The sequence below is a fragment of the Actinacidiphila acidipaludis genome (assembly GCF_019890725.1).
In the GTDB taxonomy this organism is placed as follows: domain Bacteria; phylum Actinomycetota; class Actinomycetes; order Streptomycetales; family Streptomycetaceae; genus Actinacidiphila; species Actinacidiphila acidipaludis.
Window position 1 is genome coordinate 57,672 of the sequence record NZ_JAINZZ010000013.1, and the last position, 57,111, is coordinate 114,782.

The following is a 57,111-nucleotide window of genomic DNA, read 5'->3' on the forward strand; positions in this document are numbered from 1 at the left end:
GCCACCGCCTACCGCATCCTCCCGCCCGGGACGACCTCCGAGCAGGCAGGACCCGACGCCGGTATCTCCCTCGGGCCGATCGCGCTGAACTGCGACATCCTGCGCCCGGACGACGGGGCCCGGGTGCCGGCCGGTCAGACGTCCGTCTCCGGGTACGCCCTCGCCGGTGACGAGCGCACCGTGACCCGCGTCGACGTCTCCGCCGACGGCGGCGAGAGCTGGACCCAGGCCGTCCTGGACCCGCCGAGGGAACCCGGACTGTGGCAGTTGTGGCGCACCGTCCTCGACCTCCCGCCGGGCGAGGCCACGATCACCGCTCGCGCCTGGGACTCCACCGGCGCCCTCATGCCCGAATCCCCGCGCCACCTCTGGAATCCCAAGGGGTACGCGAACAACTCCTGGGCGAGGGTGCGGGTGACCGCGGAGGGGCACCACGCGACCCGCTGAACCCCCGGCCGCCGGGCGCCGGCCGGCGGCGCCAGCCGGGGGACGACGTCGCCGTTCTTCCGGTCGCGGAGGCGCGGGTGACCATGCCCGTGGCGCAGGGGCGTCCGGGTCCCCGCGGGAGGCTAGCGGTCGCTGCCGCGCACGGCCCAGCGGACGGCGTAGGCCGCGGGCCCGGCGACCAGGACCGCGGCGCCGGCCGCGACCGAGGCCGCGGGGAGGGCGAAGGCGAGGATCAGGCATCCGGCCAGGCCCACCACCGGGATCACCCGCGCCGGGCGGCCCTCCTCGGGGCCGAGCGTCCAGGCCGAGGCGTTCGCCACGGCGTAGTAGACGAGGACGCCGAAGGAGGAGAAGCCGATCGCGCCGCGGACGTCCGCGGTCGCGGCCACGACCGCGACGACGGCGCCGACGAGCAGTTCGGCCCTGTGCGGCACGCCGAAGCGCGGGTGCACGGCGGACAGCGCGTGCGGCAGGTTGTGGTCGCGGGCCATGGCCAGCGTGGTCCGTGAGACGCCGAGGATCAGCGCGAGCAGCGACCCCAGGGCGGCGACCGCCGCCCCGACGCGGACCACCGGCGCGAGGCCGCCGGCGCCCGCGGCCTTCACGGCGTCCGACAGGGGAGCGGTGCTGCCGGCGAGCGCGGCGGGGCCGAGCACGGCCAGGACCGCGACGGCCACGGCCGTGTACACGACCAGGGTGATGGCCAGCGCCACCGGGATCGCCCGCGGGATGGTCCGCCGGGGGTCGCGGACCTCCTCGCCGAGCGTGGCGATGCGGGCGTACCCGGCGAAGGCGAAGAACAGCAGCCCCGCCGCCTGCACCACGCCCCGCACGGTGGTGTCCGAGCCCACGTCGAGGTGTGAGCCCACGGCCTGTCCCGACGTCAGACAGGCGACCACGACCGCGGCGAGGACGGCCAGCACCACGGCGACGACGACGCGGGTGAGCCAGGCGGCCTTCCGCACGCCCGCGTAGTTCACGGCGGTGAGCGCCACCACGGCCGCGACCGCGACGGCGTGCTCCTGAGCGGGCCACACATAGGCTCCGACGGTCAGCGCCATCGCCGCGCACGAGGCGGTCTTGCCGACGACGAACGCCCATCCGGCCAGGTAGCCCCACAACGGCCCGAGGCGCTCGCGGCCGTAGACGTAGGTGCCGCCCGACTCCGGGTAGCGGGCGGCCAGCCGCGCCGAGGACGTGGCGTTGCAGTAGGCGACGACCGCCGCCAGGGCCAGTCCCAGCAGCAGGCCGGACCCGGCCGCGCGGGCGGCGGGCGCCATGGCGGCGAACACGCCCGCGCCGATCATCGAGCCCAGGCCGATCACCACGGCGTCGCCCACACCGAGACGCCGCTCGAGCCGTTCCGGCGCGGGGTGGTTCGTGGACGGTGTGCTCACAAGGAGGTCCGGGTGGTCTGGGTGCCGCTGGAGTCGGCGCTGCCTGCGGTACCGGCGGTGCTGTCGTCGGCGGAACGGGCGGTGCCAAAGGCAGCGCCCGCGACCGTCGCCGGAGCGCAGGTGAGCTCGGCGATCAGGGTCTCGACCCGGGCCCTGATCGCGTCCCGGATCGGCCGGACGGCCTCGATGCCCCGGCCGGCCGGATCGTCGAGCTGCCAGTCGAGGTAGCGCTTTCCGGGGTAGACCGGGCAGGTGTCGCCGCAGCCCAGGGTGACGCACACGTCGGACGCGCGGACCGCGTCGGCGGTCAGCGCCTTCGGCACCTCGGCGGAGATGTCGACGCCGACCTCCCGCATCGCCTCCACCGCCGCGGGGTTGACCTTCGCGGCGGGCGCGGAGCCGGCGGAACGGACCTCGGCGCGGTCACCGGCGAGGTGGGTGAGCCAGGCCGCCGCCATCTGGGAACGGCCCGCGTTGTGGACGCAGACGAACAGCACGGAGGGCTTCTCGGACACGGGCTCCGGTTCTCTCTGCTGGGCGGGGATCCGTTCGGCGGCGGTCTCCGCTCGGCGGTACGGGCACCACGCACCGGGTGGCGCTCGTGACGGCGCCTTTCCGCGTGAAAGTATCACCCCATGCTGACGTCAGTCGACGCTGATCTGTTGCGCGTGCTGGCCGATCCGCTCCGGCTGCGGATCGTCACCCTGCTCGCCCACGAGACGCTCTGCACCACGCATCTGGTCGACGAGACCGGCGCCCGGCAGACCAATCTGTCCAACCACCTCAAGGTGCTGCGCGAGGCCGGGCTGGTCGACGCCGAGCCGTGCGGCCGGTTCACGTACTACCGCCTGCGGCCCGAGGCGCTGGGGACGCTGGCCGGATCGCTCGCCGAACTGGCCTCCACGGCCCGGAAGACGGCGGACGGGCAGGTCAGGCGCGCCTGTTCGTGAGCGTGTTCGCCGGGATGAAGTCCCACGGGCGCGCGCCGACGTTCCTGCCATGACCGGGTACGAGCAGGTGCGTTCGGTCGCCGCCGCGCTCGCGGGTGACGCCGAGGGCGCAGACCGGGTCGAACTCACCCTGCCGGAAACGGGAGTCTGCGGCGGCTCCGGACCGTACGACGCCCCCGCCGCCGTGGCCGCGGGAGGCTGCTGCGCCCCGGCCCCGCAGCTCGTCCAGCTCGGCGCCGCCTCCGTCGCCCTCACCGAGACCCCGGCGAGCAGCCGCCCTGCGGCGGCTGCTGCGGGTGAATCCCCCCGGGCGGCTCAGCCGGCCGGGAGCTCGACGCCCTGGGGGTGGTGGAAGACGTTGCGCGGGTCGTACGCCTTCTTGACCTGCTGGAGCTTGGTGTAGTTGCCCTTGTAGTACAGCTCGTGCCACGGCACGTCCGAGGTGTTGTACACCGGGTCGCTCAGGTCGATGTCGCAGTAGTTGACGTAGCAGCCGTCGGTGACGTCGTTGATGACCGGGACGCCGCCGGTCGCCGCGTAGACGCTCTGGTAGAACTCGCGGATCCAGCCGAGCGAGGCGTCCTCGTCGGCCGGGTCGGTCCACCAGATCGACCATGCCGCCTTGTAGGCGGCCTCGCGGTGCGGAAAAGCGGTGGCGTCGGAGGCGACGGCGTTGACCATGCCGCCGAGCGAGCTCAACTGCACGTTGGCCGTCGTGTTGTTCAGGTCGTCCCGCGTCAACTGCTCGTAGAACGCGTCGATGTGGGCGTCCGGGAGTGCCGTGCGGTAGTACGCCGACTTGTTGTCGCTCCGGTTGCTCGGGTCGTTGAGTGTCGGGTTGGTGGTGCTGGCGTAGCGCGCGGCCTGGAACCACGGCAGCCGGCGCGGCTCGGCGAAGTCGGGCAGCGCCGCCATCTCACCCATGTGGGCGGTCATCGGCACATGGGCCACGTCCACGCCGTCCGTCACGAAGGTCAGGAAGTCGTCCAGGACCTTCTGCGGGTCCGGGATGGTCGCGTCGAGCTGGACGACCAGGCCGACGTAGCCGCTCGACTTGTGGTTCAGCCACAGCGCGCTGAAGAGGTGGTCGTTGATGCTGCCGGGCTTGAGGTACTTGGCGTGCCAGTCGCCCCAGTTCCGCACCAGCGCGGCGAAGCTCTCCTTGGTGAGCTCGGCCCACGGCCACGAGATGGCCTGCAGCAGCACCTCGGCCGGCGGCTGCGGGAGCAGCCGCGCCGGGTCGGTGCCGGTCGCGCCCGGGGCGCGGAACCAGAAGCGGGTGATGACGCCGAAGTTGCCGCCGCCGCCACCCGCGTGCGCCCACCACAGGTCCCGCGTGGGGTCGTTCGCCTCGCGCGTCGCCACATGGACGGTGGCCTGGCCGGCGGCCGTCACGCCCACCATCTCGACGCCGTAGAGATGGTCGATTACCAGGCCCAGCTGCCGGCACAGCAACCCCCAGCCGCCACCGCTGACATGGCCGCCCGCGCCGACCTGGAAGCAGATGCCCGCGGGGATGGTGACTCCCCAGGAGCGGTACATGCGCTCGTAGACGTTGAGCAGTTGGGAGCCGACCTCGACGCAGATCGCGTTCCTGGCGGCGTCGTAGTAGACGCGGTTCATCTTGCTCATGTCGAGGATGACGTCCACGTCGGAGTTGTAGACCCAGTCCTCGTGGCAGTGGCCGCCGCTGCGCACGGTCAGCCGCTTGCCGGCCTTCACGGCGCTCTGGACCAGCGCCTGGACCTGTGCGGTCGTCTCGGGGAGACAGACCTTCTCGGGCGTGCCCACCCAGCGCTGGTTGTAGCCGCGCACCAGGTCGGGGTAGCGCTTGTCGTTCGGGGTCACCACGGTGACGGGTTCCGCGGCGGTGTCGGTCGCGGTCGCGGAGTCGGCGGCCGCGGTGGCGGGTAAGGCCAGGCCCGCGCCGGTGAGTAACGCCGCGCCGCCGGCGGCCGCGCCTCCCGTGAGGAACTTCCGCCGGTGCATGCCGCTGGTGTGATCGGTGTTCGTCATCGTCCCAACCCCCTCGTGCTGGCGAGTCAACGTGGCAGCGGTTCCGGGCGGTCCGGCTTCCGGGCACGTCACGGCCCGTTCCGTACCCGCCCGGAACGTTCATGGCCCGGAGGGTGTCACAGCCCCGTGGCGTGAGGGTCGAACTCCGCTGGAGCCCGGCAGTCCCGTCCCGGCTGACGTCCGGCATGCGGCATGCGGCATGCGGCAGCCGGTGTGCGCCGGTGCGGAGGCGGTGGAGGCTGCGGAGGGGAGCTGTCGGCGGTACCGGCTAAGGTGCGCGGATGAGATTCGGACGTGGGCGGTTTCCGGCCGCCGTCGAGGACTTCGCAACGGCCGTACGGACCAGGGACGTCGAGGCGGCGGAAGCGGCCTTCGAACGGCTGACGGGCGGCTTCGGCAACGCGCGGGACGGCGAACTTGCGCGAGGCCGGACCGCGCCTCGCCGCCCTTCTCCCCGAAGTGCCGCCCGGCCCGCGGGCGATCGTGGCCGCGATGACCGGCGCCTGCGTCGAGCGCGGCGCGGACCCGGTGGCGTGCGCGCCCGATGTGCTGGCGAGCACCCGCGACGCCTTCGAGCAGGCCGCCGTCTTCTGCGAGCGGTGGGCGGCGGCCGACCGCGGAAAGCTGCCAGGACACGAGGGTGAGGGCCTGACCGGGGGCGACACCGAGCGGTTCGGCTTCGAGCCGGTCGTGGCCTGGCAGTCCCTGCCGCAGTTCGAGATGGCCTGCGTCGCGATGCTCAACTCCCCGCGCGCCCGTCGCGAGGTCCCCGGCCGGGAGGCGCTGCGGGCCGCGGTGGCCCGGGTCCAGGAGCTGTCCCGCGAGCAGTTCAAGTGCCTCGCCTACGCCCTCGCCGTCCTCGACGACGAGCCGGTCGTCGTCCTCGACCGGGCCACCGGCGCCGGCTTCGCCCTGCGCATCTCCGGCATAGGTGACAACTTCCAGCTGCACACGCTCCTCGCCGACGCCCTGATCGGCCGCGGTCTGATGGCCGGCGAGGCCCCCTCGGCGCAGGCGGTCGCCTGCTGTCGCGACCAGCCGGGGATGGTGGAGACCGTCGGTTCCTTCAATCTCGTGGGCGCCGACGGCGAGTGGATCTGGAACGAGGGCAACCCGGCGGACATCCCCGTCGTGGACGGCGTGCGGCTCGTGGTCCTCGATCCGCCGCCGTACCGGCGGGGCTGGGCGGCCGGCCGCTTCTTCCCCGGCATGACAGGCGAACTCGTCTACGAACGGGCCCTCGCGCCCGAGGAGTCGGCGGCCCTGCTCGCCCGGGTGGCCGCGCCCGTGCGCTGACGCCCCGGGGCCGGCCGGTCGCGGTGACCGCGGCGGCCGGCCCTTCGTCGTCGTGGACGCGGCGCCGGGATCAGTGCCCGGCGAGCAGCTCCAGGGTGTCGATCACCCGGTTGGAGAAGCCCCACTCGTTGTCGTACCAGGCGACCACCTTGATGTGGCGGCCGTCGACCCGGGTCAGGGCCGAGTCGAAGATCGACGACGCGGGGTTGCCGGTGATGTCGGACGACACCAGCTCGTCCTCGGAGTACTCCAGGACGCCGGCAAGCGGGCCCTCCGCGGCGGCGCGGTACGCGGCCAGCACCTCGTCGCGGGTGACGTCGCGGCTGACCGTCGTGTTGAGCTCGACGATCGAGCCGACCGGGACCGGTACGCGGATCGAGTCACCCGACAACTTGCCGTCCAGGTTCGGCAGCACCTTGCCGATCGCCTTCGCGGCGCCGGTGGTGGTCGGCGCGATGTTGACGGCCGCGGCGCGGGCCCGGCGGGCGTCGCGGTGCGGGCCGTCCTGCAGGTTCTGCTCCTGCGTGTAGGCGTGCACCGTCGTCATGAAGCCGTGCTCGATGCCGGCGAGTTCGTCCAGCACGGCGGCCAGCGGCGCCAGGGCGTTGGTCGTGCAGGAGGCGTTGGAGACGATGGTGTGGGTGGCCGGGTCGTACGCGTCGGTGTTGACGCCGAACGCGACCGTGACGTCGGCACCGTCGGACGGCGCGCTCACCAGCACCTTCTTCGCGCCCGCGGTCAGATGCGCGCCGGCCGCCTTGGCGGAGGTGAACCGGCCGGTCGACTCCAGCACGATCTCGACGCCGAGCTCGGCCCACGGCAGGTCCGCGGGGTCGCGCTCGGCGATGACCTTGATGCGGCGGCCGTCCACGACGAGGGTGTCCCCGTCGACGCTCACCGGACGGCCCAGGCGCCCCGCCGTGGAGTCGAAGGCCAGCAGCCGGGCGAGGGCGGTGGGTTCGGTGAGGTCGTTGACGGCCACGACCTCCAGGTCGCTGTCGCGTTCCAGCAGGGCGCGCAGCACGTTGCGTCCGATGCGGCCGAATCCGTTGATGGCGATGCGAGTCATGAATGTGTCCCTTCGGTGTCGCCACCAGATTCGCTCCTGGCGCCGGGCCGTGGCCGGGGCGTGAGCGCCATGGTTCGCAAGGATCCCGCCATGGGGAGCGTGGGCTGCGCGCGGGCCCGCGCGAGGGATGTGCCGGGCGCTGATCCGGGGCCTACTCGCCCTTGGTGAAGGTGCGCCGGTACTCGCTGGGCGTGGTGCCCAGGATCTGCTGGAAGTGCATCCGCAGGTTCGCGCCCGTGCCGAGGCCGACGTCGGCGGCGATCTGCTCGATGCTCCGCTCCGACCGTTCGAGGAGCTCACGGGCCAGGTCGACGCGGGCGCGCATCACCCACTGCATCGGGGTGTAGCCCGTGTCCTCGACGAAGCGGCGGGAGAAGGTGCGCGGCGAGACCGCCGCGTGCCGGGCCAGCACCTCCAGGGTGAGCGCCTCGCCGAGCCGGTGCAGGGCCCACTCGCGGGTCGCGGCGAACCGTTCGCCCAGCGGTTCCGGCACGCTGCGCGGCACGTACTGGGCCTGGCCGCCGCTGCGGTAGGGGGCAGCGACCAGGCGGCGGGCGGCGTGGTTGGAGGCGGCCACGCCGAGGTCGCCGCGCAGGATGTGCAGGCACAGATCGAGGCCGGAGGCGGCGCCGGCGGAGGTGAGCACACTGCCCTCGTCCACGAACAGCACGTTCTCGTCGACTCGCACGCGCGGGTGCCGGGCGGCGAGCGCGCGGGTGTAGTGCCAGTGCGTCGTGGCGCGCCTGCCGTCGAGCAGGCCGGTCGCCGCGAGGGCGAAGGCGCCCGTGGAGATGGCGGCGAGCCGCGCGCCGCGCGCGTGCGCCGCCACCAGCGCGTCGACGACGGCCGGCGGCGGGTCGTCGCGGTCGGGGAACCGGTAGCCGGGGATGAAGACGATGTCGGCCCAGGCCAGCGCGTCCAGGCCGTGGGCGACGTGGTACGACAGGCCGTCCCCGCCGGTCACCAGCCCGGGCTCGGCCCCGCACACCCGTACCTCGTAGGGCATGCTCGCGCGGGTGGTGAACACCTGAGCCGGGATGCCGACGTCGAGCGGTTTCGCGCCCTCCAGCACAAGGACGGCGGCGCGATGCAGGCGGGAGGGCGGCACGGGGTCGAGGGTACGCGGGCCCGGGGTGACCAGGGCTTTACGAGGGGCTGAGCGTCGGGGTCTTCGCCCGCATGGGCACGCCGCGCATGGCCTGGATCATCACCACGACGGCACCGGCGGTCACGCACTGGTCGGCGAGGTTGAACACGCCGGAGTGGCCGACCTGGATGAAGTCCAGCACGGCTCCGCGGCCGAGGCCGGGCGTGCGGAACAGGCGGTCGGTGAGGTTGCCGCCGGCGCCCGCGAAGATCAGGCCCAGACCGACCGCCCAGCCGGGGCGCTGCACCGTCGGCGCGACGCGGGCGACGAAGGCGAGCACGCCGATCGCCAGGAAGGTGAAGACGAGGGTGGCGTGGGGCGCGAAGGAGCCGGCCGCGCCGGAGTTGCGGAGCGCGGTGAAGGTCACGGTGCCGCCGAGCGCGTGCCTCGGGTCGTGACCCTCGATCGTGACGGCCGCGATCGCCTTGGTGCTCTGGTCCACCGCGAGCCCGGCCGCGGCGGTCGCCCACAGCAGATACGTCCGGCGCACTGAGCGCACCGCCCACCTCCCGATCGACACCCCGTCCCCAACGTCGAACGTACCCCGCGGTCGGCGAATTCCACGGGCCGGCCTGCGGTCGGCCTCCACCCTCGGGTGGAGACGAGGTTTCCACCTGTCGGTCAACCCGTGGCTTGATCCGCTGACCAGCGCGTTTGCCTAGATTTGAGGGCATCGCGGGGCTGACCCCCGTTGCAGGAGTCCGTGAACGAGCGCTTCGGAGGAGTCCGTCATGTCCGGTCTGGTCAATACCCTGGTGATCGTCGCGGTCATCGGTGTGGTGATCGCGCGCCAGCTCAGGCCGCGCCAGGTCTCCGCCGGCGGCCGGTGGTGGCTCGTCCCCGTGGTGCTGGTCGTGCTGGCCGTCCGCGACGGGGGGCTGGTGGACGGCGCCCATCGGGACACCTCGATCGCCCTGCTCGGGGCGGAGCTGGTGGTGGGCGCCGTCATGGGGATGGCCTGGGCCGGCACGACGAGGATGTGGACGGGTGAGGACGGCAGGGTCTGGGCCCAGGGCACCAGGCTGACGATCCTCGTGTGGGTGCTGGGCATCGCGATACGCGTCGGCCTCTACGCCGCGGCCGCCGCGATGGGCGTCCACCAGCACACCGGATCCCTGCTGCTGGCGGTGGCCGGGACCCTCCTGGTCCGCAGCGGAGTGCTCATGCTGCGCGCCCATCAGCGGCAGCCGTCGTACCCTGCGGTCTCATGACCAGTTGGACGTCCTGGCCGTCCCGGGAGGCGCTGTCCCGCGTCGGCCGTTCCCCGGCACGCCTCGGGTTCGGCCGCGGGGTCCGGGTCATCCTGGCGGGGGCGGCCGTATGGGGTGTCGCCGCCAAGGGCGGTCTCGGCGCGTGGGCGACCCTGGGCGCGGTGGCCGGGGTCCTCGCGGGGTTCGTCGCCGTGTGGGGGTACTTCCGGACCACGCTCCGGCACCTGCTGTGGCCCTCCGTCGGCCTGATGATCCTGCTGATGGGCGGGGGAGTGGTCGCCCACGCGGCCGGCGGGGACGTGGCGAGCCGCATTCTGTGGTGCGCGTGCACGGTCCTGGCCGTCCAGCGGCTGCCGCTGGCGGCCGCGGCCCCGATCGCGGCGGTGTCGATGGCCGGGTTCGGTCTGCTGAGCGGCGGGAGCAACTGGCTGGTCACCACGCTCACCGGTCTCGGGCTGGTGCTCGGCGGCTACACCATGCGGCTGGACGCCGAGGCACGCGGCACCACCCACCGGCTGCTCGAGCAGGAACGGGCGGCCCGGGCGGCGGAGGCCGAGTCGGCCACACTGGCCGAGCGCGCCAGGATCGCCCGGGAGATCCACGACGTCCTCGCGCACAGCCTGTCGGCGCAGACGGTGCACCTGGAGGCGACCCGGCTGCTCATCGAGCGGGGCGCGGACCGGGAGCTGGTGCTGGAACGGGTGACCGCCGCGCGGCGGATGGCTCGCGAGGGACTGGCCGAGACCCGGCAGGCGCTGTCGGCACTGCGCGGTGACATGGCGCCGGTGGAGGAGTTCCTGCGGGAGCTGGTCGCGCAGGAGGGCGCCCGGCTGGAGGTGCAGGGCGAGCCGCGCGGCTTGCCGCCCGAGGCGGGGCTGGCCGTGCGGAGGGTGGCGCAGGAGGCCATGACCAACGTGCGCAAGCACGCCCCGGGGGCCGCGGTGACGCTGCGGCTGGAGTACCGCCCGGAGGAGGTGGAACTGGAGTTCCGCGACTTCGGTGGAAAGACGCCTGTGGACAACTCCTTGGGGGCGTCCGGCGCGGGCTACGGTCTTCGGGGGATGCGGGAGCGCGCCGAACTGCTGGGAGGCGCGCTGGACGCCGGACCGGCGGAGGAGGGCTTCGTGGTGCGCTTGCGGGTGCCCGCATGACGCGGGTGGTGGTCGCGGACGACCAGACGGTCGTGCGCGAGGGAATCGTGATGCTGCTGGGGCTGCTGCCCGGCATCGAGGTGGTCGGGGCGGCGGCGGACGGGGAGGAGGCGGTGCGGCTGGTGGCCGAACAGCGGCCGGACGTCGTGCTGATGGATCTGCGGATGCCGCGGTGCGACGGGGTGGAGGCGACGCGGCGGATCCGCTCGGAGCACCCGGGGACGCAGGTGGTGGTACTCACCACATACGCGGACGACGACGACCTGTTCCCCGCGCTTCAGGCGGGGGCGCGCGGTTATCTGACCAAGGACGCGGGCGGCGACGAGATCGCCAAGGCCATCGCGGACGTGACGGCCGGCGGGGCCGGGCTGTCCCCGGCGGTGCAGAGCCGGGTCCTGGACGCCCTGTCCTCCGGGAGCCTGTCGGCCGGGCGGCGGGACGACGGCACGCCGCAGCAACTGCCCGACGGGTTGACGTCGCGCGAGGCGGAAGTGCTGGCCCTGGTGGCCGACGGACTGTCCAACGCCGAGATCGCCGCGCGGCTGCACGTCAGCATGGCCACGGTGAAGACCCACATCAACAATCTCTTCGCCAAGACGGGGGTGCGGGACCGCGCACAGGCCGTCGGGTACGCCTACCGGCACGGGATCACCTGATGGAATGAAGGATTCGACATGTTGGACCAGGATCTTCCCGCTCTGTCCATGATTGGGCGCATCGGCCGGCCGATGGAGCGAGGAGAGTCCGGTGAACGACGACAACGGGGGCGACGCGGGGCCGCTGCGGATGAACGACCCCTGGCACGATCCGTCCGGGGCCGGCGTGTGGATCCCCGAGCAGCAGGCGCCGACGCAGCGGGCGCCGATGCCGCAGGTGTCCGTGGGGCCGGCGCAGGCCGCGGGGCAGAGCGCGGTGGACGGCGGTGCCGTGCGGTACCTGGAGGTGCAGGGCAGTCCGGCGTTCCGTGAAGTGCGGGACCGCTACCGGCGGTTCGTCTTCCCGATGACGGCGGCGTTCCTCGGCTGGTACCTGCTGTACCTGGTCGCGGCGACCACCGCGCCGGGCCTGATGGCCCACAAGGTGGCCGGTGAGCTGAACGTGGCGATGGTCGCGGGACTGGCGCAGTTCGCGTCCACGTTCCTGCTGACCTGGGCGTACGCCCGGCACGCTCGGGTGCGGCGGGACCGCAGGGCGCTGGATCTGCGGTGGGCGCTGGCCACTGGCACCGGGCGGGGGCGGGCGCGTTGAACGGCGGCGGACCGTTCCTCGCGGTGGCGGCCGGCGACCGGCACGGGCTGGCGATCGTGCTGTTCACCCTGTTCGTGTCGGTGACGCTGGCCATCACGGCCTGGGCCGGGCGGCGGCGGAGTTCGTCGGTGGAGTTCTTCGCCGGGGGACGGCTGTTCACGCCGATGGAGAACGGCTTCGCGATCGCCGGCGACTACATGTCCGCCGCGTCCTTCCTCGGCATCTCCGGGCTCATCGCGCTCTTCGGCTACGACGGCCTGCTGTACTCGGTGGGCTTCCTGGTGGCCTGGCTGGTCGTGCTGATGCTGGTGGCCGAACTGGTCCGCAACTGCGGCCGGTACACCCTCGCCGACGTGCTGGCCGCGCGGATGCGGCGGCGGCCGGTGCGGATCGCCGCGGGCACCGCGTCGGTCACGGTCTCGATCCTCTACCTGGTGGCCCAGATGGTGGGGGCCGGCAGTCTGGTGGGTGTGCTGCTCGGCGGCAGCGACAGCAGAACGGCCCGCACCTGGACGGTGGTCGGGGTCGGCGCCCTGATGATGTTCTACGTGGCCTTCGGCGGCATGCGGGCCACCACGTGGATCCAGATCGTCAAGACCGTGCTGCTCATCGGCGGGACCGTCGCGCTCACCGTGCTCGTGCTGGTGCGCTTCCACGGCGACTTCGGGCGGCTGCTGCACACAGCGGCGGCCAACAGCGGGCACGGGGAGGCGTTCCTCGGTCCCGGCCTGAAGTACGGGGGGAGCTGGACCAGCCGGCTGGACTTCATCAGCCTCGGTCTGGCCCTGGTGCTGGGCACCGCGGGCCTGCCGCACATCCTGTCCCGCTTCTACACCGTGCCCACCGCGCGGTCCGCCCGCCGCTCGGTGGTGTGGGCGATCGGGCTGATCGGCGTGTTCTACCTGATGACGATCGTGCTCGGGTTCGGTGCGGCCGCGCTGGTCGGCTCGGCCAAGGTCCACGACTCCAACGCGGCCGGGAACACCGCGGTCCCGCTGCTGGCGGAAGTGCTCGGTGGCGGCTCGGGGACCACCGGCGGGGCGGTGCTCTTCGCGGTGGTCGGCGCGGTGGCGTTCGCGACGATCCTCGCGGTGGTCGCGGGCATCACCCTGGCCTCGTCGGCCTCCGTCGCCCACGACCTGTACGCGACCTGGCGCCGCCGCGGCCCCGACGCGCCGGGCGGACCGGCGGCGGCGCAAGGGGAGATGGAGCAGGGCGAGGTGCGGGTCGCGCGGTTCGCCGCGGTCGGTGTCGGCGCGGTCGCCATCGCGCTGAGCCTGCTGGCGCAGGACCAGAACGTGGCGTTCCTGGTCGGCCTGGCGTTCGCCGTCGCCGCGTCGGCGAACCTGCCCGCGCTGCTCTACTCGCTGTTCTGGCGCCGCTTCACCACCCGCGGCGCGGTCTGGTCGGTCTACGGCGGCCTGCTGCCGTCCCTGCTGCTGGTTGCGCTCTCGCCGGTGGTGTCCGGGCGGCCCGACGCCCTGCTGCCCGGCGTGGACTTCCACGTCTTCCCGCTGGAGAACCCGGGTCTGGTCTCCGTCCCGCTCGGCATCCTGGCCGGCTGGCTGGGCACCGTCACCTCGCGCGAGCCGGCCGACGACGCCGCCTACGCCGAGATGGAGGTGCGCTCCCTCACCGGGGCCGGCGCCGCCTGACCGATTCCCGGCCGACACCTGCGCCCCCACGGCTCAACGCGCACCCATCGTCAGGCCCCCCGAGCCCTTGCGAGCAGGCGCGCGCCGCGTCAGGCCGGCGCCGCCCACGCGTACAGGTGCTCCGGGCGGCCGGTGTCCCCGTACTTCAGGGAGAGCTGGACCCGGCCCGCCTGCTCCAGGTGCTTGAGGTAGCGCTGCGCGGTCGAGCGGCTCAGACCGGCCCGCTCCGCGACCTCGTGCGCCGACAGCGCGCCGCCGGCCTCCCGCAGCACGCGGCGGATCAGGTCGGCGGTGGGCGCGGAGTGTCCCTTGGGCAGGGCGGCGGGGGAGGCGGTCGCCGTGCGCAGCGCCCCGAAGATCCGGTCCACCTGCTCCTGGCCGGCCTCGCCGCCCGCGCCGCCGGCCACACCGTCGACCGTGCGCCGCAGCGCCGCGTACCCCTCGAGCTTGGCCCGCAGCCCGGCGAAGCCGAACGGCTTCACCAGGTACTGCAGCGCCCCGAGCCGCATCGCGGCCTGGACGGTCGCGACGTCCCGGGCCGCGGTCACCATGATCACGTCGGCGTGGTGGCCGAGCTGCCGCATCCGCCGGACCAGCGTCAGACCCGTCTCGTCCGGCAGGTAGTGGTCGAGCAGCACCAGGTCGATGCGGGTGCGTTCCAGGGTGGCCAGGGCGTGGGCCGCGGTGTGGGCGCGGGCGGCCACCCGGAAGCCGGGCACCTTGCCGACATAGGCCGAGTTGATCTCGGCCACCCGGAAGTCGTCGTCCACGACCAGGACCTCGATCATCGTGCGCCTCCCGGAGCAGCGGCGAACAGTTCGGCGGCGGACGGTCCCGCGGTGAACTCGGCGGAGGCCAGCGCCTCCGGCAGCACCACGGTGAACACCGCGCCGCCGCCCGCCCGTGCGCCGACGCGGGCAATGCCGCCGTACCGCTCCGCCAGCCGCCGCACCAGCGCCAGTCCGAGGCCGCGCCCGCGGTGCGCCGGGGCCTGCTTGGTGGTCCAGCCCTCGGTGAAGATCCGGTCCCGCAGGTCCGGCGGCACCCCGGGCCCGTCGTCGCTCACCCGCAGCACCAGCGTCTTCCGCTCGGCCCGCAGCTCCACCTCGACCGCGGAGGCGGCGGCGTCCAGCGCGTTGTCGATGAGGTTGCCCAGCACCGTCACCAGGTCCCGGGGGTCGACGACCCGATCCGGCAGCCAGGTGGCGGACGAGATCCGCAGGGCGACCCCGCGTTCGGCGGCGATCGCCGCCTTCCCGACCAGCAGCGCCGACAGCAGCGGCTCGTGCACCCGGTCGGCGACCTCCTCCGCCGAGGCCCGGTGGGTGTCGGCGACCTCGGCCACATACTCCGCGGCGGCGTCGTTGAGCCCGAGCTCCAGCAGGCCCAGCACCGTGTGCAGCCGGTTGGCGTGCTCGTGGTCCTGGGCGCGCAGCGCCTCCAGCAGGCCGTGGGTGGAGTCCAGCTCCCGGCCGAGCTGTTCCAGCTCCGTGCGGTCCCGCAGGGTGACCACGGCGCCTCCGTCCTCGGTCGGCATGCGGTTGGCGACCAGCACCCGGCCGCCGCTGACCGTGAGCAGGTCGGCGCCCTCCGCGCGGCCGGCCAGCACGTCGGTGGTGCGCCCCGGGGGCAGCAGTTCGTCCAGCGGACGTCCCGCCGCGTCGCCGCCGAGACCCAGCAAGCGCTGCGCCTCGTCGTTCACCAGCCGCACCCGGCCCTGCGGGTCGAGTGCGACCACCCCTTCGCGGATGCCGTGCAGCATGGCCTCGCGTTCGTCCAGCAGCGCCGAGATGTCCGCGAAGGCCAGCCCGTGGGTGGCCCGCTGCAGCCGCCGCGACGCCCACACCGCGGCGAGCACACCGACGGCCAGCGCCGCGCCGGCGTACAGCAGCAGCCCGGGCACCGAGGCCAGCAGCCGGTTGCGGACGCTGGTGTAGCCGATACCCACCGACACCGCGCCGACGATCCGCCCGGAGCGGTCCCGCAGCGGCACCTTGCCGCGCGCGCTGCGGCCCAGCGTGCCGCTGTCGATCTGCTTGACCTCCTTGCCGCTCAGCGCCTCCTTCGGGCTGGTGGACACGGGGTCCCCGATCCGGTCGGCGTCGGTGTGCGACCAGCGGGTGCCGTGCGTGTCCATCACCACGACGTAGAGGGCCTGGGTGCGCTTGCGGACCCGTTCGGCCTCGGCCTGCACCGGGTTGTTCCGGGTCGGCCGGGAGGACTCCAGCTCCTGGACCACGTCGGGGTCGGCCGCCACGGCCTGGGCGATGGCCAGCGCCCGGCTCTCGGCCTGGTCGTCGAGCTGGTGGCTGAGCGGCGCCAGGAACAGGCCGGTGGCCAGTGCGGTGACCCCCGCCGTGATCGCCAGCTGCATCAGCAGGACCTGCGCCGAGACACGGCGCGGCCACCTGATCCGCATGACGCTGCCCTCCGACTCCGGCCGTCCGTGCGGCCGGCTCTGCAGGCGCCGGCGGCCACGGCTCCGCGGCCGGGTCACCCGCCGCGCCCTGCCCGACGTGTGCTGTCACGGCCGTCCCGGCGCACCCCTGGCCCCGCGTGCGTCGACGTCCGTGTCGTCAACGCAACGTAAACGCTGACGCCGCGGAACGGCAGTCCCCGTGTCGCTTTCGTTGTCTCACGGCGAGCAAAACGAGCAGAACACCGCTCTGTGCGCAGAAGGGGCCCAGCGCTCACAAGGCTGTCGGCACCCGGTGTGACGCTCCTAACGTCCACCGCCATGACCAGCAACACGAGCCCCGCCATCGAGCTGCGGGGGGCGGGCAAGGCGTTCCGGACACCGTCCGGCGCCCTGCACACCGCCGTACGGGATCTGGACCTGACCGTGGAACGCGGTGAGTTCGTCGCGGTCGTCGGACCCACCGGATGCGGCAAGTCGACCACGCTGACCCTCGTCAGCGGCCTGGAGGAGCCCACCGAGGGCGAGGTCCTGGTGGGCGGCGAGCCGGTGGGCGGCATCGGCGGCAACGTCGGTTTCGTCTTCCAGCAGGATGCCGTCTTCCCCTGGCGCACGGTCCTGTCCAACGTCATGGCCGGACCGCGGTTCCGCGGCGTGGCCAAGGCCGAAGCACGGGAGCGGGCCCGCGACTGGCTGGCCCGGGTGGGCCTGTCCGCCTTCGAGGACCGCTACCCGCACCAGCTTTCCGGCGGCCAGCGCAAGCGCGTCGCCCTGGCGGCCACCTTCGTCAACGACCCGGGGATCCTGCTCATGGACGAGCCGTTCTCCGCGCTCGACGTGCAGACCCGGGCGCTGATGTCCGACCAGCTCCTCGACCTGTGGGCGGGTACCGGGTCCTCCGTCGTCTTCGTCACCCACGACCTGGAGGAGTCGATCGCGCTGGCCGACAAGGTCGTCGTGATGACCGCGGGGCCCGCCACCGTGAAGGAGGTCTTCACCATCGACCTGCCGCGTCCGCGCAAGGTCGAGGAGGTCCGCCTGGAGCCCCGGTTCGTCGAGATCTACCGCGAGATCTGGTCGTCGCTCGGCGAAGAGGTCCGCATCACCCGTGAGAGGGGTGCCGCTCATGCCGCCTGAGTCCGTGTCCCTGCCCGCCGCCGGCGCCCTGGCCAAGCCGTCCGACGCCGCCGAGCGCAGCAAGGCGCGCGCCCGTGCCGTCCGCAGGCGCGCCCTGCTCGTCAACGGCGCCCGGCTGCTGGTGCTGGTGCTCTTCCTCGGCCTGTGGGAGTGGTTCTCCCGGGCCGGCGTCATCGACAAGTTCAACTTCTCGATGCCCTCGGAGGTCTACGACCAGATCCGCACCTGGGTCATGCACGGCACCGCCCAGGGATCGCTGGCCGAACAGATCTGGGCCACCCTGCAGGAAGCCCTGTACGGCTGGGTGATCGGCGTCGCCGCCGGTGTGCTGCTGGGCATCGCCCTCGGCCGGGTGCGCTTCCTCGCCGACGTCTTCGGCCCCTATGTGAAGATCCTCAACGCGATGCCGCGCATCGTGCTCGCGCCGATCTTCCTCATCTGGTTCGGCCTGGGCCCGGCCTCCAAGGTCGCCTCGGCGGTCGTGCTGGTCTTCTTCCCGGTGTTCTTCAACGCCTTCCAGGGCGCCCGGGAGGTCGACCGCAACCTGGTCGCCAACGCCCGCATCCTCGGCGCGAGCAACCGCCAGGTCACCTTCCAGGTCGTCATCCCCTCGGCCACCTCGTGGATCTTCACCAGCCTGCACGTCAGCTTCGGCTTCGCGCTGATCGGCGCGATCGTCGGCGAGTACATCGGCGCCACCAAGGGCCTCGGGCTGATGGTCTCCACCGCCCAGGGCACCTTCAACTCGGCGGGTGTCTACGCGGCCATGGTGATCCTCGCCGTCGTCGCCCTCATCGCCGAGGGCCTGCTCACCTTCCTGGAGAAGCGGCTCTTCCGCTGGAAGCCCGCCGAGTCCGGCGCCCGCTGACCGCCCTTCTCCACCTCCCAGTCGCCCGGTTTCCCCTCCCGCACCGCCACCTCACAAGGACGTGACCCCATGCGTACCCGCAGCACGACGCTGATCGCCCTCGCCGGCGCGCTCGCCCTCACCACCCTCACCGCCTGCGCGAACGACGCCGCCACCGGCTCCGGTTCGGGCTCCGACAGCGGCGCGGCCGCCGACGCCGGCTCGAACGGCAACGCCGGCGCCGCCAAGGACGCGACCAAGGTGAAGATCATGGTCGGCGGCCTCGACAAGGTCATCTACCTGCCCGCCATGCTGTCCCAGCGCCTCGGCTACTTCAGCGCCGAAGGCCTCGACGTGACGCTGATGACCGAGCCCGCGGGCGTGGACGCCACCACCGCGCTGGTCTCCGGCGACGTCCAGGGCGCGGTCGGCTTCTACGACCACACCCTGGACCTGCAGACCAAGGGCAAGCACGTGGAGTCGGTCGTGCAGTTCGCCCAGGCCCCCGGCGAGGTCGAGGTGGTCTCCGGCAAGGCCGCCGGCGACATCACCTCCGCCAAGGACTTCAAGGGCAAGAAGCTCGGCGTGACGGGCCTCGGCTCCTCGACCGACTTCCTCACCAAGTACCTGGCGGTGCACAACGGCCTGAAGGTCAGCGACTTCACCCCGATCGCGGCCGGGGCCGGCCAGACCTTCATCGCCGCCATGCAGCAGGGCTCCATCCAGGCGGGCATGACCACCGACCCGACCGTGGCGCAGATCCTGGACAAGGGCGTCGGCAAGGTGCTCTACGACATGCGCACCCCCGACGGCTCCCGCCAGGCGCTGGGCGGCCTGTACCCGTCGTCCAGCCTGTACATGAACACCGCCTGGGTCGACAGCCACAAGGAGACCGTCCAGAAGCTGGCCAACGCGTTCGTGAAGACCCTCAAGTGGATGTCCACCCACACCCCGGAGGAGATCGCGGCGAAGATGCCCGCCGACTACGCGCAGGGCGGTGCCAAGCTGTACGCGCAGGCGATCAAGTCCACGCTGCCGATGTTCACCACGGACGGCGTGATGCCCGCGGACGGTCCGGCGACGGTGGAGAACGTACTGAAGGCGTTCAACCCGAACCTGCAGCACGCCACCGTGGACCTGGACAAGACCTACACCACGGAGTTCGTGAAGGCCGCCAAGTAGCGCTCGCGCCGGGCTCGTTCCGGGCTCATCGCGGCGCTCGATCCGGCGCTCGTTCCGGCGCTTGTTCCGGCCACCGCCACTCGTCCCGGCCGCCCGGAGCTCGTTGCCGCTACGCGGCCCCGGCCACCTGCTCGACGCTCGTGACGTCCAGCCGCGCAGGTGTGCCGAGGGCCGCGCCGCAGCTCTCCGGGCGGGGCGGCTGCGCGGCGGAGCGGGTGACGGCCACCTCCCAGACGCGGCCGTCGCGGTGGGTGACCGGCACCGTCCAGTGGTCCCCGCCGCGCGGCTCGGCCGGCCCGACGGCCAGCGCGTCCGCCCGCTCCTCCCCGGTCAGGCTGCGCACCGCGAGTTCGGCGGCCTGGCCGGGGCGTTCCCATGCCGAGCGGCCGCGGCAGCCCGCCAGGACCACCAGTCCGGAGGCGGCCGCCTCCAGGATGTCCTTGGCGTGGTGGCCGTTGACCCGGCCGTAGGCGTAGCCGTGCGGCAGCACCAGCATCGTGGGGGCGAACCGGTGGCCGCCGAGGTGGGTGACCTCCCACACGTCGTGGCCGCCGGAGCGGGTGAGCTCGTCGGCGAGCGGACGGCCGTACACCGCGCAGCACTGGTCGCGCCGCCCGTTGGTGCACACCAGGGCGATCGGCGGCCCGTCGTACGCCGTGCCGAAGCCGCCATGGCTGCCCGCGCCCAGGGCCGCGAAGTCCAGGGCGGTCAGCTCCGCGGGGTCCGCGAGCGAGGCCGTACGGATCCAGGGGTCGTCCGGGGCGGTGTGCGCGATGATCACCCGGCGACGGGCGGGACGGTGCAGGTCGGCGTGCCGGCCGGTGCGGCGGATCAGCGCCACGCGCACGCCGGTGCCGTCGGCCAGCCGCTCCAGGGCCCGGCCGACCTCGGGGTCCAGATGGCTGGACTTGAGGGCCTTGGCGCCCCACGGGCCCGCCTGCTCGATCAGCAGCCAGGTCCGGGCGACGGCCGCGGTGGCGGCGACGGGTTCGGCCAGGGCGGCGGACGCGCGGGCGCAGCTGATCTTTTCGCTCACCTGCGTGAGCCTAGTGCGGTTCGCCGGCACACCACGGATCGGCGGGGCGGGGCGCCCCCGCGGGGACGCCCCGCGACCGGGTCTAGACCGGGCCGGCGATGGCGGTGATGGGCTTGGCCAGAGGCACGCCGGAGCCGTCGCGGCGGGGGTCCTTCGGGGGCAGTTCGGCGGGCGCGCCGGTGGCGGTGGCCGCCCGGGCCGGGGCGGCGCCCGCCCACGCCTTCAGCAGGCCGTCTTCGCCGCGCAGGAACCGCTGGCAGCGCACGCCGCCGGTGGCCCGTCCCTTGCGGGGGTACTGCTCGAACGGGGTGAGCTTCGCGGTGCCCTCACCGGAGCCGTCCAGCGTGCCCTCGGTGCGGGCCACCGTGAACACCACCGCGTCCACCGCCGGGTCGACCGCGGTGAAGGAGATCACCTTGGCGCCCTCGCTCAGCTTGATGCCCGCCATGCCGCCCGCCGGCCGGCCCTGCGGCCGCACCTGGGACGCCTGGTAGCGCAGCAGCTGCGCGTCGTCGGTGATGAAGACCAGGTCCTCCTCGCCGGTGCGCAGCTCGACCGCGCCGACCACCGCGTCGCCCTCCTTGAGGCCGATCACCTCGAGGTCGTCCTTGTTGGCCGGGTAGTCCGGCACCACGCGCTTGACCACGCCCTGCTCGGTGCCGAGCGCCAGTCCCGGCGAGGACTCGTCGAGGGTGGTCAGGCACAGCGCCCGCTCGCCGTCGTGCAGCGACAGGAACTCCGCCAGCGGGGCGCCGCCGGCCAGCGTCGGCGGACCCGCGGTCTCGGGCAGGATCGGCAGGTCGATCACGGTGAGCCGCAGCAGCCGGCCCTCGGAGGTGACCACGCCGACGTCGGCGCGGGCGGTGGTCGGCACCGCGGACACGATCACGTCGTGCTTGGCCCGCTTGCCGTCGGCCGGCTCGTCGCCGGTGGCGGTGCGGGCGAGCAGGCCGGTGGAGGAGAGCAGCACGCGGCACGGGTCGTCGGCGACCTCCAGCGGCACCACGGCGGCCGGCGTCCCCGCCGACTCCAGCAGGACCGTGCGCCGCTCGGTGCCGTACTTCTTGGCCACGGCGGCCAGTTCGGCCGACACCAGCTTGCGCAGCTCGGCGTCGGACTCCAGGATCCGGGTCAGCTCCTCGATCTCGGCGTTCAGCCGGTCCCGCTCGGACTCCAGCTCGATGCGGTCGAAGCGGGTGAGGCGGCGCAGCGGCGTGTCGAGGATGTACTGCGTCTGCACGTCCGACAGGCCGAAGCGCTCCATCAGCCGCTCCTTGGCCTGCGCGGCGTTCTCGCTGGCGCGGATGATCGCGATGACCTCGTCGATGTCGACCAGCGCCACCAGCAGGCCGTCGACCAGGTGCAGGCGGTCGCGGCGCTTGGTGCGGCGGAACTCGCTGCGCCGGCGCACCACGGTGAAGCGGTGGTCGACGTAGACCTCCAGCAGCTCCTTGAGGCCGAGGGTCAGCGGCTGGCCGTCCACCAGGGCCACGTTGTTGATGCCGAAGGAGTCCTCCATCGGCGTCAGGCGGTAGAGCTGCTCCAGCACGGCCTCGGGATTGAAGCCGTTCTTGATCTCGATGACCAGGCGCAGGCCGTGGGCGCGGTCGGTCAGGTCCTTGACGTCGGCGATGCCCTGGAGCTTCTTCGCCCCGACCATGTCCTTGATCTTGGCGATCACCTTCTCGGGGCCGACGTTGAACGGCAGTTCGGTGACGACCAGGCCCTTGCGGCGGGCGGTGACGTCCTCGACCGAGACGGTGGCGCGGATCTTGAAGGTGCCGCGGCCGGACTCGTAGGCGTCCCTGATGCCCGACAGGCCGATGATCCGGCCGCCGGTGGGCAGGTCCGGGCCCGGCACGTGACGCATCAGCGCGTCGAGGTCGGCGTTGGGGTGGCGGATGAGGTGGCGGGCGGCGGCGATGACCTCGCCGAGGTTGTGCGGCGGCATGTTGGTGGCCATGCCGACGGCGATCCCGGAGGCGCCGTTGACCAGCAGGTTCGGGTAGGCCGCCGGCAGGACGGACGGCTCGCGTTCCTGGCCGTCGTAGTTGGGCGCGAAGTCGACCGTGTCCTCGTCGATCGACTCGACCATCAGCTGCGCCGGGCCGGACATCCGGGCCTCGGTGTACCGCATGGCGGCGGGCATGTCGTCGAGCGAACCGAAGTTGCCGTGGCCGTCGACGAGCGGCAGGCGCTGGGAGAACGGCTGCGCCATCCGCACCATCGCGTCGTAGATCGACGAGTCGCCGTGCGGGTGCAGCTTGCCCATCACCTCGCCCACGACACGGGCGCACTTGACGAAGCCGCGCTCGGGGCGCAGGCCCATCTCGTTCATCTGGTACACGATGCGGCGGTGCACCGGCTTCATGCCGTCGCGGGCGTCCGGCAGGGCGCGCGAGTAGATCACCGAGTAGGCGTACTCGAGGTACGAGCCCTGCATCTCGTCGACGACGTCGACGTCGAGGATGCGCTCCTCGAAGTCGTCGGGAGGCGGGGTCTTCGTCGTGCGGCGGGCCATCTCGGCGGCGCTCCTTCTTCCGATTGCCTTCCGGAACGGGTGTCCGGATCCTTCGGGGTGGACCGGTGGGCTGACGCGGACCATTGTGGACCGCACTACCGACAGCGCGTACGACGGCCCGTCCCGATCGAGGCCGTGCCGCCGTCCGCAGACCTCCAGGGTCTGTCGTGTGCGGGAACTTCGCGGATCCGCGGCACGCTTGCCTAGAGTGGCAGCACTCTACGCAGTCACGCAGCAGCGACCGGAAGGACAGCTTGCCCATGGGTCACACGGCCTCCCCGGAGGCACACTCCAGCGGCCTGACAGCCACCGAGCACCGCCTGGCGAACGGCATGCGGGTGGTGCTCTCCGAGGACCACCTCACCCCGGTCGCGGCCGTGTGCCTCTGGTACGACGTCGGTTCACGCCACGAGGTCAAGGGTCGCACCGGCCTGGCCCACCTCTTCGAGCACCTGATGTTCCAGGGCTCGGCGAGTGTGCGGGGCAACGGTCACTTCGAACTGGTCCAGGGCGCCGGCGGGTCGCTCAACGGCACCACGAGCTTCGAACGCACCAACTACTTCGAGACGATGCCGGCCCACCAGGTCGAACTGGCCCTGTGGCTGGAGGCCGACCGGATGGGCAGCCTGCTCACCGCGCTGGACCAGCAGAGCCTGGACAACCAGCGGGACGTGGTCAAGAACGAGCGCCGCCAGCGGTACGACAACGTGCCCTACGGCACCGCGTTCGAGCGCCTGACGGCCCTGGCCTACCCCGAGCCGCACCCGTACCACCACACGCCGATCGGCTCGATGGCCGACCTGGACGCGGCCTCGCTGGAGGACGCGCAGGCGTTCTTCCGCACGTACTACGCGCCCGGCAACGCGGTGCTGGCGGTCGTCGGCGACATCGACTCCGCGCAGACGCTGGCCTGGGTCGAGAAGTACTTCGGATCCATCCCCGCGCACGACGCCAAGCCGCAGCCGCGGGACGGCTCGCTGCCCGACGTGATGGGCGGGCAGCTGCGCGAGGTCGTCGAGGAGGACGTCCCCTCGCGCGCCCTCATGGCGGCCTACCGGCTGCCCGAGGACGGCACGCGTGCGGGTGACGCCGCGGACCTGGCCTTGACGGTGCTGGGCGGCGGCGAGTCCTCCCGGCTGCACAACCGCCTGGTGCGGCGCGACCGTACCGCGGTGACCGCCGGCTTCGGGCTGCTCCGGCTGGCCGGCGCGCCGTCGCTGGGCTGGCTGGACGTCAAGGCGTCCAGCGGGGTCGAACTGCCGGTCATCGAGGCCGCGGTCGACGAGGAGCTCGCCCGCTTCGCCGAGGAGGGCCCGACCGCCGAGGAGATGGAGCGGGCGCAGGCGCAGCTCGAACGCGAGTGGCTGGACCGGCTGGCGACGGTCGGCGGCCGCGCCGACGAACTGTGCCGGTTCGCCGTGCTGTTCGGCGACCCGCAGCTCGCGCTGACCGCGGTCGACCGGGTGCTGTCCGTCACCCCGGACGAGGTCAAGGCGGTCGCCGCCGCCCGGCTGCGCCCCGACAACCGGGCCGTCCTGGTCTACGAGCCGACCGGCGGCTCCGCCGAGGCCGAGGAGCAGGACACCGACGAGCCGGACATCGACGAGCAGGCCGTCGTCGAGGCCGGCGACATGACGCAGGGCGGCGCCGGCGAGAACGAGGAGGGTCAGCTGTGAGCGACGCACGCGAGGCCACCGGCGCGCGCATGGCGGCGTGCCCCGCAGGCTCATGCCGAGCGGGCGGAGAAGCGAACGAGGAGACGCTGTGAGTGAGGCTTCCGTCATGACGTTCCACCCGCAGCCGCAGGCCGGTGAGCCGCGGCCGTGGGCGTTCCCCGCACCGGAGCGCGGCACCCTGGGCAACGGGATCACGCTGCTCACCAGCCACCGTCCCGGCCAGCAGGTGATCGCGGTCGAGGTGCTGCTCGACGCGCCGCTGGACGCCGAGCCCGCCGGTCTCGACGGCGTCGGCACCATCATGGCCCGGGCGCTGTCCGAGGGCACCGACCAGCACACCGCCGAGGAGTTCGCGGCCGAGCTGGAGCGCTGCGGCGCCACGCTGGACGCCCACGCCGACCACCCCGGGGTGCGGGTCTCCCTGGAGGTGCCGGCCCGCCGGTTCGACCGCGCGCTGGAACTGCTGGCCGAGGCGCTGCGCAGCCCCGCGTTCCCCGAGGACGAGGTCAAGCGCCTGGTCGCCAACCGGCTCGACGAGATCCCGCACGAGCTGGCCAACCCCGCTCGGCGCGCGGCCATGGCGCTGTCCAAGGAGCTGTTCCCGGCCGAGCTGCGCTGCTCGCGGCCGCGGCAGGGTACCGAGGAGACCGTCCGGGCGATCGACGCCAAGGCGGTGCGCGCGTTCTACGACACCCATGTGCGGCCGTCCACGGCCACCGCGGTCGTCGTCGGCGACCTCACCGGGATCGACGCGGCGGCGCTGCTGGACGAGACGCTCGGCCAGTGGACCGGCGGCGCCGGTCAGGCCCGCCCGCGCCCGGTGATCACCGCCGACGACACCGCCCGCGTGGTGATCGTCGACCGGCCGGGCTCGGTGCAGACCCAGATGCTCATCGGCCGGACCGGTCCCGACCGGCAGGACCAGGTGTGGGCCGCGCAGGTCCTCGGCACATACTGCCTGGGCGGCACCCTGACGTCCCGCCTGGACCGCGTGCTGCGTGAGGAGAAGGGCTACACCTACGGCGTGCGCGCCTTCGCGCAGGTGCTGCTGTCGTCCGCCGACGGCACCGGCGCCGCGCTGCTGGCCATCAGCGGCTCGGTGGCCACCGAGGTGACGGGTCCCGCGCTCGCCGACACCTGGCAGGTCATCCGCACGCTCGCCGAGGGCGGCCTCACCGACGACGAACGCGACGTCGCCGTGCAGAACCTGGTGGGCGTGGCGCCGCTGCGCTACGAGACGGCGGCCGCGGTCGCCGGCACGCTGGCCGACCAGGTCGAGCAGCAGCTGCCGGACGACTTCCAGGCGCGCCTGTACGCACGGCTGGCCGCGACCGGCACCGTCGAGGCGACCGCCGCCGTGGTCAACGCCTTCCCGCTGGACCGGATGGTGGTGGTCCTGGTCGGTGACGCCGCGCAGATCGCCGAGCCGGTCCGCGAGCTGGGCATCGGCCCGGTGACCGTCGTGTCCTGACACCGACGCCTTCGCCGGCGCCTGCGGGCGCCGTGCGACCGTGTGGGGGAGCCCCGGTGCCGCCTTTCGGGTGGCGCCGGGGCTTCGTCCGTCCGGGCATGAAGTACCCAGGGTTCTATGTCCTGTTGTGACCGTTTTGGTGTGCCGCGAGGCGTGTGTGGCGTGCGCTACATATCGACTGATCTGCTTGGTGTTCTTCCGGCGGCCCGGATAGCGTCAACGCTCGTCCGTCCCGCAGGGGCGGCGCCGCCCGGCCGCGTCCGGGCCCACATCTGCACATCGCCGAGTCCCCGTCCTTGGGGAGCCGGGGACCCCCCTCCTGCCGCCGTGGCGGCCCGAGGTTCTCCCCCGGGGTGAATCGGGAGCTCTCGCCGCCAGCGGCGCGGGCGCCCGTAGGAGACCTTCCTGCTCCGAACCCGTCAGCTAACCCGGTAGGCGAGAAGGAAGGAAAGGAGCGACGCCTCCTATGGCGTTCCGCGTTCGCCCCGCCCTGCGCGGGAAGCACCGGCGTCGGCAGCCCGTGCGCACCGCCGCCACCCTGGCCGGTGTCGCCGTGATCGCCGGCGCCGGCGCGTTCGGTGCCAGTGCGATGGCCGGCCCGGACCACCACCACGCGGTCGCCACGGCGGCCGCGAAGAAGAACGTCCTGACCCAGGCCGCTTCGGTCACCGGCTCGCTGGCCAACAGCTTCTCCGCCCAGGCCGATGTCCAGCGCACCGTGGCCAACACCGCGCACGAGCAGGCGGACCAGGCCCGCGCGGAGGCCGCCGCCGAGGCCAAGGCGAAGGCAGCCAAGGCCGCCGCCGCCGCGAAGGCGAAGGCCAAGGCCGCCGCCGAGGCCAAGGCGAAGGCCGCCGCCGGTGCGAAGGCCCAGGCCAGGGCCGCCGCGGCCAAGGCCGCCGCCCAGGCGCAGAGCGCCCGCGCCACCCAGGCGCCCGTGACCGCCGCCCCCCAGGCCAAGGCCGCCGCGGACACCGGCTGGACCAAGCCGGTCGACGCCGCCATCGGCACGCCGTACCACCAGGCGGGCTCCAACTGGTCCAGCGGCTACCACACCGGCGTCGACTTCCTGGTGGACTCCGGCACCCCGGTGCACTCGGTCGCCGCGGGCGTGGTCGTCTCGGCCGGCGCGGACGGCGCCTACGGCAACGACGTGATCATCAAGCACGCCGACGGGATGTACACGCTCTACGGCCACCTGACCGAGCCGCTGGTGTCGGCCGGGCAGACGGTGACCGAGGGCCAGGAGATCGGCATCTCCGGCGCCACCGGCAACGTCACGGGCCCGCACCTGCACTTCGAGGTGCGCACCACCCCGGACTACGGCTCGGACGTCGACCCGATCGCGTACCTGGCCAAGCACGGCGTCACGGTCTGACGCCCACCACGCGTCCGCCAGGACGCCTCGCCCGGCCGCCGCGCCGGGCACCCCGCACGGCACGTCCGCCCACCGGTCGCGCCGGGCGCGAAGGCCCCGGCTCTGCCAGCCGGGGCCTTCGCGTGTCCGGACCACCCGTTCCGCCCGCGGCGCGGAAAATCCCGCAATTCACGTCCCGCTTTCCCGATTCCCGCCACTCTGGAATAGAGTCGCGGCACAATACGGGGGAGGGAACGGAGTTCTGCGATGCGGAATCGGATGTGAACGGGGCGGACGGCGCGGGACGGCGCGTTTCCGCCCATGTGGTGTGCGCGGCGATCCGTGACGACATCGTCGCCGGCTATTTCCCGCCGGGCGGCCGGCTGACCGAGGAACTGCTCGCCCGGCGCTACGGGGTCTCGCGGGTCCCGGTGCGCGAGGCGCTGCGCACGCTGGAGTCCGAGGGCTTCGTCCGCACGCGCCGGCACGCCGGGGCGTCGGTGGCCGAGCCGACCGAGCAGGAGGCCGCGGACCTGCTGGAGATGCGCCGTCTGCTGGAGCCGCTGGGCGCGGCCCGGGCCGCGCAGCGCCGCACCGAGGCTCATCTGAAGGTGCTGCGCGGGCTGGTCAGACTGGGTCAGGAGCGCGCGGAGCAGGGGCATGCGGCGGATCTGGCGTCACTGAACGGCTGGTTCCACGAGACGCTCGCCCAGGCCTCGGGCAGCCCGACGCTGGCGGCCCTGATCACCCAGCTCCGGCACAAGATCGCCTGGGTGTACGGCGACGACGGGACCGCGCGGGCCGGCGCGGCCTGGGGTGAGCACGCCGCCATCGTGGACGCGGTGGCCCGCGGGGACGCCGAGCGGGCCCGCGGGCTGGCGGCGCTCCACGCCGAGCGGGCGTCCGCCGTGAGAACCCTGAAACATCCCGTCAACGCGGCGCGGCGCCGCGCTTAACACGCCCGTCGTATACAAGAGAGAAGGCGGCGTGAAAAACCCGCCCTGGAACAGGGCCGCTTTCTCACGGAAAAGCGGGGCCGGGTGATCCATGGAGGATCACCCGGCCCCGCCGAATTCCGCTGCCCGATTTCGTCACGGGCGTGCGGGGAATTCCCTTGCCGAAACCGTCAGACGGTCTCGGGCAGTTCTTCCAGGCCCTCCGCGACCAGCTTGGCGAGCCGGTCCAGCGCGACCTCGGCGCCCTCGGCCTCGGAGGCCAGAACGACTTCCTCGCCGCCCTGGGCGCCCAGGCCCAGCACCGCCAGCATGGACGCGGCGTTGACCGGCGTGCCGTCGGCCTTGGCGATGGTGACGGGGACGCCCGCGGCCGTTGCCGCGCGGACGAAGATGGACGCCGGGCGGGCGTGGAGGCCCTCCGCCCAGCCGACGTTGACGCGGCGCTCAGCCATGGTGTTGCCCTTCGATCAGTGACAGTGGTTCGCAGTTGTCTAGACCAGTTAAACACGACCGGGGCAGTACCCGGGACCGGCGGTCGTACTGCCCCCAGCCTGCCCCCAACGCGTCTGCCGCGCGAGCAGGCCACGCCCGCTTACGCTGGGGGCCATGACGGAGCACCAGACGCAGCCGTACCCCGTCCACTGGGAGGCGGACGTCGTGCTGCGCGACGGCGGCATCGCCCACATCCGGCCGATCGGCCCGGACGACGCGGGACGGCTGGTCGGCTTCTACGAGAAGGTGTCCGACGAGTCGAAGTACTACCGCTTCTTCGCTCCGTACCCGCGGCTGTCCGACCGGGACGTGCACCGCTTCACGCACCACGACTACGTCGACCGGGTCGGCCTCGCCGCCACCGTCGGCGGCCAGTTCATCGCCACGGTCCGCTACGACCGGATCGACGAGAACGGCCGTTCGGGGCACCACGGCACCCGTGCGGAGGTCGCCTTCCTGGTCCAGGACGACCATCAGGGGCGCGGGGTGGCCTCCGCCCTGCTGGAGCACATCGCCGCCGTCGCCCGCGAACGCGGCATCCTGCACTTCACCGCCGAGGTGCTCCCGGCCAACCGCAAGATGGTCAAGGTCTTCACCGACGCCGGCTTCACCCAGCAGCGCAGCTTCGCCGACGGTGTGGTCCACCTCGACCTCGACCTGGAGCCCACCGACGAGTCGGTCCAGGTCATGCGGGCCCGCGAGCACCGTGCCGAGGCCCGTTCGGTGCAGCGGCTGCTGCGGCCCGCCTCGGTGGCCGTCGTCGGCACCGGGCGCCGGCCGGGCGGCGTCGGCCGCACCCTGCTGCGGAACATCACCGCCGGCGGCTTCACCGGCCGCCTGTACGCCGTCAACCACTCCTTCCCCGACGGCGGGACGGACCTCGACGGCGTGCCCGGGTACCGGTCGGTCGCCTCGATCGGCGAACCGGTGGACCTCGCGGTGATCGCGGTGCCCGCCGACCGGGTGCCCGAAGCCGTCGCCGACTGCGGCGAGGCCGGGGTGCGCGGGCTGGTCGTGGTCGCCGCCGGGTACTCCGAGAGCGGCGCCGAGGGCCGCGAGAAGCAGCGTGAGCTGGTTCGCCGGGCACGCAGCCACGGCATGCGTGTCATCGGGCCGAACGCGTTCGGCGTGCTCAACACCGCCGACGACATCCGTCTCAACGCCTCGCTGTCACCCGAGATGCCGCACCGCGGGCGCCTGGGGCTGTTCACCCAGTCCGGCTCCATCGGCATCGCCCTGCTGTCGGGGCTGCACCGCCGCGGCGCCGGGCCCTCGTCGTTCGTCTCGGCGGGCAACCGCGCCGACGTCTCCGGCAACGACCTGCTGCAGTTCTGGCAGGACGACCCGGAGACCGAGGCGGTGCTGATGTACCTGGAGTCCTTCGGCAACCCGCGCAAGTTCACCCGGATCGCCCGCCGCATCGCGGCCACCAAGCCGGTCGTGGTGGTCAAGGGCGCCCTGCACTCCGGCTCGGTGCCGGCGGGCCACGCGGTGCCCGACACCCGCATCCCCGACTCCACCGTCTCCGCCCTGTTCCGGCAGGCCGGCGTGATCAGGGTGGCCACCGTCACGGAACTGCTGGACGCCGGGCTGTTCCTCGCCCTGCAGCCGCTCCCGGCCGGCGACCGCGTGGCGGTGCTCGGCAACTCCGAGTCCATCGGGCTGCTCACCTACGACGCCGCGCTCTCCGCGGGGCTGCGGCCCGCGCCCCCGCTGGACCTGACCACCGCCGCCCGGCCCGAGGACTTCGCCGCGGCCCTGCGGAAGGCCCTGGCCGACCCCGGCAACGACGCCGTGGTCGTCACCGCCATCCCGCGGGTCGGCTCCGAGGACGCGGCCGACCCCGAGTCCGGCGACGACCCCGCGCTCGCCGAGGCCCTGCGCGCCGCCGCCGAGGGCGCGGCCAAACCGGTGGCCGTCGTCCACCTCGCCCTGGAGACCATGGCCGACCGGCTCGCCGCGGCCGGGCCGCCCGGCGCACGCATCCCCGCCTACTCCGCCCCCGACCGGCTCGTCGGCTCCCTGGCCGAGGCGACCGCCTACGCGATGTGGCGTGCCACCGCCGCGGAACCCGGCCGGGTCCCGCAGTTCGACGACGTCCAGGAGGCGGCCGCCGCCGAGGACGTACGGAGCCTGCTGACCCCCGCGGAGCCGGGCACCGCGCCCGCGCCGGGCGGGCGCACGCTGAACGACGCCGAGGCGGCCGGGCTGCTCGCCCGCTACGGCATCCATGTGCACCGGGCGCTGCCCGCGCCGGACCGGGAGGCCGCAGTCGCCGCCGCGCGGGCGCTCGGCTACCCCGTGGCGCTGAAGACCACCGCGCCGCACCTGCGGCACCGCGCCGACCTCGGCGGGGTCCGGCTGGACCTGGCCGACGAGCAGGACCTGCGGCGCGCCTACGACGAACTCACCGCGCGGCTCGGCGGTCCCGCGGAACTGCGGCCGGTGGTGCAGGCGATGGCGCCGCGCGGCGTCGACACGGTGGTGCGCGCCGGGGTCGACCCGGCGGCCGGCGCGGTGCTGTCCTTCGGGCTGGCCGGCGCGCCGTCGGAGCTGCTGGGGGACACCGCGCACCGGCTGGTCCCGGCGACCGACCGGGACGTGGCCGAACTCGTCCGCTCGATCAAGGCCGCACCCCTGCTGTTCGGCTGGCGCGGCGCGGAGCCGGTGGACACCGCGGCCCTGGAGGAACTGCTGCTGCGGGTGTCGATGCTCGCCGACGACCTGCCCGAGGTCGTCGGGGTGGACCTGGAACCGGTGGTGGTCGCCGCCCGCGGCCTCAGCGTGCTCGGCGCCACCGTCCGTCTCGCCCCGCCGCCGCCCCGCACCGACCTCGGTCCGCGCGCCCTGGCCTCGTACTGACGGCCTCGTACTGACGCCCGAAGGCGGCCCGCGGTGCGCGCGGTCCAGCACGAACGGCCGATAACGTCACACCGCGCGCATAGGATGGTGCACATGGCGAAGACCGGTACGACGACGCAGGGCCTGCGCACAGCCATCGAGCGCAGCGGCTACTACCCCACCCTGGTGGCGGAGGCCGTCGAGGCCGCGGTCGGCCGGGAGCCCGTGTCCTCGTACCTGGTGCACCAGGAGACCACCTTCGACGCCAACGAGGTGCGCCGCCACGTCACGGTGCTCGTCCTCACCGGCAGCCGGTTCATCGTCAGCCACACCGACGAGCAGGCGGCCGACGACACCTCGCCGAGCCCGTACGCCACCACCTCGACGGAGTCCGTCAAGCTCGGGCGGATCTCCTCGGTGGTGGTCAGCCGGGTCGTGGCCAACCCCGAGTCGTACACGCCGGGCACGCTGCCCCGCGAGGTGGTGCTGACCATCGGCTGGGGCGCGGTGGCCCGGCTCGACCTGGAGCCCGCCGCCTGCAGCGACCCCAACTGCGAGGCGGACCACGGCTACACCGGTTCCTCCACGGCCGACGACCTGTCGCTGCGGGTCAGCGAGGCGGGCGACGGCCCCGAGGCCGTCCGCCAGACGCTCGCCTTCGCGCAGGCCCTCTCCGAGGCGACGGCGGCCACGGACTGATGGCCTGATGATGGTCGGTCCCCTGCACGGCGTGGACGATCCCGCGCCGCTCGATCCCTTCACCGCGCCCGCGCCCCTGTACGGCTCCGGCGCGCTCTGCGACGTCATCCCCGCGGCTGTCGCCGGATTCCAGGTGCCCGGCATGCCGGCGACCGGACTCACGCTGGCGCCCGCCGACCGGGTGTGCGTCTTCCTCGTGGACGGCCTGGGCTGGGAGCTGATCCTGCGGCACCCCGACGAGGCGCCGTACCTCACCTCGCTGCTCCACGGATCGTGCGGCGGCACCGGGCGGCCGATCACCGCGGGCTTCCCCGCCACCACCGCGACCTCGCTGGCCTCTGTCGGCACCGGCCTGCCGCCCGGCGGGCACGGACTGGCCGGCTACACCGTGCTCGACCCCGGCACCGGGCAGCTGATGAACCAGCTGCGCTGGCAGCCGTGGACGGCCCCGGACGTCTGGCAGCCGCACCCCACCGTCTTCCGGCTCGCCGAGGCCGCGGGCATCGCCACCTGCCAGGTGACCTCGCCGACGTTCGAGCACACCCCGCTGACCAAGATCGCGCTCTCCGGCGGCACCTTCCTCGGCCGGCTCACCGGCGAGGAGCGGATGGACCTCGCCGCGGAGCGGCTGGCCGCCGCCGACCGCGCGCTGGTCTACACGTACTACAGCGAACTGGACGGCATGGGCCACCGGCACGGCGTGGACTCCGACGCCTGGCGCGGCCAGCTGATGATGGTCGACCGGCTGGTGCAGCGGCTCGCCGAGCAACTCCCGCCGCGCAGCGCGCTGTACGTCACCGCCGACCACGGCATGATCGACATCCCCTTCGACGAGGAGTCGCGGATCGACTTCGACGAGGACTGGGAGCTGCGGGCCGGCGTCTCCGTCCTCGGCGGCGAGGGCCGGGCCCGGCACGTCTACGCGGTGCCCGGCGCCGCCGCCGACGTGCTCACGGTGTGGCGCGAGGTGCTCGGCGACCGGATGTGGGTGGCCGGCCGGGAACAGGCCGTCGCCGCGGGGTGGTTCGGGCCGGCGCCGGAGGAGCGCGTGCTCGGCCGGATCGGCGACGTGGTGGCCGTCGCCCGCGACGACCTGGCGATCGTGGCCAACCGCACCGAGCCGGGGGAGTCCCGCATGGTCGGCCTGCACGGCTCGCTGGCCCCCGTCGAACAACTCGTGCCGCTGCTCGAAGTACGCTGCTAGCCGCTCTTCGCCCCCGTACGCCGCCGCCCGCCTCCCCGTCAGCTCCCGTCCGTCCTGCCGGCCCCGTCCGCTCCGTTCGCCGCCGTCCACCGAAAGGCCTGCGCTCCTTCCATGCCCGAGCTGGTTTTCTTCTCCGGAACGATGGACTGCGGCAAGTCGACGCTCGCCCTGCAGATCGTGCACAACCGCACCGCCCGCGGGCTGCAGTCGGTGATCTTCACCCGCAACGACCGGGCCGGGCAGGGCAAGCTCTCCTCCCGCCTCGGCCTGGTCACCGACGCGGTCGAGGTCACCGACGCGATGGACCTGTACGCGCATCTCGTCGGCCTGATCACCCGCGGCGGCCGGGTGGACTACGTGGTCGTCGACGAGGCCCAGTTCCTGGCCCCCGGACAGATAGACCAGCTCGCCCGCGCGGTGGACGAACTCGATCTGGACGTCTACGCGTTCGGCATCACCACCGACTTCCGCACCCGGCTCTTCCCCGGCTCCCAGCGGCTGATCGAGCTCGCCGACCGCGTCGAGGCCCTCCAGGTGGAGGCGCTGTGCTGGTGCGGGGCGCGGGCCACCCACAACGCCAGGACCATCGGCGGCGTCATGGTGGTGGAGGGCGCCCAGGTCGTCGTCGGTGACGTCGAGGGCGCCTCCGGTGAGGTCGGCTACGAGGTGCTGTGCCGCCGCCACCACAGCCGCCGGGCGACCCGGGCGACCGCGGGCGTGGGCGCCCTGAGCCCGGACGTGCTGCCCGTCCCGCTGCCCTGACGTCTTTCCCACGGGCGCCTTCGAGCCGGACTCGGGCAAGTCTCGGGCAAGCTGTACCCCGTCCGGGAACCGCCGGCCCGGGACCGCCGGGCCGCGCCGAGCGACACCGATGGGAGTGTGCAACGCCCGTGAGCGACATACCGAACCGCCGTGCGCTGGTGGTCCGCGGCGGCTGGGAGGGCCACGCCCCCGTGGCGATCACGGACCTCTTCCTGCCGTTCCTGCGGGACCACGGCTTCACCGTGCAGACCTCCGAGGACCTCGCGGTGTACGAGGACGCCGCACTGCTGGCCGCCACCGACCTCGTCGTGCAGTGCTGGTCCATGGGCGAGGTCACGCCCGCGCAGAGCCGCGGGCTGTCCGCCGCCGTGCGGGCCGGCACCGGCTTCGCCGGCTGGCACGGCGGCATCGTCGACGCCTTCCGCGGCGACCTGGACTACCAGCTCGTCACCGGCGGCCAGTTCCTCATGCACCCGCCCGGGTTCGTCGAGCACACCGTGCACCTGGCGCCCGGACGGGACACCCACCCGGTCGTGGGCGGCCTGCGGGACTTCCGGGTGCACACCGAGCAGTACTGGGTCGCCACCGACCCGGCCATCGACGTGCTCGCCACCACGACGTTCCCGGCGGGGGAGGAGCGCGAGGCGCCGGTCGTCATGCCGGCGGTCTGGACCCGCGGCCACGGGCGCGGGCGGGTCTTCGTCTCCACCATCGGCCACAAGGCCGACGACTTCGACGTGCCGGAAGTACGCGCCCTCACCGAACGGGGGCTGCTGTGGGCGGCTCGCTGACACCGCTGCGCGTCGGCATGGCCGGCACCGGGAGGATCAGCGGCCAGTACCTCGACACCCTGGCCCGCACGCCCGGTCTGCGGCTCACCGCGGTCACCGACCTCGACCCGGAGCGCGCCGCGCGGGCGGTGGCGGGCACCGGCGCCGCGGTCGCCGGCACGGTGGCCGCCCTGGTCGCGCGCGACGACGTCGACGCGGTGCTGAACCTGACCGTGCCCGCCGCGCACGCCGAGGTCGCGCTCGCGGCGATCGCCGCGGGCAAGCACGTCTACGGCGAGAAGCCGCTGGCCGCCACCCGCGAGGAGGCCGCAGCCGTGCTCGCCGCCGCGGCGGCCGCCGGGGTCCGGGTGGGCTGCGCCCCGGACACCGTGCTCGGCACCGGCACCCAGACCGCCCGCCGGGCCGTCGACGACGGACTCGTCGGGACCCCGCTGGCCGCGACCGCGTTCATGACCACCGCGGGCCACGAGCGCTGGCACCCCGACCCGGAGTTCTACTACCGGCCGGGCGGCGGGCCGCTGCTGGACATGGGCCCGTACTACCTGTCCGCACTGGTCCACCTGCTCGGACCGGTCACCGCGGTCACCGGCGCCGCGTCCGCACGGCGCGCCGAGCGGGTGATCGGCTCAGGACCCCGCGCCGGGCAGCGCTTCCCCGTCGCGGTGGACACCCATGTCACCGGGATCCTGCACCACGCCGGCGGCGCCCTGTCCACGCTGGTGATGAGCTTCGATGTGCACGCCGCGCGGCTGCCCCGGATCGAGGTGTACGGCACCGCGGGATCGCTGTCCGTCCCCGACCCCAACGGCTTCGACGGGCAGGTCGAGTGGTACCCCGCCGACCGGGAGCGGTGGGAGTCGCTGCCGGTCTCCGCCGGGTACCCCGGTGCCGGGCGCGGCACCGGCCTGGCCGACCTGGCCGCCGCGATCGCCGCCGGGACGCCGCACCGCGCGTCGGCCGAACTGGCCGCGCACGTGCTGGACGTGATGCTCGGTCTGCTGGACGCCGCACGGCAGGGCGTCACCCTGCCGATCGACGGCGGATGCCCGCGGCCGGCGCCGGTGGAGCTGCCGGAACCCGACGCGGCCAGCCGGTCCACCACGTCGCGCTGACCCTGCGGCCGCCGCCTCACCCGGCCGGACCGGCTGGGTGAACGGCGGCCGCCGGCCGGAGGTTTCGCCGCCATCGGTCGAAACCTCGGCACCAACTCCCGTCAGAGACCTTGACGTTGCCGGAAGAGAAGTCACAGACTCCCACACTGACAACGCAAGCCCCGGACTTTCTTCGGACTTGCACCTAAGTCCGCGGACGGACCGGGTCCCCTGCTCGATGACGACGGAGGCAGGATGGACAAGCGCACGCGTCGCCGCGGCTTACTCGCCGCGGCCTGCGCGCTGGCCTGTGCGGCCGTACTGGGCGCCAACGGCGGCGGCGCCGCCCTCGCGCAGTCGCCACGCGCCACGGCCGGCAGCACCCCGATCTACCGGGACACGCACTACTCGTTCGAGGAGCGCGCAGCGGACCTGGTGTCCCGGATGACGCTGCAGGAGAAGGTGCAGCAGCTCAGCACCAACAGCGGGCCGGCGATCCCGCGGCTCGGCGTCCAGCAGTACACCTACTGGAGCGAGGGGCAGCACGGCGTCAACAGCCTGGGCGCCGACCAGCACAACGGCGGGGTGCAGGGCGGCGTGCACGCCACCAGCTTCCCGACCAACTTCGCCTCGTCCATGTCCTGGGACCGCGACCTGATGTACCAGGAGAGCACCGCGATCTCGGACGAGGTGCGCGGCTTCGTCGACAAGTCGCTCTTCGACAAGGGCCAGAACAACCTCGGCCCGTCCGCCGACGACTACGGCTCCCTCACCTACTGGGCGCCCACCGTCAACCTGGACCGCGACCCGCGCTGGGGCCGCACCGACGAGGCGTTCGGCGAGGACCCGTACTTCGTGGGCCAGATGGCCGGGCAGTTCGTCGACGGCTACCAGGGCAACAACCAGGACGGCACCTCCCGGAACGGGTACCTGAAGGTCGCCGCGACCGCCAAGCACTACGCCCTCAACAACGTCGAGGACAACCGCACCGGCATCAGCTCGGACGCCACCGACACCGACCTGCGCGACTACTACACCGCGCAGTTCCGCAGCCTCATCGAGGACGCGCACGTGGCCGGCCTGATGACGTCCTACAACGCCATCAACGGCACCCCGTCGGTCTCCGACACCTACACCACCAACGAACTCGCCCAGCGCACCTACGGGTTCGACGGCTACATCACCTCCGACTGCGGCGCGGTCGGCACCAACTGGCGCCAGTTCCCGGGCGGTCACGACTGGGCCCCGCCCGGCTGGACCACCGACCACCAGGCCGACCCGACCTGGACCCGGACCGCCACCGGCACCACCCTGTCCGGGCAGGCGGGCGGCCAGGCGTACGCGCTGCGGGCCGGGACCGACCTCAACTGCACCGGTGACGAGGCCACCACCGCCAACATCACTGAGGCGATCAAGGCCGGCGCGCTCAGCGAAGGCGTCGTCGACACCGCGCTGGTGAAGGTCTTCACCGTCCGCATGGCCACCGGCGAGTTCGACCCGCCCGGTTCCGTCCCCTACACCTCCATCACCAAGGACCAGATCGAGAGCCCGGCCCACCAGGCCCTCGCCGCCAAGGTCGCGGACAACTCCCTGGTGCTGCTGAAGAACACCGCGCCCGCGTCGGCGAGTACGCCGCTGCTGCCCGCCGACCCGGCGACGACGAAGAAGGTCGTCATCCTCGGCGACCTGGCCGACACGGTCTCCCTGGGCCTGTACAGCGGCGAGCCCACCCACACCACCAGCGCGGTACAGGGCATCACCGCCGCGGTGAAGGCCGCCGACCCCGACGCCGACGTGGTGTTCGACGCCGCGGGCACCTCCGCCACCGCCACCGGCGCCGCGGTGCTCAGCGACCGGACGAAGGCCGACGTCCGCGACGCCGACCTGGTCGTGCTGTTCGCCGGCACCACCCTGGCCAACGGCGAGGAGGGCAACGACCGCGACAGCCTCGCCATGCCCGGCAACTACGACTCGCTGATCGACCAGACCGCCGCGCTCGGCAACCCCCGCCTGGCCCTGGTCGTCCAGTCCGACGGCCCGGTGAAGATCGACGACGAGCAGGGCAAGGTCGCCTCGGTCCTCTTCAGCGGCTACAACGGCCAGGCCCAGGGCACCGCCCTCGCCGACGTGCTCTTCGGCCGGCAGAACCCGTCCGGACACCTCAACTTCACCTGGTACAAGGACGACTCGCAGCTCCCGGACAAGCAGAACTACGGTCTGACCCCCGCCGCCACCGGCGGACTCGGCCGCACCTACCAGTACTTCACCGGCAGCCCGACCTATCCCTTCGGCTACGGCCTGAGCTACAGCACCTTCGCCTTCTCGAAGATCAAGGCCGACCACAAGACGACCACCCCGGACGGCTCGGTGAAGATCGGCTTCGACGTCACCAACACCGGCACCGTGGCGGGCGCCACCGTCGCCCAGCTCTACGCGGCCACCGCGTTCACCGTCCCCGGCGTCGACCTGCCCCGTGAACGGCTGGCCGGTTTCGCCAAGACACAGGTCCTGCAGCCGGGCCGGACCCAGCACATCGACATCACCGTCAAGGCCGCCGACCTCGCCTCCTGGGACGCCGCGCACTCCCGGCAGACCGTGTGGAACGGCGACTACCGGTTCCAGGTCGGCGGCGACTCCGCGCACATCGCCGGCACCGCCCCGGTCCGGATCACCGGCCACCTGACGCCGAAGGTGCGGTACGTCACCGTGCAGCCGGGGAAGGTCGTGTTCGACGCGGGGGACACCTTCAGCCTCACCGCGAAGAACCCGTGGATCAAGGACGACACCGATCCGGCCAAGGAGCAGCGCGACCGGTCCCTGACCGCCGACCACGTGGTCGAGGCCGTCGACAACGACCAGACGTTCGCCGACCTCGCCCACACCCCGGTCCGCTACACCAGCAGCAACCCGGCGGTGGCCACCGTCGCGCCCGACGGAACCGTGCACGCCGTCGCCGACGGCGTCGCGACCGTCTCGGCGACCGTGGGCGGCGTGACCGGCTCCGCGCCGATCGTGGTGCACAACTCCCTGACGCTGAAGGCCGTCCCGGTGGCCGAGGCCGGCACCACCCTGACCGCCGCCACCACCTACACCAACGGCGGTGCCGCGGTGGTGAGCGGCGTCTCCGTCGCGCTCGACGTCCCGGCCGGCTGGACCGCCTCGGCCACCACCCCGGCGTCGTTCCCCACCGTCGGCGCCGGGCAGACGGTGAGCACCACGTGGTCGGTGACGGTCCCGGCGGGCGCCGACCCGGCGTCCTTCACCCTGGACGCCACCGTCACCACCCCGGGCGGCGCCTTCACCGCACAGGCCCCGGTGACCGTGCCCTACGCCTCGCTGGCCGCGGCGTACGGCAACTCCGGTGTCAGCGACGACAGTACGCCGGGGACCGGCAACCTCGACGGCGGCGGCGCCAGCTTCTCCGCGCAGGCGCTGGCCGCGGCGGGCTGGACCGCGGGCGGTTCCACCGTGCACGACGGGATCTCCTTCCCCTGGCCGGCGACCGCGGGCACCGGGCAGCCGGACAACGCCGTCGCGGGCGGCCAGGCCGTCGAACTGGCCGGCAGCGGAAGCAAGCTGGGCTTCATCGGCACCAGCGACTTCGGTTCCTCCTCCGGCAGCGGCACCATCGTCTACACCGACGGCACGACCCAGACGTACGCGCTGGCCCTCGCCGACTGGTGGTCCGGCAGCGCGTCCCAGGGCAGCGACATCGCCGCCACCACGCCGTACCTCAACAACGGCGGCGGGCACCAGAACCAGACGGTGCACCTGTACGGCGCGACCGTCGGCCTGCTGCCCGGCAAGACCGTCGCGGCCGTCACCCTGCCGAACGTGAGCCAGGACGTGGCCAACGGGCAGCTCGCGATGCATGTGTTCGCCATGGCGATCGGCGGCTGACGCCAGGCCGCTGTCCCCGGGCGGTTCCGGCCGCCCGGGGACAGCGGCAGCCCGCGTGCGCCGCCGCCCGTCGGAGAGGGTGGGCCGCGGTGCCGACGAGCCGGACGTCATTCGTCCGGTGTCGAGCCGAACCCGTCGCGACGGAACGATTCAGCTCGCGGGATTGTGTCACAACGTCCCCATAAGTCACGGCCCTTGACGGGGGAGAGGGCCAGAGGGCACGGTGCGGGCAGACGGTACGCGACACAGGCACGGACTCCGGGGGTCATGATCGACACGCCAGTGAACCTGCGCGAGGTGGGACGGCTGAGGGTCCTGGAGGCCCTGCACGCCGCACCGCGCAGCAGCCGGCCCGAACTCGTCCGTGTGACGGGCCTGTCCCGGGCCACCGTCTCCTCACTGATCGCCGACCTCATCGCGGTCGGCCTGGTCACCGAGGACGAGGGCGCCGACGAGACCGAGCCCCGCCGCACCGGGCGGCCCGCGCAGTCCCTGTCGCTGGTGCCCAGCGCCGGGTACGCGATCGGCGCCGACATCGGCCATCAGCACGTCCGGGTCATCCTGTGCGACCTGTTCGGCGCCGTGCTGTGGGAGCACTGGGTCGCCAAGGAGGTCGACCGGGCGCCCGAGGAGACCCTCGATCTCGTCGCCGTGCTGGTCGGCCGCGCGCTGCAGGAGACCGGCGTCCCCCGGACCCGCGTGCTCGGCATCGGCGCGGGCATCGCCTCACCGGTGGAACTGGGCAGCGGGGCCCTCGGCGCCGAGGGGATCATGCCGGGCTGGGTCGGCCTGCGGCTCACCGACGAACTGCGCCGCCGCACCTCGCTGCCCGTCCGCGTCACCAACGACGCCAACGCCGGGGCGCTCGCCGAGCGCATGTACGGCGCCGGCCGGGACGCCGGCGACATGGTCTACGTCCGGCTGTCCGCCGGCATCGGCGCGGGCATCGTCAGCAACGGCCGGCTGCTGCTCGGCGCCCGCGGGCTGGCCGGCGAGATCGGCCACCTGCCGCTGACCGCGGACGGCCTGATCTGCCGCTGCGGCAACCGCGGCTGCCTGGAGACGGTGGCCAGCCCGGTCGCGATCGCCCGCCTACTGTCCGACAGCTGGGGCCACCCCGTGGCGCCGCGGGACCTGCCGGGGCTGATCCAGCAGCGCAACACCGGCGCGCTGCGGGCCGTGCGGGACGCCGGGGACGCGGTGGGGCGCGCGCTGTCCATGCTGGTCACGCTGCTCAACCCGCAACTGGTCGTGGTCGGCGGCGACCTGGCGAGCGCGGGCGAGGACATCCTGGAGCCGATGCGCGCGGGCGTCCGGCGGCACACGCTGCCGTCGGCGGGCGAAGGGGTGCGGATCGTCACCGGTGGACTGGGCGACGGCGCCGAAGTGCGCGGCGCCGCCGGCCTGGTGCTGGCCGACGCGCCCCAACTGCTCTCCGGGGCACCGGCGGTGGCGGCGGAACCGGCGTAACGGCAGAGCGGGAAACGGGGGTTCCGGGCAGGCGCGGGCGCCAGGCGCAGGCGGCTTCCCAGGTGCGGGCCCGGTGGGTGCGGGGGACAGGGCGTGCGGTGTCGGCGTGGGGGCGTACCGGGACGGCCTCAGTCCTCCGCCACGGACTCCCCGGCGGTGATCAGCGCGAAGGCCGCACCCTCCGGGTCGGCCACCGTCGCCATCCGGCCGTGGCGCGACGCGCAGGGCGGTTCCAGCACCCGGGCGCCCAGTTCCGCCGCACGGCCGGTCGCCGCGTCCGTGTCGGCCACCGCGAAGTACGTCATCCAGTGCGCGCCCCGGTCGCGCGGCAGGTCCCGGCCCACGCCCAGCACGCCGGCCGCCGCCTGCCCCGCGGCCCTGAGTACCATCCGGTCCACGCCGCTCTCGTCCGTCTGCTGCGCCTCGACGCCGAGCACCGCCTGGTAGAACTTCGCGACCAGGGACGAGTCCCGGGTCGTCAGCTCGCTCCAGGACACCGTCCCGGGCGCCCCGGTGACGTCCGCGCCCGGCAGCCGGCGCCCCTGCCAGATGCCGAACACCGCGCCCGACGGGTCGACGGCGATCGCCAGCCGCCCCTCGTCGTCCGCGTTCAGCGGGCCGATGCCGAGCGTGCCGCCGCACTCCCGCACCAGCTCGGCGGAGACGTCCACATCGTCGGAGGCGAACATCGTCGTCCACGACACCGGGCGGTGCGGTTCCGCCGCGCCCTCGCCGATACCGGCGATGCGCTGCCCGTCGCGCACCGCGATCATGTACGAGCCCAGTTGCCGCGGGCCGGGTACGAACTCCCAGCCGAAAAGGGCGCCGTAGAAGTCGAGCGCGCGATCCGCCCGGTGCGCCATCAGGCTGGCCCAGCAGGGAGTGCCGGGGGGACGCCGGCTCGGTACGTCGGTCATGCGAAGCGCACTCCTCGCGGGCGGTTCGGGCGAATGTGGTACCTCCGATGGTTCCACCACCTTCCGCCCGGAGCGCCCCGGCCGCGCCGCATTCATCCCCCTGGGGACGGGGAGCGGCCGAAACGGTACGCGTCCGGGCCGTGACGCGGTGTCTGCCCGGGCGGCCGGCACCCCGCGCGGGCGGCCACAATGGCCTCATGGAACCGATCATCTCCGCGGCCGGGCTGGCGGCCGAACTCGACGGCCCGGGCGAGCCGCCCGTCCTGATCGACGTGCGCTACAAGATGGGCGGGCCGCCCGGGCAGGGCGAGTACGCCAAGGGCCACATCGCCGGGGCCCGCTATGTCGACCTCGACGCCGAGCTCGCGGGCCCGCCCGGTGCCGGCGGACGCCACCCGCTGCCCGGCGTCGAGGTGTTCGGCGCGGCGATGCGCAGGGCGGGGGTCAGCGCCGGGCGCGACGTCGTGCTGTACGACGACGCGAACGGCTGGGGGCCGGCCCGCGCCTGGTGGCTGCTGCGGTGGGCCGGGCACGAGCGGGTCCGGGTGCTGGACGGCGGCCTTGCGGCGTGGCGGGCGGCAGGGCTGCCGCTGACCACCGAGGAACCGCCGCCGGGCGAGGGCGACTTCGTGCCGCGGCCGGGCAGGATGCCGGTCGTCGACGCGGACGGGGCGGCGGCGCTGGCGCGCCAGGGCGTGTTGCTCGACGCGCGGGCGGGGGAGCGGTACCGCGGCGAGGTCGAGCCGATCGACCCGGTCGCCGGGCACATCCCCGGGGCGGTCAGCGCGCCGACGACGGAGAACGTGGCGGCCGACGGCACGTTTCTGCCTGCGGCACGCCTGGCGGAGAGGTTCGCGGCGCTGGGCGCCACGGGGGAGGCCGAGGTCGGCGTCTACTGCGGGTCGGGCGTCTCGGCGGCCCACCAGATCCTCGCCATGGCCGTCGCCGGTGTGCCCGCGACCCTCTACCCCGGCTCCTGGAGTGAATGGACCGCCACGTCCACCCGCCCCGTCTCCACAGGCCCCACTCCGGGCTAGCTCCCCGAGCGGGGTTGCCTCCTCGCTGGGTGCCCTCTGCCATGGGAGCTGGCCCTGGTGGGGCGTGACCGTCCGGTCGGGGGCACCCCACGGGGGCGGGTGCCCTCTGCCATGGGAGCTGCCCCTGGTGGGGCGTGACCGTCCGGTCGGGGGCACCCCATGGGGGCGCGGGGTCCCCCAGGCTTCGCCCGGGAGGTGCCCCCAGCGCGCTCAGCCGGCCACCGGCGGGTAGTCCGGAGCGGACCGAACTGCCCCTTCGGGACGGTGACGGACTGCGGCACGCGTCGTGGCTGGTCGCGCAGTTCCCCGCGCCCCTTGGTAGGCGCCCTCTGCGAGGAGACGTGCCCCTGGTGGGCGTGACCGTCCGGTCGGGGGCACCCCATGAGGGCACCTCCCGGGCGGAGCCTGGGGAACCCGCGCCCCTTGGTAGGCGCCCTCTGCGAAGAGACGTGCCCTTGCGGGCGGGTGACGGGTGCGGGCTCGGGCCCGCATCACGAGGAGCGGGGCCGAGCCCGTACCGTTCTGCTCAGCGCAGCGTCATTCCTGCTTCTTGCGGCGGCTGCCGAAGACGATCTCGTCCCAGCTCGGGACGGTCGCGCGGCGGCCCGGGCGGACGCCGTCCGCCTCGGCCTGGCGGTCGGTGGTGCCGACGAGCCGGTCGCGGTGGCCCGCCACGGCCCGCGGCATGAGGATGTCCGCGTACGCGGACCCCGCGCTGGCGGCCGGGGCCGCCTCCTCCGCCTCCGCCTCCTCGGCCGGGACCTCGGCCGCCGGAGCGGTGTCCCCCGGGTTCGCGGGCGCGGCCGGCACGACCATGTCGCCCCGGAAGTTCGGCACCGCCTCCAGCAGGCTGGTGAGCGAGTCCCGCTCCTCCGTCTCGGTCCGCTCCTCGGCCCGCGCCTCGCGGTCCGGCCGCTCGGCGCGTTCCGGCCGCTCGGGCCGTTCCGTCTGGCGGTCCAGGGCGCGGTCCAGCGGACGGTCCCGGGGCAGCCGCGCGATCCTCGGCACGAACGGGAAGCTCGGCTCCTGCGCGGCCGCGCTCTGCACGGTCTCGCCGATCAGCGACCTGGCCTCGTCGTCGACCGCCTGCACCAGCCGGCGCGGCGGGTCGTAGGACCAGCTCGCCGAGTGCGGCTCACCGGCGACCCGGTAGACGAGCAGCACCTCCCAGGTGCCGTCGTCCCGGCGCCAGGAGTCCCAGAGCACGGTGTCCTTCTCCGCGCCGCGCAGCAGCAGCCGTTCGGCCACCGCCTCGCCGAGCTGCGGCCCGGTGCTCTCGCCCTGCCGCCGCACGGGGGTCTTCCTGGCGCGCTCGGCCATGAACGCACGTTCGGCGAGCACCGGTCCCTCGAAGCGGCGTACCCGCTCGACCGGGATCCCCGCGAGCTGGGCGACCTCCTCGGCGGAGGCACCGGCCCGTATCCGCGCCTGGATGTCACGCGGCCGCAGATGGCTCTCGACCTCGATCTCGATCTGGCCCAGCCGCGCACGGTCGTTGCGGACGGCGGCGCGCAGCCGCTCGTCGATGGGGAGCGTGTATTCCGTGCTGTCGGCAGCCTTGAGCACCAGTCGTGTGCCGTCGTTGCTGACGGCCACGACGCGCAGTTCGGGCACGGTTACCTCCCGGGTGGTGCCTGCCGACGTCACGTGCGTCGCTGCTCCCGTTGGACAGAGTGTGGCCTGCCCGGGTGCAGCGTGCCACAACCTTGCAGAGTTCCCCGGCGTGTCGCGGTTGGGCGGTGACACCCCGTCATGGGACTGTAGTCGATTGGCCACTCTGCGTGACCGATCGTGAGCGCCCCGGGACGGCGCCCCGGCCCCCCTTCCCGTACGGCCCGGGCAGCCGGACGGGCACCGTGAGCCAGGATTCGTCACGGTACTCCATTTGGGCCAGCGAGGGGCGGCTGCCGCGCCGCCGAATGTCCTGCACGGGGGCGGGAGTTGGGTGACGCGGGTCACGCGTGAGCCCCATGTGCGCCGGGCAAAAGCGGACGTACTCCTACGAACCCAGCACCCTCCGCAGGTAGTCGTTGGCGAAGAGCCGGTCCGGATCCAATCGGTCGCGCAGTTCGGTGAATTCACCGAACCGCGGATAGGCCGTCCGGAGGTATTCCGCGTCGCGGGTGTGCATCTTGCCCCAGTGGGGCCGCCCGCCGTGCGCGACCATGATCTTCTCCACCGCGGTGAAGTACTCCTGGAAGCGGCTGCCCCGGTACATGTGCACCGCCACGTACGCGCTGTCCCGCCCGGACGCCGTGGAGAGCGCGATGTCGTCGGCGGGCGCGACCCGCACCTCGACCGGGAAGCTGACCCGCAGCTCCGACCGCTCGACCATGGCCTTGAGTTCGCGGATCGCCTCCACCGCGGCCTCGCGCGGGAGCGCGTACTCCATCTCCACGAACCGCACCCGGCGCGGGCTGGTGAAGACCTTGTAAGGGATGTCGGTGTAGGTGCGGGCGGACAGCGCGCGGCTGGAGACCCTCGCGATGCCGGGGATCGCGGCCGGCACCGCGCGGCCGAGCGCACACGCGGCCTGGAAGACGCCGTTGGACAGCAGTTCGTCGTCGATCCAGCCGCGCACCGCGGGCACCGGCGCGGCCGGGCCCTGACTGCGGTTGTTCCGCTTGGTGTTGCAGCCGTCGGTGTGCGGGAACCAGTAGAACTCGAAGTGCTCGTTCTCCTCGACGAGCTGGTCGAACTCCGCCATCACCCGGTCGAACGGCATCGGTTCCTCACGGGCGTTCAGCAGGAACATCGGCTCCACGGCGAAGGTGATCGCGCTGAGCACGCCCAGCGCGCCGAGGCCGATCCGCCCGGCGGCGAAGACCTCCGGGTTCTCCTCGGCCGAACACGTGAGCACCGAACCGTCGGCCGTCACCAGCTCGAACGCGCGGATCTGCGCGGCGATGGAACCGGAGTCGCGGCCGGTGCCGTGCGTGCCGGTGCTGGTGGCGCCCGCCACGGTCTGCACCATGATGTCGCCCATGTTCGTCAGCGACAGGCCCTCCGCGGCGAGCACGGCGTTCAGCTGACGGAGCGGCACGCCCGCCTCGGCCGTGACGGTGCCCGCAGCCCGGTCGATGTCGCGTATCGCGGTGAGGGCCTCGGGACGCACCTGGACGCCCCCGGTGGCCGCCGCGGAGGTGAAGGAGTGCCCGGCGCCCACCGCCTTGACCGTCAGGCCCTCGGCGGCGGCCTTGCGGACCTCGGCGGCCAGTTCGTCCACGGAGGCGGGAGCGACGGTCCGGGCCGGTGTGGCGGTGACGTTGCCCGCCCAGTTACGCCACACCCTCGCGGCTGTCCCATTCGCCGTCCCGGCCGGCCCATCCGTTCGCGTCGCCCACGTCCTCGCCATGTCCGTGCGGCTCCTCCCGCTCCGGCGCCGGCCGCAGCCGGCGGTTCCCCAGGACCGCCACCCCCACGGCGACGACCGCCGCGGAGGCGGGTACCGCGAAGGCCGCGGAGGCGCCGTGGGCGTCGACCACCCGGCCCGCCAGCGAGGCCCCCGCCGCGACGCCGACGGCGAGTCCCGTGGAGATCCACGTGATGCCCTCGGTGAGCTGCGACCGCGGTACCAGCCGCTCCACCAGGCCCAACGCCGTCACCATCGTCGGTGCGATGGTCAGGCCCGAGAGGAACAGCGCACCGGCCAGGAACCACAAGTTCCCGACCAGTAGTGGCGGGATCATACTCACCGCCATCAGGGTGATGCCCAGCAGGAAGCGGCCCGCGGCCGAACCCTTGGGCCGCAGCAGTCCGAACACCAGCCCGGCCAGGCACGAGCCCGCCGCGTACGAGGCCAGGACGAGGCTGGCCAGCGCCTTGTGGCCGCGCTCGTCGGCGAACGCCACCGTGGCCACGTCGACGGCGCCGAAGACCGTGCCGGTGCCTACGTACACCCCGGCCATCACCGCCAGCGCCGGTGTACGCAGGGCGGAACCGCCGTGGTGCTGCCCGCGCGGGTGCGGCGCCGGTTCGGTGGCCCGCTGGGCGGTCAGCATCAGCACGCCGACGCCCAGGAACGCGGCCGCCAGCAGCGGCCCGGACTCGGCGAACCAGGCGGTGCACAGCCCGATCGAGAGGATCGGGCCGAGGATGAAGACGATCTCGTCGAGCACGGACTCGAACGAGAAGGCGGTGTGCAGCAGTTCGGGGGAGCCGTGGTGGATGGCCGACCAGCGGGCCCGGACCATCGCCCCCAGGCTCGGGGTGAGCCCCGCGCCCACGACACACACGAAGTACGTCCAGTCCGGGGCGTCCTCGCGCACCGCGACCAGCAGCGCGGCGACCGCGGCCACCGTCACCGCGCACACCGGGCGCAGCACCCGCCGCTGCCCGTAGCGGTCGACCAGCCGGGAGACCAGAGGGCCGCAGACGGCCGCCGCGAGCGCGAGGGTCGCCGACAGCGCGCCGGCCAGCCCGTACCGCCCGGTGACCTGGGAGATCATCGTGACGATGCCGATCCCGAGCATCGACAGCGGCATGCGGCCGACGAGACCCGCGACGGCGAAGGCGCGGGTTCCAGGAGCGGCGAAGATCGCCCGGTAGGGACTGCTCACAGGTGCTCCCCGGCGGCGTCGCCGCCGTCGCTCGGCGGACACCGGGGGTGACCGCGGTTCCGTAAGGGACATAGATGGTCCATACAGCTTACGAAGGGCGGCAAGTCCTTTTCCGGCCAGTCCCGGGCACGGCCCGCGCCGGACCGCGCCGCGGCGGATGGCAGGATCGGAGACATGTCCGATCAGCCAGACCAGTCCGCCCCGGCCGACCGCGCCGACGCCGCCCCCTACGACGCCCTGCTGCTGCTGTCCTTCGGCGGCCCCGAGGGACCCGACGACGTCGTCCCGTTCCTGGAGAACGTCACCCGCGGCCGCGGCATCCCCCGCGAACGGCTCAAGGAGGTCGGGCAGCACTACTTCCTGTTCGGCGGCGTCAGCCCGATCAACGAGCAGAACCGCGAGCTGCTCGCCGCGCTGCGCAAGGACTTCGCCGGCCACGGCCTCGACCTGCCGGTGTACTGGGGCAACCGCAACTGGGCGCCCTACCTCACCGACACCCTGCGGGAGATGAGCGAGGCCGGGCACCGCCGGATCCTGGTGCTGGCGACCAGCGCCTACGCCTCCTACTCCGGCTGCCGGCAGTACCGGGAGAACCTCGCCGCCTCGCTGGCCGTGCTCGCCGAGGAGGGCCGCGAGGTGCCGCGGGTGGACAAGCTGCGGCACTACTTCAACCACCCGGGCTTCGTCGAGCCGATGACCGACGCGGTGCTCACCGCGCTCGCCGAGCTGCCCGAGAAGGTCAGGGACGGCGCCCGGCTGGCGTTCACCACCCACTCCATCCCGACCGCCGCCGCCGACACCTCCGGCCCGGTGCCGGACCACGGCGACGGCGGCGCCTACGTCGCCCAGCACCTCGACACCGCGCGGGTGATCGCCGGCGCCCTGCGCGAGGCCACCGGCGTCGAGCGGCCGTGGGAGCTCGTCTACCAGTCGCGCAGCGGCGCCCCGCACATCCCCTGGCTGGAGCCGGACATCTGCGACCACCTGGAGGAGGTCCACGCGGCCGGGGTACCGGCGGTCGTGATGGTGCCGATCGGGTTCGTCTCCGACCACATGGAGGTCAAGTACGACCTCGACACCGAGGCCGCCGCGAAGGCCGAGGAGCTGGGCCTGCCGGTCGCCCGCGCCGCCACCGTCGGCGCGGACCCGCGCTTCGCCGCCGCCGTGCGCGACCTGGTACTGGAGCGGGCCGCCACCGAGCGCGGCCTGTCGCCGCGCAGGTGCGCGCTGGGCGCGCTCGGCCCGAGCCACGACGTCTGCCCCGCCGGCTGCTGCCCGGCCAGGAACCCGCTGCCGGCCGCGGCCGGCCAGGACTGACGCGACCGGGGAACCCGGAACCGGACACCAAGGAGCCACCACTGATGAGCACACCGGAGACCGGCGCCAGCGCCGACCTGCTGGACGAACTGCTGCACACCGCGTTGGACGCCGCCCGCCAGGCCGGCGACCTGCTGCGCGACGGCCGCCCCGCCGACCTCGGCGTGGCCGCCACCAAGACCAGCTCCATCGACGTCGTGACCGAGATGGACATCGCCGCCGAGAAGCTGATCACCTCGGTGATCGGCAAGGCCCGTCCCGAGGACGGCGTCCTCGGCGAGGAGGGCGCGAGCACCACCGGCACCAGCGGCGTCCGCTGGGTCGTCGACCCGCTCGACGGCACCGTGAACTACCTCTACGGCCTGCCGTCGTGGGCCGTCAGCATCGCCGCCGAGAAGGACGGCGAAACCCTGGTGGGCGTCGTGGTGGCGCCGATGCGCGGTGAGACCTGCCAGGCGGTGCTGGGGCGCGGCGCCCTGGTCAACGGCCGGCCCGCGCACTGCCGGCCCGCGCCGCAGATGGCCCACGCGCTCGTCGGCACCGGGTTCGGCTACATCGCCGAGCGGCGCGCCGCGCAGGCCGAGGTCGTCCGCACCCTGGTCCCGCAGGTCCGGGACATCCGGCGCGGCGGCTCGGCCGCCATCGACCTGTGCGACGTCGGCTGCGGGCGGCTCGACGCCTACTACGAGCGCGGCCTCAACCCGTGGGACCTGGCGGCCGGCGAGCTGTTCGCCCGCGAGGCGGGCGCGCTCACCGGCGGACGGCCGGGTGAACGGCCGTCCGGTGAGCTGACCGTCGCCGGCTCACCCGGGCTCTTCGAGCCGCTGCAGGCCCTGCTCGACGGGCTGGGCGCCTGGCACGACTGATCCCGCCCGCGACGAACCGCGACGGCCCAGCCGCCCGGCGGCGGGCATGCGAACGCCCCGGCACCGTCCTGGTGACCGGGGCGTGCGGCTTGGGGGTCGGCCCTCGTGGGTCAGGCGACCTTGGGCCGTACGTCCACGCCGTGCTCGGCGGCGAGGCGGCGGAGGTCTTCCAGCTCGCTCAGCTCCACATCGGCGAGGAAGTCGTCCCCCGTCTCCCGGGCCCGGCGAAGATCGGACTCCGTGGCGTTTATGCGCTGCAGGATTCCCGTAGTGAACGCGTCCATGGCGCCTCCTCGTCGTCTCCGTTGACACGGGGATGTGTCTGACCCAGGTGCCGCGCGATGGGAAACGCGTGGCAGGGCACGGTGGGTGGGTGTACAGCCGTCCTCCCCGTATGACTGACGGCGGAAACCTCCCCGACACGAAAGAAATTCCGTCCCGACGAAGGCCGTCCGGACGGGGGACGCCTGTTCAGTGCGCGTTCGGCCGGTGTTCGCGTTTCCGGCACGCGACCTCCACACACCTCGCACAGGTCTCGCCCGGTCTCTCCCTTACCGCCGGTTTACGGCCCCGCGGTGCAGGATGTGGAAAGGATCCCCACAGCTCACGGAAGGAAGTAGCGCCTTGCGCGTACTGGTCGTCGAGGACGAGCAACTGCTCGCGGACGCGGTTGCCACCGGCCTGCGCCGCGAGGCGATGGCCGTCGACGTCGTCTACGACGGCGGTGCCGCCCTGGAGCGGATCGGGGTCAACGACTACGACGTCGTCGTCCTCGACCGCGATCTGCCGGTCGTGCACGGCGACGAGGTGTGCCGGGAGGTCGTCGGCCTCGGGCTGCCCACCCGTGTGCTCATGCTCACCGCCGCCGGCGACGTCAGCGACCGGGTCGAGGGCCTGGAGCTCGGCGCCGACGACTACCTGCCGAAGCCCTTCGCCTTCACCGAGCTGACCGCCCGGGTGCGCGCCCTCGGGCGGCGCACCACCGCGCCGCTGCCGCCGGTCCTGGAACGCTCCGGCATCCGCCTCGACCCCAACCGCCGCGAGGTCTTCCGGGACGGCAAGGAGGTGCACCTCGCGCCCAAGGAGTTCGCGGTCCTCGAGGTGCTGATGCGCAGCGAGGGCGCCGTGGTCTCCGCCGAACAACTGCTGGAGAAGGCGTGGGACGAGAACACCGACCCCTTCACGAACGTGGTCCGGGTGACCGTCATGACGCTGCGCCGCAAGCTCGGCGAGCCCCCGGTGATCGTCACCGTGCCCGGCTCCGGCTACCGGATCTGATCGCCATGGCCACCCAGTACCCGGGACCCGGCACGTCCCCGTCCGCCCCCGCCGCCTCTCCGCCGCGGCCTTCCGTCCCGCCCCGCCCGCCGGGCGAGCCGCCCACGGCCGAGCACCCGCCGCCGCCGTGGCTGCGTCCGACCATCCGGATACGGCTCACCGTGCTGTACGGCGGGATGTTCCTGATCGCCGGCGTGATCCTGCTGTGGATCATCTATCTGCTGGCGGCGCAGGCGATCCACGAGGGCTCGAATCTGCCCTTCCAGATCACCGGCATCAACTACCCGCAGAACGGCTGCGTGGCCGACAACAACCACGGTGACCCGCTCACGGCCATCCAGACCTGCATGCAGCACCAGCGCGACGTCGCCCTCAACACGCTGCTCAAGCGCTCCCTGCTGGCCCTGATCGGCCTCGCGGTGGTCGCCTTCGCCTTCGGCTACGTGATGGCCGGCCGCGTCCTCGCGCCGCTCGGCCGCATCACCAGGACCGCCCGCGGCGTGGTCGGCTCCGACCTCAAGCGGCGCATCGAGCTGGACGGCCCGGACGACGAGCTGAAGGAGCTGGCCGACACCTTCGACGGCATGCTCGACCGGCTGGAGCGCTCCTTCGACGCGCAGCGCCGCTTCGTGGCCAACGCCTCGCACGAACTGCGCACCCCGCTGGCGATCAACCGCACCCTGCTGGAGGTGCAGCTCTCCGACCCGGAGGCCTCGTCCGAGCTGCGGCAGCTCGGCAAGACGCTGCTGTCGACCAACGAGCGCAGCGAGCAGCTCGTGGAGGGCCTGCTGCTGCTCGCCCGCAGCGAGAACGAGATCGTGGACCGCAAGCCCGTCGACATGGCCGAGGTGGCCTCCCAGGCCATCGAGCAGACGCGGGCCGAGGCCGACGGCCGGCACGTGGAGCTGCGCGAGAACCTGGTGCCCGCGGTCGTCCAGGGCAACGGCGTGCTGCTGGAGCGGATCGCCCTGAACCTCGTCCAGAACGCCGTGCGCTACAACGTCCCGCAGGACGGCTGGGTGGAGGTCACGACGTCCGTGGAGGGCGGCCAGGCGCTGCTGGTGGTGGTGAACAGCGGGCCGGTGGTCCCCGCCTACGAGATCGACAACCTCTTCGAGCCCTTCCGGCGGCTGCGGACCGAGCGCACCGGCAGCGACAAGGGCGTGGGGCTGGGTCTGTCGATCGCGCGGTCGGTGGCCCGGGCGCACGGCGGCGTGATCGCGGCCGAGCCGCGCGACGGCGGCGGTCTGGTGATGCGGGTCGTCATACCGGTGTGAGCACCGCGAGCACCCGTTCCGACCGGCGCTTTCGACGCGCCGGGCGCTGGTCCGCGTCCCCCGGTGGCCGCCACCGGGGGACAGGTCTGTCCAGACCTGTGAAACCTGTCACCCCGGTTGTGCGTCCTGGAGGGTGGCCGGACCGGACGGATGTTCGCTTTGAGAGTAATATCCGGATCCGTCCACGCGCGAGGGCGGCTGTGACGAATTGCACAGTCTCTCCGCGCAGCGTGTACGCTCGGTGATCGCCGGGCCTGGGGAATCGACCGGAAAATCCATGTTTCCCCAGGTCATGATCACGGGAAGTACACGTGAAGGCCTTCGCGGCGTACCACTTTCGGACCGTCGTGGAGCATGATCGGCCACCGGCGCAATCACCTCTTCGGGGGGCACGTCGGGTGTCGATTGAGTAACAGGGCTTGATGTGAGGCAAAATCTCCGCCTCGAGGCGGGCACAAGTCCGGCCTCCCGCGCGTTACGTGCGCTGGAGACACCGCAGACACCCACAGGGGGAGAGCGAAAATGGCTACGGATTACGACACCCCACGCAAGACCGACGATGACGTCAACGAGGACAGCATCGAGGAACTGAAGGCCCGGCGGAACGAGAAGTCCACCTCCGCGGTGGACGTCGACGAGTTCGACCAGGCCGAGTCCCTGGAGCTGCCCGGTGCCGACCTCTCCAACGAGGAGCTGTCGGTCCGCGTGCTGCCCCGCCAGGCGGACGAGTTCACCTGCATGAGCTGCTTCCTCGTCCACCACCGGAGCCAGCTGGCTTCGGAGAAGAACGGCAACCCGATCTGCCGCGACTGCGCGGCGTGACCCGCGGGTGCCCGTGACCGGCTCACCGGACAGCCGCGAGGGCGACGAGCGAGGCCGTGCGGCCTCGCTCGCGGCCACGACCGCTCGCGGTATCGGACGGGGAGTGTGGAGCGGCGCCCGCCGGTCCGGACGGATGGCCAGGACCGGCCTGGGGTCGGTCAGCGAGCGGCTCATCGACACCGCGCCGCGGATTCCGGTCCGCGACCTGGCGACGCTGCGCCGGCAGTTCCCGGGGCTCGGCCCCGAGGACATCGCGGACCGGCTGATCGCCTCGGCGGTCAAGGGCACGATGACGGTCGGCGCCGGTGTGGGCGCGGCCGCGATGCTGCCCAAGCCGCCGACGATGCCGGCCGAGCTGGCGACCGAGACGCTCGGCGTCGCGGCCATCGAGTACAAGCTCATCGCCGAGCTGCACGAGGTCTACGGCCTGCGCTTCACGGGCAACGCCCGGGAGCGCGCCACCGCCTATCTCTGGGCGTGGACCGAGCAGCGCGGCATCGACGTGCTGAGGCTGTCCACCGTCAACGTGGCGCTGGGCACCGGCATGAAGCGGCAGATGCGGCAGCGCCTGCTGCGGCGGACGATCCGCCACTCGCCGTCACTGACGCCGTTCATGATCGGCGCCGCCGTCGGCGCGACCATGAACCGCCGCGAGACCCGCAAACTCGCCGAGAAGGTGCGCCGCGACCTGCGCGCCGGCCAGCAGCCCTGGCCCGCACTGCCGCCCGGCGACCGGCCGGAACCCGACCTTCCCTGGACCTGACCGGCCTGAGGGCCCGAGGCATCCCGCGACAGGACCCCAGCCCCGCGAACAGCGGACCGGCCCGCTGACCGGCCCGGACCCCGTCGAGGCGCCTCGCCCGGCTCCCGCCTCCCCGAGTGCCCCGAAGGTCAGCGAGGGGCCTCCGATTCCGCTAGACGGCCGCCTGACCCCCGCTGGGGGCCGTCCTGACCGCCGCCAGCGCCTCCGCCAGCCGCTGCGGCGACCGCGTCGAGAGGTAGACGTACGGCGTGGGGTCCGCCGGATCGGTCACCTCCACCTTCAGCGCCGTCGGCACGTACGAGCGCATCAGCATGAACGCCCGAGGATCCGCCTTGTGCGACCGCCAGGCCACCGCCTCGGCCGGGTCCAGCACACGGGTCTCACCCAGCGCCTCCACCGGGATGCGGGCCTTGCCCGCCACCAGCGAACCGGCCACCACCCGGATCCGCGCCGAGCCGTACGAGCTGACCGCCGCACTGGCCAGGGCGGCGCCGCCGACCAGGCCGGCCAGCATCGCGAGCGGTCCGAAGGGGTACACGATCAGCGCCATCGCCACGCCCACGCCGAAGGCCATCAGCCACCAGGTACGCGGCGCGGTGAGGCGTTCGTCGTAGTCGCCGCCGGGGGAGGGCATCACACCAGACATGGCACAAGACTGCCATGCCCCGCCGGGTCATCTGCCGCGGAGGCGCGCCAGCGCACGGGTGACCCGCGGCGGAGCCGTGCGCAGTCCGGTGGCGAGCTGCTTGACGCGGTCGGACGCCGCGGTCGGGGCGACCGCGTCCAGCACCGCGGTGGACCGCGCGCCGCCGCCCACCAGATACCGCGGCAGCGGGCGCCGCGCGGTCAGCGCCTTGCGTACCGCCAGCGCGACCGGGCGCGGGCCCGGCAGGTTGCGCGCCCCGCGCAGCACCTCGCCCGCGGCGGCGTACTGCTCGGCGTAGGCCGAGGCGTGCTCGTCCGGCAGCAGCTCGGCGCCGGCCTCCCAGATGCCGGTGTCGCAGGATCCCGGCTCCACCAGGCTGACCTTCACCCCGAACGGCTCGGTCTCCATGCGCAGAGCATCGGTCACCGACTCCAGGCCGCGCTTGCTCGCGCAGTACCAGCCCAGCATCGGCAGCGAGACCCGGCCGGCGATCGACGACACGTTGACGATCCGGCCGGCCCGCCGCTCGCGCATCGCCGGCAGCACGAGCCGGGCGATCCGGGCCGGCGCCACCAGATTGGTCTCCAGCTGCTGCCGCACGAGTTCGTCGTCCACGTCCTCGACCGCGCCCGGCTGGGCGAACCCGGCGTTGTTGACCACCGCCCACGGGCCGCCGTCCGTCATACCGGCGATCCGGGTGAACGCCTGCACGCAGGAGGTCGGGTCGGCGACGTCCAGCAGCACCGTGCGGACCGCGGCCCCGGTGCTCGCCACCTGGTCGCGGAGGGTGCGCGCGCACTCCTCGCTGCGGACCGTGCCGATGACGTCGAAGCCGGTGTGGGCCAGCTCCAGCGCGATGGCCCGGCCGATGCCGCGGCCGGCTCCGGTGACGACGACGCTCCTGGGATTCATCCGGACTCCGGGGGTACGAGGACGAGGTGCGGGGGCCGGCGGGCGACGTCGCGCCCGCGCGCGGCACGTGCGGGACCACCCGCATCGGGTGCGACCCCGCAGTGCAACGGATGCCGGACGGGAAAGGATCCCGCAGGAGGGTAGGGTCTCGGGCGTGAGTGCAGCCACGACACCTCCGGGGAGCGGCAGGCCGGGCCTGACGCCGCCTCCCGACGCGACACCGCCCGTGCGGCACCCCGACGCCCCGGCGCCGGGAGAACTGCTGGGCGCCCACTACGACCAGTGCTTCGGCTGCGGCGAACAGCAGCCGCACGGGCTGCACCTGGCCGCCCGGGCCGGCGAGGGTGTCAGCGTCACCGCCGAGTTCACCGTGCAGCCCGCGCACCAGGGCGCGCCCGGGCTGGCGCACGGCGGGGTGCTCGTGTCCGCGCTCGACGAGACGCTGGGCTCGCTCAACTGGCTGCTGCGCGTCATCGCCGTCACCGGCCGGCTGGAGTCCGACTTCGTGCGGCCGGTGCCGGTCGGCGCCACCCTGCACCTGTCGGCGCGCTGCACCGCGGTCGCCGGCCGCAAGATCTACAGCTCGGCCGAGGGCCGGGTCGGCGGCCCCGACGGACCGGTCGCGGTCCGCGCCGACGCCCTGTTCATCGAGGTCAAGCTCGACCACTTCACCGCCAACGGCCGCCCCGAGGAGATCAGCGCGGCCATGGCCGACCCCGACCAGGTCAAGGTCGCCCGCGCCTTCGAGGTGAACCCGTGAGCGTCGACGTCCTGCTGCGCCGCCTCGACCCGTCCGTCCCCGTGCCGGCGTACGCGCACCCCGGGGACGCCGGCGTCGACCTGGTGACCACCGAGGCCGCGGAGCTCGCGCCCGGGGAGCGGGCCATGCTCCCCACCGGCATCGCGATCGCCCTGCCCGACGGTTACGCGGCCTTCGTGCACCCCCGCTCCGGCCTGGCCGCGCGCTGCGGAGTGGCGATGGTGAATGCCCCGGGAACGGTCGATGCCGGGTACCGTGGAGAGATCAAGGTGATCGTGGTCAATCTCGACCCCCGCGAGAGCGTCAGCTTCGAACGGGGCGACCGGATCGCCCAACTGGTCGTCCAGCAGGTCGAGCGGGTCCGCTTCCACGAAGTGGCGGAGCTGCCCGGTTCTGCCAGGGCCGCGGGGGGCTTCGGCTCCACGGGGGGTCACGCCGCGGTGGAGACGCCGTCGGCGGGCACGTCCAGCAACGGATACGCAGCGGTCGGCACCGACCGGGAAGGACAGTGACCGTGTTCC

The 57,111-nt window shown here is 73.4% G+C and carries 50 protein-coding genes, 2 pseudogenes and 1 riboswitch (2 of these 53 running past the window's edge); of the genes and pseudogenes, 34 read left to right on the forward strand and 18 right to left on the reverse strand.

Translation table 11 applies throughout. The features are described from left to right. Positions 1-447 carry the 3' portion of a sulfite oxidase gene (locus K7862_RS13655; RefSeq protein WP_222962814.1) on the forward strand. The gene continues 660 nt to the left of window position 1, outside the view, so only the last 447 of its 1,107 coding nucleotides appear in the window; the start codon falls outside the window, past its left edge; the stop codon is at positions 445-447. Positions 448-569: 122 nt separating this feature from the next. On the opposite strand, the gene K7862_RS13660 is transcribed toward K7862_RS13655, so the two are convergent. Beyond that, the gene (locus K7862_RS13660) at positions 570-1,844 is read right to left on the reverse strand and encodes an APC family permease (RefSeq protein ID WP_222962815.1); all 1,275 of its coding nucleotides are present in this window, start codon (positions 1,842-1,844) and stop codon (positions 570-572) included. A 110-nt stretch (positions 1,845-1,954) separates the two neighbouring features. Next, a pseudogene (locus K7862_RS13665) lies at positions 1,955-2,359 on the reverse strand (arsenate reductase ArsC); the annotation flags it as partial. Between the two features lie 120 nt (positions 2,360-2,479). Between K7862_RS13665 and K7862_RS13670 the strand changes: the two are divergent. Both K7862_RS13670 and K7862_RS37535 read left to right on the forward strand, forming a co-directional pair. Continuing rightward, positions 2,480-2,794: an ArsR/SmtB family transcription factor gene (locus K7862_RS13670; RefSeq protein WP_222962817.1), complete on the forward strand. Its 315-nt coding sequence runs from the start codon at positions 2,480-2,482 to the stop codon at positions 2,792-2,794. Between the two features lie 11 nt (positions 2,795-2,805). Then, positions 2,806-3,094: pseudogene (locus tag K7862_RS37535) on the forward strand (flavoprotein); the annotation flags it as partial. Between the two features lie 15 nt (positions 3,095-3,109). On the opposite strand, the gene K7862_RS13675 reads toward K7862_RS37535, so the two are convergent. Further along, the gene (locus K7862_RS13675) at positions 3,110-4,810 is read right to left on the reverse strand and encodes an FAD-binding oxidoreductase (RefSeq protein ID WP_262413097.1); all 1,701 of its coding nucleotides are present in this window, start codon (positions 4,808-4,810) and stop codon (positions 3,110-3,112) included. 417 nt (positions 4,811-5,227) lie between these two features. Here K7862_RS13675 and K7862_RS13680 point away from each other — a divergent pair, with 417 nt between their 5' ends. Beyond that, a complete protein-coding gene (locus K7862_RS13680) occupies positions 5,228-6,106 on the forward strand; it encodes a hypothetical protein (RefSeq protein WP_308011972.1) in 879 nt (292 codons plus the stop codon). 70 nt (positions 6,107-6,176) lie between these two features. Here K7862_RS13680 and gap read toward each other — a convergent pair whose 3' ends face one another. From gap to K7862_RS13695, 3 genes are all read right to left on the reverse strand, one after another. After that, on the reverse strand, positions 6,177-7,175 hold the full coding sequence (gene gap, locus K7862_RS13685) for a type I glyceraldehyde-3-phosphate dehydrogenase (RefSeq protein ID WP_222962818.1): 999 nt from the start codon (positions 7,173-7,175) through the stop codon (positions 6,177-6,179). 151 nt (positions 7,176-7,326) lie between these two features. Then, positions 7,327-8,283, reverse strand: a complete 957-nt coding sequence (locus tag K7862_RS13690) for a GlxA family transcriptional regulator (RefSeq protein ID WP_222962819.1) — start codon at positions 8,281-8,283, stop codon at positions 7,327-7,329. Positions 8,284-8,320: 37 nt separating this feature from the next. Continuing rightward, positions 8,321-8,821: a signal peptidase II gene (locus K7862_RS13695; protein WP_222962820.1), complete on the reverse strand. Its 501-nt coding sequence runs from the start codon at positions 8,819-8,821 to the stop codon at positions 8,321-8,323. A 232-nt stretch (positions 8,822-9,053) separates the two neighbouring features. On the opposite strand from K7862_RS13695, the gene K7862_RS13700 reads away from it, so the two are divergent. The 5 genes from K7862_RS13700 (at position 9,054) to K7862_RS13720 (ending at position 13,587) form a co-directional block, all read left to right on the forward strand. Beyond that, positions 9,054-9,533: a DUF1453 domain-containing protein gene (locus tag K7862_RS13700; protein ID WP_222962821.1), complete on the forward strand. Its 480-nt coding sequence runs from the start codon at positions 9,054-9,056 to the stop codon at positions 9,531-9,533. Continuing rightward, positions 9,530-10,684, forward strand: a complete 1,155-nt coding sequence (locus tag K7862_RS13705) for a sensor histidine kinase (protein ID WP_222962822.1) — start codon at positions 9,530-9,532, stop codon at positions 10,682-10,684. The genes K7862_RS13700 and K7862_RS13705 overlap by 4 nt, the downstream gene beginning before the upstream one ends. Further along, positions 10,681-11,340, forward strand: a complete 660-nt coding sequence (locus K7862_RS13710; RefSeq protein ID WP_222962823.1) for a response regulator transcription factor — start codon at positions 10,681-10,683, stop codon at positions 11,338-11,340. The genes K7862_RS13705 and K7862_RS13710 overlap by 4 nt, the downstream gene beginning before the upstream one ends. Before the next feature lie 91 nt (positions 11,341-11,431). After that, entirely contained in the window at positions 11,432-11,932 is a 501-nt protein-coding gene (locus tag K7862_RS13715; protein WP_308011973.1) for a DUF485 domain-containing protein, read from the forward strand. Positions 11,933-11,955: 23 nt separating this feature from the next. After that, entirely contained in the window at positions 11,956-13,587 is a 1,632-nt protein-coding gene (locus tag K7862_RS13720; RefSeq protein WP_222962883.1) for a monocarboxylic acid transporter, read from the forward strand. An 89-nt stretch (positions 13,588-13,676) separates the two neighbouring features. On the opposite strand, the gene K7862_RS13725 is transcribed toward K7862_RS13720, so the two are convergent. Together K7862_RS13725 and K7862_RS13730 are read right to left on the reverse strand one after the other, a co-directional pair. Further along, positions 13,677-14,375 (reverse strand): response regulator, encoded by a 699-nt coding sequence (locus K7862_RS13725; RefSeq protein WP_222962824.1) that lies wholly within the window; start codon positions 14,373-14,375, stop codon positions 13,677-13,679. Next, positions 14,372-16,006, reverse strand: coding sequence for a sensor histidine kinase (locus tag K7862_RS13730; RefSeq protein WP_222962825.1), 1,635 nt, complete (start codon positions 16,004-16,006; stop codon positions 14,372-14,374). Before K7862_RS13730 ends, K7862_RS13725 begins: the two co-directional genes overlap by 4 nt. A gap of 318 nt (positions 16,007-16,324) precedes the next feature. Between K7862_RS13730 and K7862_RS13735 the strand changes: the two genes are divergently transcribed. The 3 genes from K7862_RS13735 to K7862_RS13745 all read left to right on the forward strand — a co-directional run bounded on the left by K7862_RS13735 (position 16,325) and on the right by K7862_RS13745 (position 19,169). Next, positions 16,325-17,140, forward strand: coding sequence for an ABC transporter ATP-binding protein (locus tag K7862_RS13735; RefSeq protein ID WP_222962826.1), 816 nt, complete (start codon positions 16,325-16,327; stop codon positions 17,138-17,140). Then, positions 17,130-18,008, forward strand: coding sequence for an ABC transporter permease (locus K7862_RS13740; protein ID WP_222962827.1), 879 nt, complete (start codon positions 17,130-17,132; stop codon positions 18,006-18,008). Before K7862_RS13735 ends, K7862_RS13740 begins: the two co-directional genes overlap by 11 nt. Positions 18,009-18,077: 69 nt before the next feature. Continuing rightward, positions 18,078-19,169 (forward strand): ABC transporter substrate-binding protein, encoded by a 1,092-nt coding sequence (locus K7862_RS13745; protein ID WP_222962828.1) that lies wholly within the window; start codon positions 18,078-18,080, stop codon positions 19,167-19,169. Between the two features lie 109 nt (positions 19,170-19,278). Here K7862_RS13745 and K7862_RS13750 read toward each other — a convergent pair whose 3' ends face one another. Continuing rightward, positions 19,279-20,205 carry a ferredoxin family protein gene (locus K7862_RS13750; protein WP_308011974.1) on the reverse strand — a complete coding sequence of 309 codons (927 nt, stop codon included), beginning with the start codon at positions 20,203-20,205 and terminating at the stop codon, positions 19,279-19,281. 82 nt (positions 20,206-20,287) lie between these two features. Next, a complete protein-coding gene (locus K7862_RS13755; RefSeq protein WP_222962829.1) occupies positions 20,288-22,726 on the reverse strand; it encodes a DNA gyrase/topoisomerase IV subunit A in 2,439 nt (812 codons plus the stop codon). Positions 22,727-22,986: 260 nt separating this feature from the next. On the opposite strand from K7862_RS13755, the gene K7862_RS13760 reads away from it, so the two are divergent. From K7862_RS13760 to K7862_RS13775, 4 genes are all read left to right on the forward strand, one after another. Then, positions 22,987-24,402: a M16 family metallopeptidase gene (locus tag K7862_RS13760; protein WP_222962830.1), complete on the forward strand. Its 1,416-nt coding sequence runs from the start codon at positions 22,987-22,989 to the stop codon at positions 24,400-24,402. Positions 24,403-24,454: 52 nt separating this feature from the next. Further along, positions 24,455-25,873: a M16 family metallopeptidase gene (locus K7862_RS13765; protein ID WP_262413121.1), complete on the forward strand. Its 1,419-nt coding sequence runs from the start codon at positions 24,455-24,457 to the stop codon at positions 25,871-25,873. 270 nt (positions 25,874-26,143) lie between these two features. Then, a riboswitch (cyclic di-AMP (ydaO/yuaA leader) is annotated at positions 26,144-26,325 on the forward strand. Between the two features lie 14 nt (positions 26,326-26,339). Continuing rightward, positions 26,340-27,251, forward strand: a complete 912-nt coding sequence (locus K7862_RS13770; protein WP_222962832.1) for a M23 family metallopeptidase — start codon at positions 26,340-26,342, stop codon at positions 27,249-27,251. Positions 27,252-27,511: 260 nt separating this feature from the next. Continuing rightward, positions 27,512-28,186 (forward strand): GntR family transcriptional regulator, encoded by a 675-nt coding sequence (locus tag K7862_RS13775; protein ID WP_222962833.1) that lies wholly within the window; start codon positions 27,512-27,514, stop codon positions 28,184-28,186. A gap of 170 nt (positions 28,187-28,356) precedes the next feature. Here K7862_RS13775 and K7862_RS13780 read toward each other — a convergent pair whose 3' ends face one another. After that, positions 28,357-28,638: an HPr family phosphocarrier protein gene (locus tag K7862_RS13780; protein ID WP_222962834.1), complete on the reverse strand. Its 282-nt coding sequence runs from the start codon at positions 28,636-28,638 to the stop codon at positions 28,357-28,359. A 154-nt stretch (positions 28,639-28,792) separates the two neighbouring features. Here K7862_RS13780 and K7862_RS13785 point away from each other — a divergent pair, with 154 nt between their 5' ends. From K7862_RS13785 to K7862_RS13820, 8 genes are all read left to right on the forward strand, one after another. Continuing rightward, complete coding sequence (locus K7862_RS13785) at positions 28,793-31,540, forward strand: bifunctional acetate--CoA ligase family protein/GNAT family N-acetyltransferase (protein WP_222962835.1); 2,748 nt, start codon at positions 28,793-28,795, stop codon at positions 31,538-31,540. 93 nt (positions 31,541-31,633) lie between these two features. After that, positions 31,634-32,218 carry a DUF5998 family protein gene (locus tag K7862_RS13790; RefSeq protein ID WP_222962836.1) on the forward strand — a complete coding sequence of 195 codons (585 nt, stop codon included), beginning with the start codon at positions 31,634-31,636 and terminating at the stop codon, positions 32,216-32,218. Positions 32,219-32,225: 7 nt separating this feature from the next. Further along, a complete protein-coding gene (locus K7862_RS13795; RefSeq protein WP_262413099.1) occupies positions 32,226-33,422 on the forward strand; it encodes an alkaline phosphatase family protein in 1,197 nt (398 codons plus the stop codon). 111 nt (positions 33,423-33,533) lie between these two features. After that, positions 33,534-34,184, forward strand: a complete 651-nt coding sequence (locus tag K7862_RS13800; RefSeq protein ID WP_222962837.1) for a thymidine kinase — start codon at positions 33,534-33,536, stop codon at positions 34,182-34,184. Between the two features lie 128 nt (positions 34,185-34,312). Further along, positions 34,313-34,975 (forward strand): ThuA domain-containing protein, encoded by a 663-nt coding sequence (locus K7862_RS13805; protein ID WP_308011975.1) that lies wholly within the window; start codon positions 34,313-34,315, stop codon positions 34,973-34,975. Continuing rightward, the gene (locus tag K7862_RS13810) at positions 34,960-36,087 is read left to right on the forward strand and encodes a Gfo/Idh/MocA family protein (protein ID WP_308011976.1); all 1,128 of its coding nucleotides are present in this window, start codon (positions 34,960-34,962) and stop codon (positions 36,085-36,087) included. Before K7862_RS13805 ends, K7862_RS13810 begins: the two co-directional genes overlap by 16 nt. Before the next feature lie 234 nt (positions 36,088-36,321). Next, positions 36,322-39,966 (forward strand): glycoside hydrolase family 3 C-terminal domain-containing protein, encoded by a 3,645-nt coding sequence (locus tag K7862_RS13815; RefSeq protein ID WP_222962838.1) that lies wholly within the window; start codon positions 36,322-36,324, stop codon positions 39,964-39,966. A gap of 267 nt (positions 39,967-40,233) precedes the next feature. Beyond that, complete coding sequence (locus K7862_RS13820; RefSeq protein ID WP_222962839.1) at positions 40,234-41,436, forward strand: ROK family protein; 1,203 nt, start codon at positions 40,234-40,236, stop codon at positions 41,434-41,436. Positions 41,437-41,564: 128 nt separating this feature from the next. Here K7862_RS13820 and K7862_RS13825 read toward each other — a convergent pair whose 3' ends face one another. Further along, positions 41,565-42,353 (reverse strand): VOC family protein, encoded by a 789-nt coding sequence (locus tag K7862_RS13825; protein ID WP_222962840.1) that lies wholly within the window; start codon positions 42,351-42,353, stop codon positions 41,565-41,567. A 197-nt stretch (positions 42,354-42,550) separates the two neighbouring features. On the opposite strand from K7862_RS13825, the gene K7862_RS13830 reads away from it, so the two are divergent. Further along, positions 42,551-43,390: a sulfurtransferase gene (locus K7862_RS13830; RefSeq protein ID WP_222962841.1), complete on the forward strand. Its 840-nt coding sequence runs from the start codon at positions 42,551-42,553 to the stop codon at positions 43,388-43,390. 537 nt (positions 43,391-43,927) lie between these two features. Here K7862_RS13830 and sepH read toward each other — a convergent pair. The 3 genes from sepH to K7862_RS13845 form a co-directional block, all read right to left on the reverse strand. Further along, complete coding sequence (gene sepH, locus K7862_RS13835) at positions 43,928-45,004, reverse strand: septation protein SepH (protein ID WP_222962842.1); 1,077 nt, start codon at positions 45,002-45,004, stop codon at positions 43,928-43,930. Between the two features lie 385 nt (positions 45,005-45,389). Further along, positions 45,390-46,745 carry a D-arabinono-1,4-lactone oxidase gene (locus K7862_RS13840; RefSeq protein WP_222962843.1) on the reverse strand — a complete coding sequence of 452 codons (1,356 nt, stop codon included), beginning with the start codon at positions 46,743-46,745 and terminating at the stop codon, positions 45,390-45,392. Beyond that, positions 46,669-47,949 carry an MFS transporter gene (locus tag K7862_RS13845; RefSeq protein ID WP_222962844.1) on the reverse strand — a complete coding sequence of 427 codons (1,281 nt, stop codon included), beginning with the start codon at positions 47,947-47,949 and terminating at the stop codon, positions 46,669-46,671. Before K7862_RS13845 ends, K7862_RS13840 begins: the two co-directional genes overlap by 77 nt. Before the next feature lie 174 nt (positions 47,950-48,123). Here K7862_RS13845 and K7862_RS13850 point away from each other — a divergent pair, with 174 nt between their 5' ends. Further along, a complete protein-coding gene (locus tag K7862_RS13850) occupies positions 48,124-49,266 on the forward strand; it encodes a ferrochelatase (protein WP_222962845.1) in 1,143 nt (380 codons plus the stop codon). Positions 49,267-49,310: 44 nt separating this feature from the next. Then, positions 49,311-50,132, forward strand: coding sequence for an inositol monophosphatase family protein (locus K7862_RS13855; protein ID WP_222962846.1), 822 nt, complete (start codon positions 49,311-49,313; stop codon positions 50,130-50,132). 110 nt (positions 50,133-50,242) lie between these two features. Here the strand turns inward: K7862_RS13855 and K7862_RS13860 are convergent, their stop codons facing one another. Next, positions 50,243-50,416 carry a hypothetical protein gene (locus K7862_RS13860; RefSeq protein ID WP_222962847.1) on the reverse strand — a complete coding sequence of 58 codons (174 nt, stop codon included), beginning with the start codon at positions 50,414-50,416 and terminating at the stop codon, positions 50,243-50,245. Between the two features lie 340 nt (positions 50,417-50,756). Between K7862_RS13860 and K7862_RS13865 the strand changes: the two genes are divergently transcribed. The 4 genes from K7862_RS13865 (at position 50,757) to K7862_RS13880 (ending at position 54,272) form a co-directional block, all read left to right on the forward strand. Continuing rightward, positions 50,757-51,410, forward strand: coding sequence for a response regulator transcription factor (locus K7862_RS13865; protein WP_222962848.1), 654 nt, complete (start codon positions 50,757-50,759; stop codon positions 51,408-51,410). 5 nt (positions 51,411-51,415) lie between these two features. Then, positions 51,416-52,687: a sensor histidine kinase gene (locus K7862_RS13870; protein ID WP_222962849.1), complete on the forward strand. Its 1,272-nt coding sequence runs from the start codon at positions 51,416-51,418 to the stop codon at positions 52,685-52,687. A 522-nt stretch (positions 52,688-53,209) separates the two neighbouring features. Next, entirely contained in the window at positions 53,210-53,509 is a 300-nt protein-coding gene (locus tag K7862_RS13875) for a DUF4193 domain-containing protein (RefSeq protein ID WP_033173914.1), read from the forward strand. Positions 53,510-53,522: 13 nt separating this feature from the next. Next, on the forward strand, positions 53,523-54,272 hold the full coding sequence (locus K7862_RS13880) for a hypothetical protein (RefSeq protein WP_222962850.1): 750 nt from the start codon (positions 53,523-53,525) through the stop codon (positions 54,270-54,272). 151 nt (positions 54,273-54,423) lie between these two features. On the opposite strand, the gene K7862_RS13885 is transcribed toward K7862_RS13880, so the two are convergent. After that, positions 54,424-54,918 carry a DUF3093 domain-containing protein gene (locus K7862_RS13885; protein WP_262413100.1) on the reverse strand — a complete coding sequence of 165 codons (495 nt, stop codon included), beginning with the start codon at positions 54,916-54,918 and terminating at the stop codon, positions 54,424-54,426. A gap of 27 nt (positions 54,919-54,945) precedes the next feature. Beyond that, positions 54,946-55,830 (reverse strand): SDR family oxidoreductase, encoded by an 885-nt coding sequence (locus K7862_RS13890; RefSeq protein ID WP_222962851.1) that lies wholly within the window; start codon positions 55,828-55,830, stop codon positions 54,946-54,948. Positions 55,831-55,984: 154 nt separating this feature from the next. On the opposite strand from K7862_RS13890, the gene K7862_RS13895 reads away from it, so the two are divergent. The 3 genes in view from K7862_RS13895 to K7862_RS13905 are tightly spaced (at most 2 nt apart) and all read left to right on the forward strand, a layout consistent with a single transcriptional unit that may run on beyond the window. Continuing rightward, complete coding sequence (locus K7862_RS13895) at positions 55,985-56,590, forward strand: PaaI family thioesterase (protein ID WP_222962852.1); 606 nt, start codon at positions 55,985-55,987, stop codon at positions 56,588-56,590. Continuing rightward, positions 56,587-57,102, forward strand: a complete 516-nt coding sequence (dut, locus tag K7862_RS13900; RefSeq protein ID WP_222962853.1) for a dUTP diphosphatase — start codon at positions 56,587-56,589, stop codon at positions 57,100-57,102. Before K7862_RS13895 ends, dut begins: the two co-directional genes overlap by 4 nt. A 2-nt stretch (positions 57,103-57,104) precedes the next feature. Next, positions 57,105-57,111: the beginning of a DUF3710 domain-containing protein gene (locus K7862_RS13905; protein WP_222962854.1), read on the forward strand. It continues 770 nt past the right edge of the window; the window shows 7 of its 777 coding nt (coding positions 1-7); its start codon is at positions 57,105-57,107; the stop codon falls past the right edge of the window.

Excerpts from the sequence above, each read along its gene's own strand:
- K7862_RS13875 (WP_033173914.1), top strand. The coding sequence starts at position 53,210 with ATGGCTACGGATTACGACACCCCACGCAAGACCGACGATGACGTCAAC.
- K7862_RS13855 (WP_222962846.1), top strand. The coding sequence starts at position 49,311 with ATGAGCACACCGGAGACCGGCGCCAGCGCCGACCTGCTGGACGAACTG.
- K7862_RS13870 (WP_222962849.1), top strand. The coding sequence starts at position 51,416 with ATGGCCACCCAGTACCCGGGACCCGGCACGTCCCCGTCCGCCCCCGCC.
- K7862_RS13755 (WP_222962829.1), bottom strand. The coding sequence starts at position 22,726 with ATGGCCCGCCGCACGACGAAGACCCCGCCTCCCGACGACTTCGAGGAG.
- K7862_RS13670 (WP_222962817.1), top strand. The coding sequence starts at position 2,480 with ATGCTGACGTCAGTCGACGCTGATCTGTTGCGCGTGCTGGCCGATCCG.
- K7862_RS13850 (WP_222962845.1), top strand. The coding sequence starts at position 48,124 with ATGTCCGATCAGCCAGACCAGTCCGCCCCGGCCGACCGCGCCGACGCC.
- gap (WP_222962818.1), bottom strand. The coding sequence starts at position 7,175 with ATGACTCGCATCGCCATCAACGGATTCGGCCGCATCGGACGCAACGTG.
- K7862_RS13725 (WP_222962824.1), bottom strand. The coding sequence starts at position 14,375 with ATGATCGAGGTCCTGGTCGTGGACGACGACTTCCGGGTGGCCGAGATC.
- K7862_RS13735 (WP_222962826.1), top strand. The coding sequence starts at position 16,325 with ATGACCAGCAACACGAGCCCCGCCATCGAGCTGCGGGGGGCGGGCAAG.
- K7862_RS13675 (WP_262413097.1), bottom strand. The coding sequence starts at position 4,810 with ATGACGAACACCGATCACACCAGCGGCATGCACCGGCGGAAGTTCCTC.
- K7862_RS13740 (WP_222962827.1), top strand. The coding sequence starts at position 17,130 with ATGCCGCCTGAGTCCGTGTCCCTGCCCGCCGCCGGCGCCCTGGCCAAG.
- K7862_RS13770 (WP_222962832.1), top strand. The coding sequence starts at position 26,340 with ATGGCGTTCCGCGTTCGCCCCGCCCTGCGCGGGAAGCACCGGCGTCGG.
- K7862_RS13890 (WP_222962851.1), bottom strand. The coding sequence starts at position 55,830 with ATGAATCCCAGGAGCGTCGTCGTCACCGGAGCCGGCCGCGGCATCGGC.
- K7862_RS13765 (WP_262413121.1), top strand. The coding sequence starts at position 24,455 with ATGCCGAGCGGGCGGAGAAGCGAACGAGGAGACGCTGTGAGTGAGGCT.
- K7862_RS13730 (WP_222962825.1), bottom strand. The coding sequence starts at position 16,006 with ATGCGGATCAGGTGGCCGCGCCGTGTCTCGGCGCAGGTCCTGCTGATG.
- K7862_RS13820 (WP_222962839.1), top strand. The coding sequence starts at position 40,234 with ATGATCGACACGCCAGTGAACCTGCGCGAGGTGGGACGGCTGAGGGTC.
- K7862_RS13860 (WP_222962847.1), bottom strand. The coding sequence starts at position 50,416 with ATGGACGCGTTCACTACGGGAATCCTGCAGCGCATAAACGCCACGGAG.
- K7862_RS13830 (WP_222962841.1), top strand. The coding sequence starts at position 42,551 with ATGGAACCGATCATCTCCGCGGCCGGGCTGGCGGCCGAACTCGACGGC.
- K7862_RS13785 (WP_222962835.1), top strand. The coding sequence starts at position 28,793 with ATGACGGAGCACCAGACGCAGCCGTACCCCGTCCACTGGGAGGCGGAC.
- K7862_RS13705 (WP_222962822.1), top strand. The coding sequence starts at position 9,530 with ATGACCAGTTGGACGTCCTGGCCGTCCCGGGAGGCGCTGTCCCGCGTC.
- K7862_RS13780 (WP_222962834.1), bottom strand. The coding sequence starts at position 28,638 with ATGGCTGAGCGCCGCGTCAACGTCGGCTGGGCGGAGGGCCTCCACGCC.
- K7862_RS13795 (WP_262413099.1), top strand. The coding sequence starts at position 32,226 with ATGATGGTCGGTCCCCTGCACGGCGTGGACGATCCCGCGCCGCTCGAT.
- K7862_RS13710 (WP_222962823.1), top strand. The coding sequence starts at position 10,681 with ATGACGCGGGTGGTGGTCGCGGACGACCAGACGGTCGTGCGCGAGGGA.
- K7862_RS13885 (WP_262413100.1), bottom strand. The coding sequence starts at position 54,918 with ATGTCTGGTGTGATGCCCTCCCCCGGCGGCGACTACGACGAACGCCTC.
- K7862_RS13745 (WP_222962828.1), top strand. The coding sequence starts at position 18,078 with ATGCGTACCCGCAGCACGACGCTGATCGCCCTCGCCGGCGCGCTCGCC.
- K7862_RS13790 (WP_222962836.1), top strand. The coding sequence starts at position 31,634 with ATGGCGAAGACCGGTACGACGACGCAGGGCCTGCGCACAGCCATCGAG.
- K7862_RS13800 (WP_222962837.1), top strand. The coding sequence starts at position 33,534 with ATGCCCGAGCTGGTTTTCTTCTCCGGAACGATGGACTGCGGCAAGTCG.
- K7862_RS13825 (WP_222962840.1), bottom strand. The coding sequence starts at position 42,353 with ATGACCGACGTACCGAGCCGGCGTCCCCCCGGCACTCCCTGCTGGGCC.
- K7862_RS13700 (WP_222962821.1), top strand. The coding sequence starts at position 9,054 with ATGTCCGGTCTGGTCAATACCCTGGTGATCGTCGCGGTCATCGGTGTG.
- K7862_RS13840 (WP_222962843.1), bottom strand. The coding sequence starts at position 46,745 with ATGGCGAGGACGTGGGCGACGCGAACGGATGGGCCGGCCGGGACGGCG.
- K7862_RS13760 (WP_222962830.1), top strand. The coding sequence starts at position 22,987 with ATGGGTCACACGGCCTCCCCGGAGGCACACTCCAGCGGCCTGACAGCC.
- K7862_RS13815 (WP_222962838.1), top strand. The coding sequence starts at position 36,322 with ATGGACAAGCGCACGCGTCGCCGCGGCTTACTCGCCGCGGCCTGCGCG.